General features: G+C 45.8%; 53 protein-coding genes (2 of these 53 only partly in view). 14 read left to right on the forward strand and 39 right to left on the reverse strand.

Annotated elements, in window-relative coordinates; translation table 11 throughout:
• From ebgA to DYB02_RS13905, 3 genes are all read left to right on the forward strand, one after another.
• Positions 1 to 2,238, forward strand: the 3' portion of a protein-coding gene (gene ebgA / locus DYB02_RS13895; RefSeq protein ID WP_029803961.1) for a beta-galactosidase subunit alpha. Its footprint begins 861 nt before the window's first position; the window shows 2,238 of its 3,099 coding nt (coding positions 862–3,099); its start codon lies beyond the left edge, outside the window; it ends in the stop codon at positions 2,236 to 2,238.
• 3 nt (positions 2,239 to 2,241) lie between these two features.
• Entirely contained in the window at positions 2,242 to 2,694 is a 453-nt protein-coding gene (locus DYB02_RS13900) for a beta-galactosidase subunit beta (RefSeq protein ID WP_020835434.1), read from the forward strand.
• Between the two features lie 78 nt (positions 2,695 to 2,772).
• On the forward strand, positions 2,773 to 4,206 hold the full coding sequence (locus DYB02_RS13905) for an amino acid permease (protein ID WP_005456559.1): 1,434 nt from the start codon (positions 2,773 to 2,775) through the stop codon (positions 4,204 to 4,206).
• A 48-nt stretch (positions 4,207 to 4,254) separates the two neighbouring features.
• Here DYB02_RS13905 and DYB02_RS13910 read toward each other — a convergent pair whose 3' ends face one another.
• Complete coding sequence (locus DYB02_RS13910) at positions 4,255 to 5,175, reverse strand: LysR family transcriptional regulator (RefSeq protein ID WP_075110986.1); 921 nt, start codon at positions 5,173 to 5,175, stop codon at positions 4,255 to 4,257.
• Between the two features lie 112 nt (positions 5,176 to 5,287).
• Here DYB02_RS13910 and chrA point away from each other — a divergent pair, with 112 nt between their 5' ends.
• On the forward strand, positions 5,288 to 6,427 hold the full coding sequence (gene chrA, locus DYB02_RS13915; protein WP_029803963.1) for a chromate efflux transporter: 1,140 nt from the start codon (positions 5,288 to 5,290) through the stop codon (positions 6,425 to 6,427).
• A gap of 113 nt (positions 6,428 to 6,540) precedes the next feature.
• The gene (locus DYB02_RS13920; RefSeq protein ID WP_029803965.1) at positions 6,541 to 7,653 is read left to right on the forward strand and encodes a phosphatase PAP2 family protein; all 1,113 of its coding nucleotides are present in this window, start codon (positions 6,541 to 6,543) and stop codon (positions 7,651 to 7,653) included.
• 147 nt (positions 7,654 to 7,800) lie between these two features.
• On the opposite strand, the gene DYB02_RS13925 is transcribed toward DYB02_RS13920, so the two are convergent.
• The 14 genes from DYB02_RS13925 to DYB02_RS13990 all read right to left on the reverse strand — a co-directional run bounded on the left by DYB02_RS13925 (position 7,801) and on the right by DYB02_RS13990 (position 20,236).
• Complete coding sequence (locus DYB02_RS13925; protein ID WP_025441486.1) at positions 7,801 to 8,814, reverse strand: tetratricopeptide repeat protein; 1,014 nt, start codon at positions 8,812 to 8,814, stop codon at positions 7,801 to 7,803.
• Positions 8,815 to 8,835: 21 nt separating this feature from the next.
• Positions 8,836 to 9,777, reverse strand: a complete 942-nt coding sequence (locus tag DYB02_RS13930) for a type II secretion system F family protein (RefSeq protein ID WP_005456630.1) — start codon at positions 9,775 to 9,777, stop codon at positions 8,836 to 8,838.
• Positions 9,778 to 9,779: 2 nt separating this feature from the next.
• Positions 9,780 to 10,748, reverse strand: a complete 969-nt coding sequence (locus tag DYB02_RS13935) for a type II secretion system F family protein (protein ID WP_005456615.1) — start codon at positions 10,746 to 10,748, stop codon at positions 9,780 to 9,782.
• Positions 10,749 to 10,759: 11 nt separating this feature from the next.
• Positions 10,760 to 12,211, reverse strand: coding sequence for a TadA family conjugal transfer-associated ATPase (locus DYB02_RS13940; RefSeq protein WP_005456652.1), 1,452 nt, complete (start codon positions 12,209 to 12,211; stop codon positions 10,760 to 10,762).
• Between the two features lie 12 nt (positions 12,212 to 12,223).
• Positions 12,224 to 13,432 (reverse strand): nucleotide-binding protein, encoded by a 1,209-nt coding sequence (locus DYB02_RS13945; RefSeq protein ID WP_005494112.1) that lies wholly within the window; start codon positions 13,430 to 13,432, stop codon positions 12,224 to 12,226.
• 12 nt (positions 13,433 to 13,444) lie between these two features.
• Entirely contained in the window at positions 13,445 to 13,963 is a 519-nt protein-coding gene (locus tag DYB02_RS13950) for a TadE/TadG family type IV pilus assembly protein (protein ID WP_005494108.1), read from the reverse strand.
• A complete protein-coding gene (locus DYB02_RS13955; RefSeq protein ID WP_020835429.1) occupies positions 13,960 to 14,424 on the reverse strand; it encodes a TadE/TadG family type IV pilus assembly protein in 465 nt (154 codons plus the stop codon). The genes DYB02_RS13950 and DYB02_RS13955 overlap by 4 nt, the downstream gene beginning before the upstream one ends.
• Before the next feature lies 1 nt (position 14,425).
• Complete coding sequence (locus DYB02_RS13960) at positions 14,426 to 15,694, reverse strand: TadE/TadG family type IV pilus assembly protein (protein WP_021451008.1); 1,269 nt, start codon at positions 15,692 to 15,694, stop codon at positions 14,426 to 14,428.
• Positions 15,695 to 15,721: 27 nt separating this feature from the next.
• A complete protein-coding gene (locus DYB02_RS13965; protein ID WP_005482341.1) occupies positions 15,722 to 15,946 on the reverse strand; it encodes a hypothetical protein in 225 nt (74 codons plus the stop codon).
• Between the two features lie 12 nt (positions 15,947 to 15,958).
• Positions 15,959 to 17,422 (reverse strand): type II and III secretion system protein family protein, encoded by a 1,464-nt coding sequence (locus DYB02_RS13970; RefSeq protein WP_021822936.1) that lies wholly within the window; start codon positions 17,420 to 17,422, stop codon positions 15,959 to 15,961.
• 7 nt (positions 17,423 to 17,429) lie between these two features.
• Positions 17,430 to 18,185: a Flp pilus assembly protein CpaB gene (gene cpaB / locus DYB02_RS13975; RefSeq protein WP_005456561.1), complete on the reverse strand. Its 756-nt coding sequence runs from the start codon at positions 18,183 to 18,185 to the stop codon at positions 17,430 to 17,432.
• 13 nt (positions 18,186 to 18,198) lie between these two features.
• On the reverse strand, positions 18,199 to 19,512 hold the full coding sequence (locus DYB02_RS13980; protein ID WP_021453674.1) for a DUF8689 domain-containing protein: 1,314 nt from the start codon (positions 19,510 to 19,512) through the stop codon (positions 18,199 to 18,201).
• Between the two features lie 62 nt (positions 19,513 to 19,574).
• Positions 19,575 to 20,063 carry an A24 family peptidase gene (locus DYB02_RS13985; RefSeq protein ID WP_017447723.1) on the reverse strand — a complete coding sequence of 163 codons (489 nt, stop codon included), beginning with the start codon at positions 20,061 to 20,063 and terminating at the stop codon, positions 19,575 to 19,577.
• On the reverse strand, positions 20,063 to 20,236 hold the full coding sequence (locus DYB02_RS13990) for a Flp family type IVb pilin (protein WP_029803968.1): 174 nt from the start codon (positions 20,234 to 20,236) through the stop codon (positions 20,063 to 20,065). The genes DYB02_RS13985 and DYB02_RS13990 overlap by 1 nt, the downstream gene beginning before the upstream one ends.
• A gap of 329 nt (positions 20,237 to 20,565) precedes the next feature.
• Here DYB02_RS13990 and DYB02_RS13995 point away from each other — a divergent pair, with 329 nt between their 5' ends.
• Together DYB02_RS13995 and DYB02_RS14000 are read left to right on the forward strand one after the other, a co-directional pair.
• Positions 20,566 to 21,291, forward strand: a complete 726-nt coding sequence (locus tag DYB02_RS13995) for a helix-turn-helix domain-containing protein (protein WP_029803970.1) — start codon at positions 20,566 to 20,568, stop codon at positions 21,289 to 21,291.
• A gap of 147 nt (positions 21,292 to 21,438) precedes the next feature.
• Positions 21,439 to 23,130, forward strand: coding sequence for an AMP-binding protein (locus DYB02_RS14000; protein WP_029803971.1), 1,692 nt, complete (start codon positions 21,439 to 21,441; stop codon positions 23,128 to 23,130).
• 55 nt (positions 23,131 to 23,185) lie between these two features.
• Here DYB02_RS14000 and DYB02_RS14005 read toward each other — a convergent pair whose 3' ends face one another.
• Entirely contained in the window at positions 23,186 to 23,395 is a 210-nt protein-coding gene (locus tag DYB02_RS14005; RefSeq protein WP_005494095.1) for a DUF1127 domain-containing protein, read from the reverse strand.
• Between the two features lie 98 nt (positions 23,396 to 23,493).
• Between DYB02_RS14005 and DYB02_RS14010 the strand changes: the two genes are divergently transcribed.
• Positions 23,494 to 24,420: a LysR substrate-binding domain-containing protein gene (locus DYB02_RS14010; RefSeq protein ID WP_029862068.1), complete on the forward strand. Its 927-nt coding sequence runs from the start codon at positions 23,494 to 23,496 to the stop codon at positions 24,418 to 24,420.
• Positions 24,421 to 24,620: 200 nt separating this feature from the next.
• Here DYB02_RS14010 and fusA read toward each other — a convergent pair whose 3' ends face one another.
• Together fusA and radA are read right to left on the reverse strand one after the other, a co-directional pair.
• A complete protein-coding gene (fusA, locus tag DYB02_RS14015; RefSeq protein WP_005456593.1) occupies positions 24,621 to 26,711 on the reverse strand; it encodes an elongation factor G in 2,091 nt (696 codons plus the stop codon).
• Between the two features lie 216 nt (positions 26,712 to 26,927).
• On the reverse strand, positions 26,928 to 28,307 hold the full coding sequence (radA, locus tag DYB02_RS14020; RefSeq protein WP_005456064.1) for a DNA repair protein RadA: 1,380 nt from the start codon (positions 28,305 to 28,307) through the stop codon (positions 26,928 to 26,930).
• 136 nt (positions 28,308 to 28,443) lie between these two features.
• On the opposite strand from radA, the gene DYB02_RS14025 reads away from it, so the two are divergent.
• A complete protein-coding gene (locus DYB02_RS14025) occupies positions 28,444 to 30,792 on the forward strand; it encodes a PilZ domain-containing protein (protein ID WP_029806278.1) in 2,349 nt (782 codons plus the stop codon).
• Positions 30,793 to 30,834: 42 nt separating this feature from the next.
• Here the strand turns inward: DYB02_RS14025 and serB are convergent, their stop codons facing one another.
• Positions 30,835 to 31,815, reverse strand: a complete 981-nt coding sequence (serB, locus tag DYB02_RS14030; RefSeq protein WP_020841223.1) for a phosphoserine phosphatase — start codon at positions 31,813 to 31,815, stop codon at positions 30,835 to 30,837.
• A gap of 91 nt (positions 31,816 to 31,906) precedes the next feature.
• On the opposite strand from serB, the gene DYB02_RS14035 reads away from it, so the two are divergent.
• The gene (locus tag DYB02_RS14035) at positions 31,907 to 32,512 is read left to right on the forward strand and encodes a YtjB family periplasmic protein (RefSeq protein WP_005481596.1); all 606 of its coding nucleotides are present in this window, start codon (positions 31,907 to 31,909) and stop codon (positions 32,510 to 32,512) included.
• A gap of 87 nt (positions 32,513 to 32,599) precedes the next feature.
• Here the strand turns inward: DYB02_RS14035 and deoD are convergent, their stop codons facing one another.
• The 10 genes from deoD to DYB02_RS14085 form a co-directional block, all read right to left on the reverse strand.
• Positions 32,600 to 33,319 (reverse strand): purine-nucleoside phosphorylase, encoded by a 720-nt coding sequence (gene deoD, locus DYB02_RS14040; protein ID WP_005456104.1) that lies wholly within the window; start codon positions 33,317 to 33,319, stop codon positions 32,600 to 32,602.
• A gap of 139 nt (positions 33,320 to 33,458) precedes the next feature.
• Positions 33,459 to 34,679, reverse strand: a complete 1,221-nt coding sequence (locus tag DYB02_RS14045) for a phosphopentomutase (protein WP_029806660.1) — start codon at positions 34,677 to 34,679, stop codon at positions 33,459 to 33,461.
• 68 nt (positions 34,680 to 34,747) lie between these two features.
• Entirely contained in the window at positions 34,748 to 36,076 is a 1,329-nt protein-coding gene (gene deoA / locus DYB02_RS14050; RefSeq protein ID WP_029806661.1) for a thymidine phosphorylase, read from the reverse strand.
• A 97-nt stretch (positions 36,077 to 36,173) separates the two neighbouring features.
• A complete protein-coding gene (gene deoC / locus DYB02_RS14055) occupies positions 36,174 to 36,950 on the reverse strand; it encodes a deoxyribose-phosphate aldolase (protein WP_005456105.1) in 777 nt (258 codons plus the stop codon).
• Between the two features lie 581 nt (positions 36,951 to 37,531).
• Positions 37,532 to 38,815 carry a NupC/NupG family nucleoside CNT transporter gene (locus tag DYB02_RS14060; protein ID WP_005456066.1) on the reverse strand — a complete coding sequence of 428 codons (1,284 nt, stop codon included), beginning with the start codon at positions 38,813 to 38,815 and terminating at the stop codon, positions 37,532 to 37,534.
• Between the two features lie 204 nt (positions 38,816 to 39,019).
• Positions 39,020 to 39,793 carry a TatD family hydrolase gene (locus DYB02_RS14065; protein WP_023584076.1) on the reverse strand — a complete coding sequence of 258 codons (774 nt, stop codon included), beginning with the start codon at positions 39,791 to 39,793 and terminating at the stop codon, positions 39,020 to 39,022.
• Positions 39,780 to 39,977, reverse strand: a complete 198-nt coding sequence (locus DYB02_RS25755; RefSeq protein ID WP_005456108.1) for a DUF5363 family protein — start codon at positions 39,975 to 39,977, stop codon at positions 39,780 to 39,782. Before DYB02_RS25755 ends, DYB02_RS14065 begins: the two co-directional genes overlap by 14 nt.
• Positions 39,978 to 40,061: 84 nt before the next feature.
• Positions 40,062 to 41,651, reverse strand: coding sequence for a peptide chain release factor 3 (gene prfC, locus DYB02_RS14075; protein ID WP_005456063.1), 1,590 nt, complete (start codon positions 41,649 to 41,651; stop codon positions 40,062 to 40,064).
• Between the two features lie 121 nt (positions 41,652 to 41,772).
• Positions 41,773 to 42,228 carry a ribosomal protein S18-alanine N-acetyltransferase gene (gene rimI, locus DYB02_RS14080; RefSeq protein WP_005494078.1) on the reverse strand — a complete coding sequence of 152 codons (456 nt, stop codon included), beginning with the start codon at positions 42,226 to 42,228 and terminating at the stop codon, positions 41,773 to 41,775.
• A 65-nt stretch (positions 42,229 to 42,293) separates the two neighbouring features.
• On the reverse strand, positions 42,294 to 42,692 hold the full coding sequence (locus DYB02_RS14085; RefSeq protein ID WP_005456107.1) for a DNA polymerase III subunit psi: 399 nt from the start codon (positions 42,690 to 42,692) through the stop codon (positions 42,294 to 42,296).
• Positions 42,693 to 42,743: 51 nt separating this feature from the next.
• Here DYB02_RS14085 and DYB02_RS14090 point away from each other — a divergent pair, with 51 nt between their 5' ends.
• Complete coding sequence (locus tag DYB02_RS14090; RefSeq protein WP_029806946.1) at positions 42,744 to 43,193, forward strand: DUF2541 family protein; 450 nt, start codon at positions 42,744 to 42,746, stop codon at positions 43,191 to 43,193.
• A 67-nt stretch (positions 43,194 to 43,260) separates the two neighbouring features.
• On the opposite strand, the gene DYB02_RS14095 is transcribed toward DYB02_RS14090, so the two are convergent.
• Both DYB02_RS14095 and ubiT read right to left on the reverse strand, forming a co-directional pair.
• Entirely contained in the window at positions 43,261 to 43,764 is a 504-nt protein-coding gene (locus DYB02_RS14095) for a GNAT family N-acetyltransferase (protein WP_029805516.1), read from the reverse strand.
• Complete coding sequence (gene ubiT / locus DYB02_RS14100) at positions 43,748 to 44,275, reverse strand: ubiquinone anaerobic biosynthesis accessory factor UbiT (protein ID WP_005490392.1); 528 nt, start codon at positions 44,273 to 44,275, stop codon at positions 43,748 to 43,750. Before ubiT ends, DYB02_RS14095 begins: the two co-directional genes overlap by 17 nt.
• Positions 44,276 to 44,641: 366 nt before the next feature.
• Here ubiT and DYB02_RS14105 point away from each other — a divergent pair, with 366 nt between their 5' ends.
• From DYB02_RS14105 to DYB02_RS14115, 3 genes are all read left to right on the forward strand, one after another.
• Positions 44,642 to 46,681 (forward strand): sensor domain-containing protein, encoded by a 2,040-nt coding sequence (locus DYB02_RS14105; RefSeq protein ID WP_005456059.1) that lies wholly within the window; start codon positions 44,642 to 44,644, stop codon positions 46,679 to 46,681.
• Between the two features lie 149 nt (positions 46,682 to 46,830).
• Positions 46,831 to 47,844 carry a ubiquinone anaerobic biosynthesis protein UbiU gene (gene ubiU, locus DYB02_RS14110; protein WP_005456088.1) on the forward strand — a complete coding sequence of 338 codons (1,014 nt, stop codon included), beginning with the start codon at positions 46,831 to 46,833 and terminating at the stop codon, positions 47,842 to 47,844.
• 20 nt (positions 47,845 to 47,864) lie between these two features.
• Complete coding sequence (locus DYB02_RS14115) at positions 47,865 to 48,743, forward strand: U32 family peptidase (protein WP_025546674.1); 879 nt, start codon at positions 47,865 to 47,867, stop codon at positions 48,741 to 48,743.
• Positions 48,744 to 48,796: 53 nt separating this feature from the next.
• Here DYB02_RS14115 and vmrA read toward each other — a convergent pair whose 3' ends face one another.
• From vmrA to infB, 8 genes are all read right to left on the reverse strand, one after another.
• A complete protein-coding gene (gene vmrA, locus DYB02_RS14120; RefSeq protein ID WP_029805518.1) occupies positions 48,797 to 50,143 on the reverse strand; it encodes a sodium-coupled multidrug efflux MATE transporter VmrA in 1,347 nt (448 codons plus the stop codon).
• Between the two features lie 57 nt (positions 50,144 to 50,200).
• A complete protein-coding gene (locus tag DYB02_RS14125) occupies positions 50,201 to 50,614 on the reverse strand; it encodes a MarR family winged helix-turn-helix transcriptional regulator (protein WP_024702430.1) in 414 nt (137 codons plus the stop codon).
• A 96-nt stretch (positions 50,615 to 50,710) separates the two neighbouring features.
• The gene (gene nlpI / locus DYB02_RS14130) at positions 50,711 to 51,631 is read right to left on the reverse strand and encodes a lipoprotein NlpI (protein WP_005481586.1); all 921 of its coding nucleotides are present in this window, start codon (positions 51,629 to 51,631) and stop codon (positions 50,711 to 50,713) included.
• Positions 51,632 to 51,811: 180 nt separating this feature from the next.
• Complete coding sequence (pnp, locus tag DYB02_RS14135) at positions 51,812 to 53,947, reverse strand: polyribonucleotide nucleotidyltransferase (protein ID WP_005456067.1); 2,136 nt, start codon at positions 53,945 to 53,947, stop codon at positions 51,812 to 51,814.
• A 354-nt stretch (positions 53,948 to 54,301) separates the two neighbouring features.
• On the reverse strand, positions 54,302 to 54,571 hold the full coding sequence (gene rpsO, locus DYB02_RS14140; RefSeq protein WP_005456110.1) for a 30S ribosomal protein S15: 270 nt from the start codon (positions 54,569 to 54,571) through the stop codon (positions 54,302 to 54,304).
• A 150-nt stretch (positions 54,572 to 54,721) separates the two neighbouring features.
• Positions 54,722 to 55,666 carry a tRNA pseudouridine(55) synthase TruB gene (gene truB / locus DYB02_RS14145; protein ID WP_005456111.1) on the reverse strand — a complete coding sequence of 315 codons (945 nt, stop codon included), beginning with the start codon at positions 55,664 to 55,666 and terminating at the stop codon, positions 54,722 to 54,724.
• Complete coding sequence (gene rbfA / locus DYB02_RS14150) at positions 55,666 to 56,061, reverse strand: 30S ribosome-binding factor RbfA (protein ID WP_005456060.1); 396 nt, start codon at positions 56,059 to 56,061, stop codon at positions 55,666 to 55,668. The genes truB and rbfA overlap by 1 nt, the downstream gene beginning before the upstream one ends.
• A 114-nt stretch (positions 56,062 to 56,175) precedes the next feature.
• A protein-coding gene (gene infB, locus DYB02_RS14155) for a translation initiation factor IF-2 (RefSeq protein WP_025537470.1) crosses the window boundary here: on the reverse strand, positions 56,176 to 57,671 show its 3' portion. Its footprint extends 1,219 nt past the window's final position; 1,496 of the gene's 2,715 nt are visible here — the last part of the coding sequence; its start codon lies beyond the right edge, outside the window; its stop codon occupies positions 56,176 to 56,178.

Genomic DNA, 57,671 nt, shown 5'->3' on the forward strand with positions numbered 1-57,671 from the left:
ACAGCTGAAAATCCTTACCTTTACCACTTGTTCATCACCTTAAAAGATCACCAAGGCAACGTAGTGGAAGTGATCCCACAACGCGTGGGTTTCCGTGACATCAAAGTGCGCGATGGCCTGTTTTACATCAACAATCAATACGTGATGCTGCATGGTGTAAACCGTCATGACAACGACCACCTAAAAGGTCGCGCAGTGGGCATGGACCGCGTGGAAAAAGATCTGATTTTGATGAAGCAACACAACATCAACTCAGTTCGCACCGCGCACTACCCGAACGACCCACGCTTCTACGATCTGTGTGATATTTACGGCCTGTTTGTGATGGCAGAAACCGATGTGGAAACCCACGGCTTTGCCAACGTTGGCGACCTGAGCCGCATCACCAATGATCCTGCTTGGGAAGCGGTGTTTGTTGATCGCGCAGTGCGCCATGTTCATGCGCAAAAGAACCACCCTTCTATCATCATGTGGTCACTCGGTAACGAATCAGGTTATGGCTGTAACATCCGTGCGATGTATGCAGCGACCAAAGCAATTGATGACACCCGTTTGGTTCACTACGAAGAAGACCGCGATGCTGAAGTGGTCGATGTGATTTCGACGATGTACTCACGCGCTCAACTGATGAATTACTTTGGCGAACACCCATACGAGAAGCCACGCATTATCTGCGAATACGCACACGCGATGGGGAACGGGCCGGGTGGTCTGACGGAATACCAAAACGTGTTCTATGCACACGACCACATTCAAGGTCACTACGTTTGGGAATGGTGTGATCACGGCATTCTAGCGCGTGATGAACACGGTCAAGAGTTCTACAAATACGGCGGCGATTACGGCGACTACCCAAACAACTACAACTTCTGCATGGATGGTCTGATTTACCCAGATCAAACCCCGGGCCCTGGCCTGAAAGAATACAAACAAGTCATTGCACCGGTGAAAATCCGCGCCGTTGAAGGTTGCCATGACCGCTTTATCGTTGAGAACAAATTGTGGTTCACCAACCTCGATGATTACACCATTACTGCTGACGTGCGTGCCGAAGGTGAAACCCTGCGTAGCGTGCAATTCAAAGTCGAAGCTTTGGTCGCCAACAGCGAACGTGAAGTGACCATCGACTTGCCAGAATTGGATGAGCGCGAAGCCTTTGTTAACTTCACCGTACGCAAAGACAGTCGCACGCTTTACAGCGAAGCCAACCATGAAATTGCGGTGTATCAGTTCCAACTGAAAAACAACTCCGCGACGTTGCCTGCGCTGGTCAACCACAATATTCAACCCTTGGTGCTTGAAGAAAGCCGCCTAGAGCACGTGATCACAGGTCATAACTTTGCGCTTACTTTCTCCAAAGTAAACGGCAAACTGACCTCATGGCGCGTAAATGGCGAAGAGATCATTCAATCTGAGCCAAGACTGAACTTCTTCAAACCGATGATTGATAACCACAAACAAGAGTATGAAGGTTTGTGGCACCCAGCGCATCTGCAAATCATGCAGGAGCACTTCCGCACACTTGCTGTGGAAGCAACAGATGATTCCGTCTTGATTACGACCACCAGCATCATTGCGCCGCCGGTCTTTGATTTTGGCATGCGTTGTACCTATCGCTATCAAATCAATGCTCAAGGCCATTTGAACGTGGAACTGAGTGGCGAGCGCTACGGCGACTACCCTCACGTGATTCCGGTCATCGGCTTGGATTTGGGCATCAACGGCAGCTTTGATCAAGTGAGTTACTACGGTCGCGGCCCAGAAGAAAACTACCAAGACAGTCGCCAAGCTAACCTCATTGATGTTTACCACAGCACCGTAGAAGACATGTTCGAGAACTACCCGTTCCCGCAAAACAACGGCAACCGCCAACACGTGCGCTGGGCCTCACTCACCAACCGTCATGGCACAGGGTTATTGGTGAAACCTCAGCAAGAAATCAACTTCAGCGCGTGGTTCTACACCAACCAAAATCTGCATGAAGCGCAACATACGATCGAGCTAGAAAAGAGTGGCTACATCACCCTTAACCTTGACCATCAAGTGATGGGGTTAGGCTCGAACTCATGGGGCAGCGAAGTGCTCGACTCTTACCGCGTGTACATGGACGAGTTCCGTTACGGTTTGACGCTGATGCCACTGCAAGCAGGCGATTGCAACGCACAAGTGATGGCAAACCATGATTTCGACAACGCGTTTTTCACTCAAACCAATACTCAATCAGTCAACGAGGCTTAACCCATGATCGTGTTAGACAGCTTAGAGCAATTCAAACAGGTATATCGCAACGGTCGTAAATGGAACCGCTGTGTGGAAGCCATTGGCAACATCGGCAACATCAAAGATGGCGTGATGCACTCGATTGGCGATTCACTGGTTTACATGGTTGAAGATGGCATCGCGAAACAAACCGAAACGTTCATCGGTAACCGTCGTTACTTCGATGTGCATTACTACCTCGAAGGCCGAGAAACCGTTGAGTTCGCGGATAAAACCGCTTTGACACTAGAACAAGCTTATCGTGATGAAACCGACCGCGAATTTTTTTCTGGTCAGGGTGAAACACGTGAGCTTTGCGAAGGCCAAGTGGCGATTTTTGAAAACAGTGAAGCGTACCGCTTCCATGGAGACAACCGCGTAAGAAAAGTGGTGCTCAAAGTGACCATCGAAGATGGCTACTTCCTAAATAAATAAAACAAGAGAAGGGCTGTGGTCACAGCATTACAAGCCCTTCCTCCCTACAATTCCAACGTGATTCACCGGAGATAGAACATGTCTGAATCCAAACGTAATACGATAGGCAAATTCGGGTTGTTGTCCCTCACCTTTGCTGCAGTATTTAGCTTTAATAACGTAATCAATAACAACATCGAGATCGGTCTAGCGTCTGCGCCAATGTTCTTTCTGGCGACCATTTTTTATTTCATCCCTTTCTGTTTGATCATCGCAGAATTCGTATCTCTGAATAAAGATTCTGAAGCGGGGGTCTACGCATGGGTAAAAAGCTCACTTGGCGGTCGCTGGGCGTTTATCTCTGCCTACACTTACTGGTTCGTTAACCTATTCTTCTTCACGTCCTTGCTGCCGCGTGTTATCGCTTATGCGTCTTACGCGTTCTTGGGCTATGAATACATTCTGACGCCATTCACCACTACCGTGCTCAGTATGATTTTGTTTGCGTTTGCGACCTACGTATCGACAAACGGCGCGAAAATGTTGGGGCCAATTACGTCGGTGACCTCCTCCCTCATGCTGCTACTGACAATGTCGTACATTTTACTGGCTGGCGCTGCGTTGATCGGCGGCGTAGAACCGGCTGATCCAATTACTGTAGAAGCGATGATCCCTGATTTCAGCTGGGCATTTTTAGGCATTACTACATGGATCTTTATGGCGGCAGGCGGTGCGGAATCGGTCGCGGTTTACGTAAACGATGTGAAAGGCGGCTCGAAATCGTTCGTTAAAGTCATCATCATCGCAGGTATCTTTATCGGTGTGCTTTACTCAGTCGCGTCTGTTTTGATTAACGTGTTTGTTCCTAGCGAAACCCTAAAATACACGGGCGGCTCGGTTCAAGTATTTGAAGGTTTGGCTGCGTACTTTGGTTTGCCAGAAATATTGATGAACCGCTTCGTAGGCTTGGTATCCTTCACCGCTATGTTTGGCTCTCTACTGATGTGGACAGCAACGCCAGTGAAAATCTTCTTCTCTGAGATTCCAGAAGGCATTTTTGGTAAGAAAACCGTAGAGCTGAACGAAAACGGCGTGCCAGCTCGCGCAGCTTGGTATCAGTTCCTTATCGTTATCCCATTGATGATCATCCCAACATTAGGTTCTAACACCGCTCAAGATCTGATGAACACCGTAATCAACATGACGGCAGCCGCCTCGATGCTGCCACCACTGTTCATCATGTTGGCATACCTGAATCTGCGCTTGAAACTGGATCACGTCGAGCGTGATTTCAAAATGGGCTCACGCAAAATGGGCATCGCTACCGTATCGGTACTGATCGCTATCTTTACGGTTGGTTTCTTAGCATCGACCTTCCCTACTGGGGCCGACATCATGACCATCATTTTCTACAACGTTGGCGGTATCGTGATTTTCCTTGGCTTTGCTTGGTGGAAGTACAGCCAATACGAAAAATCATTGAATCAGGAAGAGCGTATAAAAGAAGCCGCGCCTGCTTCGCAAGCGGTATAACACAGACTCTCAATGACAAACATTCTGGGCACCCTTTGGTGCCCTTTTTTATATGTGAGAGGTAATGGTCGAAGAAACCAGCTCGCGTAGCCAAATGCCTTTGTCTTCATTGTTTCGGCTGGAATGCCACAGCATGGCAATATCAAAATCCGCAACGGCGATCGGCGGCTTAACAGTAATGAGATCGTCCGAAAAGCCCTCCGCCAACGCCATTTTTTCTGGCACGATGGCAATGAGATCGCGCTTTTTCAATAAATGCCGAATAGTGAGAAAGTTGCGCGACGCCACGGTGACTTTACGGCTCAAGCCATGTTCTGCGAGCTTTTGGTCTACTTGTGTCTTTAAGCTCCCATCGGGACTTACCAGAGCTTGCTCTATGTTCGCGAACGCTTCCAGAGACAGCTGTGTTTCCCCTTTCAATACCTGTTTATCACACATACACACGTGTTTTTCCGTGTACAAGTACAAGCTCTCAAAGTTGTCATCCAACACTGGCATGCTGCCAATAATGACATCGAGCTTTTCGTGCTCAGTTAATGCCACGTAGTTGCTACGATTGACGTTAATAAAACTGATCTGGGCCTCTGGTGCGCGCTGGCGTATTTCGTCATAAAGCCGAGGAGCAAAAATAAACTCGGCATAATCCGTTAACCCAATGCGACATACACCCGCGTAATTTTCAGGTTGGAAGGCTGACTTAGTGAGCAAGTCTTTGGCGATAGAGTCCAGCAAATGATGCACGGTAGGCGCGATGTGGTGAGCGTGCTCGGTGGGCTCCATCTTGTGTCCTTTTCGCTCAAAAAGCGGGTCGTCAAACAACAACCTTAAACGAGACAAACTATGACTCATCGCCGACTGGCTAACGTAATTTTTCTCTGCCGCGACGCTAACGCTTCGATGTCGATACAAGTAGGAAAACGTCACCAATAAGTTCAAGTCAATGTTGCGCCACTGAATGTCCTCTTTCACCTCAACACCTTCATCCCATTTCATTCATAAATGAAATTAAATCTATCAATTTGAGTCATTTTAGAGCATCCGATAAATTAGCAACAATGCTTTTTAGATAAACAGGCTCGACATGTTCACCATCTTCAAAACTTTTTTCTGGCTGGGTTGGTTCAGCTTCGGCGGCCCTGCGGCTCATATTGGTTATTTTCGACAAACCTTTGTTGAGAAACTGAAATGGCTTGATGACAGCGAGTACGCGCAAATTGTCGCGCTCAGTCAGTTTTTGCCGGGACCGGGCTCAAGCCAAGTCGGCTTTGCATTGGGTTATAAACGCGGCGGTTTAGGTGGCGCATGCGCAGCATTTGTCGGATTCACGCTTCCTTCGGTGATCATCATGTTGGCGCTGGCGATGGTGAGCAGCCAAATCACCGACACCGCAGTGTTCCAAAACATCGTTCACGGCCTAAAACTGCTCGCAGTCGTCGTCGTGGCGGATGCGACTTGGGGCATGTACAAAAACTTCTGTCAAAGCAAACTGACCGCGGGTTTGTGCGTCGCGACTGCGATTGCGTTGCTGGTGGCACCAAGCATCATGACGCAAATGTTCGTGTTGCTCGTAGCAGGTTTTGTCGGCATGCGATATCTGAAGAAAGACTCCGCGCCATCAGCCGAGCCGTTTAAACCGTCTATCACGCCATTGGCTCTATTTGCGGTGCTTTTACTCGGCTTACCGTTAGTAGCTCATACGTTGCCTTTGCTTGGGCTGTTTAGTGATTTTTTCCAAGCTGGTAGTTTAGTGTTTGGTGGCGGTCATGTGGTGCTACCGCTTCTGCAAAACATTGTTGGCGACCAGCTCAGCCAAGATGCATTTTTAACAGGCTACGCCGCTGCACAAGCTGTACCGGGGCCAATGTTCACCTTTGCGACTTTTATTGGTTATGAGCTTTCGGATACGCCAATTTTAGGCGCGCTGATCGCAACGCTTGGCGTATTCCTCCCAGGGTTTCTTTTACTGCTTGGCGTTCTTAAAAACTGGCAAGCACTGGCAGGAAAACCGCTGGTCTCCGGCGCTATCAACGGTGTCAATGCCTCGGTAGTAGGGTTACTACTCGCGGCACTTTACCAGCCAGTATTTAGCAGCGCAGTTGTTGCTCCCATCGACATGGCGTTAGTGGTTGCGGGTTTCTATCTACACCAAAAGCTCAACCTTTCGGTGCTGTGGATGATCGTGTTTTTTGTGGCGGCAGGCCTTGTCACGGGCATGATGTAGCCTGCTGATACGCCAACTATTGAACCCAGATAAACTACGGGTACTCAAATACGAGTGCCCGTTTTCTCAACTAAGCTTAATGATATTGGAAGGATAGAGATGACGGATCATCGATGGAACAAGACAACAATTACGAGCTCAACCTGAGCTGGCAGAAAAAGGGCGTCGCTTTCTTCAATCAATTGCGAGAGGATATAGTTGCAGATAAAAGCATCTATTTTTATTGCCTTATCACAGCCATCCTGCTTTATGCCTTAGCAGTGTACTTAAAACTCCCAGTTCAATACTCATTTACTACCTACCTCGAAACTCTTTATTTAGCTTGTTACAGCGCAGGGCTTGTGTGGTGCAGTTACTACTATTTGTATCTGCTTGTTCGCCGTGAGAAACACCCCACCAAACAGTTTCTACGTAAGCTCAAGACCATCGTTTTCCCGCTCAGTCGAACCTGCTCAATTCTGATTTTGTTATTGGCGCTCAACATCGTCTTTTCAAATTACACCTTCTTAAAATCCATCATCCCCTTGCTACACCCTTACGGTGTTGATCAGAGCTTGATTGAACTCGACCGCTGGCTACATTTTGGCAACGACCCGTGGGTGATTACTCACGCTATTTTCTCAAGCCCTTGGGCATCTCTGGCAATCAATACCGCCTACAATGCTTGGTTCTTTTTTATGTGGGTGACGCTGTTTTTCTTTGTACTGTACAAGAAGGCACGAGTATTACGCTTACAGTTTTTACTCACGTTTCTGCTGACTTGGATGATCAACGGCAGCCTATTTGCGACCACGTTTTCATCAGTAGGGCCGTGTTATTTGGAGCTTTTGAACGGTGATGATCTTTTTGCTCCTTTAATGCAGAGATTGAACGAGCAAAGTACGTTTTTAGAAAGCGTTGGTGCATTTCCATTATGGGCTTTACAAACTCAGGATTACCTTTGGCAAAGCTATGTAACGCAGGTAAATGGCATCGGTTCTGGCATCTCTGCCATGCCAAGTATGCACGTATCCATTGCGGTGTTAATGGCGCTATGCACTTACCGTCTCAATAAAACATTGGGATACTTTGCCTGTGCTTTTGCGGTCATCATTCAAATAGGTTCGGTCCATTTGGGATGGCATTACGCGGTTGATGGCTATTTTTCTGTGCTTTCAACCTTGGCGATTTGGAAAGCGGTAGGATGGGCGCTAACGAGCCATACTCCCCAAACAAAAGTTACTTAACCAAAAGTTACCTAACGCTACGAACTCTCCATCAAAACCCAAAATAAAAAGCCACTCTCGCCATAGCAGCGGAGTGGCTTTTTCGTTGAATATTTACTCTGTCAGATAACGGCAGTGATTGAAGAAATCGCCTCTGGTTTCGTTACCCTATTGTAAGAACACTTTCGATGTATCTTGTCGCTCGCGAACTATCGCAAGAGCGCGCTCTAGGTTTTTGTTGGCTAACTCATAGTAGGCCGGGTTCTTATCAATCGCTTGCTGCAAGTAAGGAATCGCTTCGTCCGGCTTGCCTTGCAGAATTAAAAAGTACCCCACGTTATTTAACGCTTCAGGCTCGGTCATATGACGGCTGAAAATGCTCAGCGCTTGTCTTGGTTGGTCTTTCGCAAGCGCAATCAATCCTAAGTTGTTAATTGCCCTTTCATCACTCGGTTTGATGCTCAAAGCCGCTTGAGTAAAGTGCGCCGCTTTTGAGTACTCTTTTTCCATGTAGTACGAGTATCCCAAACTGACTAATGCGTTAACGTTTCTCGGGTCAATATCCAACCCTTTTCTGATCAGTGCTTGTGCTACGCCGTGATCGCCCCGGACGTCATACAATACGCCTAAACCAGAATACGCAGCCACTGGCGATTTATCGTCGTAACGATAAGTGGCTACAGTCTCTGTCGTGATGTTGTCGTTGGTGATGTTCGGGTTGCCTTTCATACGGATTTGGTCGGCATTAAGTGCGCGAATGTAATAACTCTTACCGACGTCTTTTTCGCCACGCTTGGTGTACAGCGTGCCAAGTTCTTGTAAGGAACCAATGTTGTCAGGATTTTCTGCAAGCGATGCACGAAAGGCTTTATCCGCCAGTTCGTAGTTCTCGCGAGCTAAGTGAATACGCCCGACGGTGTATAGCGTTTTGTCCTTATGCACCGCGTTAGGGAAAGAAAGGGAGCGAATGTATTCATACAATGCCAAATCGACATTTTTGTTGGTAAGCGCAATATCACCGCGCGAGATAGCCTCTTCCTCAGTTTTGGGCGGCTCATCATTGGTGAGCGACTCAACGGGTTTGCCAGAATACAAGCTGGAATCAAAATCGGATGCTTGTTCATTTGTTGCACATGCAGTGAGCACCAACAACGAGATGATGACGTATTTCTTAATCCACAACATAACTATCCCTATTTTTATCTAATTAGAAAATGCCTCAGCCAATGAAATTAACGCAGGTCCGATAGCCACAATGAAAAAGCATGGCCAAATAAATATCACCATTGGAAACATCATCTTGACTGGGATTTTTGCAGCAATTTCTTCCGCTGCTTGTTGACGCTTATCCCTGTAATCTTCTGTGTATTCACGTAAGGAGTTGACTAAGCTCCCCCCAATTCGAGATGCGTGGCTAAGCATACTCACCAGCCCCATCAACTCTTCTAAACCGGTTCTTACTACCAGTTCTCGTAATGATTCAGGCATCGGTTTACCTGCTTGAATCTTGTTACATACCGTATCTACTTCATCCGCAAGTTCAGGGTGAGAAATGACTATCTCGTCGGCAACACGACGTAACGCGGCATTAAACCCAAGCCCTGATTCCGTACAGACCACCAGCAAATCAAGCATATCTGGCACACCAGCACGAATCGCTTGTTGGCGCTTATTCACCATACGGCGCAGCATAAAATCTGGGATCAACAAACCAATAAATGCGGACAAGGCCATGTAAGTGTAGAGGTATTTCGACTCTGGCACCGTCAAGTAGACCAAAACGGCAATCATGATGCCCAAAATAGTGGTGATCGACTTAATGGCGTAGAACATCGATAACGAGTTACTTTGATGGAAACCCGCATGCATCAGTTTGTTGCGTGTGGTTTGGCGTTCTTTTTCACTGGTTGGCGAGGTTAAAGGCGCAAGAGACTCCAACGTATCGGCCATTTTTTTGTTGTGCGTTGGAAGCGGTTTCTTATCACCTGACAACTCCGCCAGCTTGCGCTTGATAGGCGAATTGACCCCGACAATGATGGAGCCCAACGTCATCACCACGAGCACCGTCGTGACCAAGATAAGTCCCATCAGTAAGGTTTCTTGATTAATGGCAAAACCGTTCAACCATCCTTGAATACTTTCCATGGCTACACCTCAATATTGACGATTTTGCGAATCCACAACGTTCCGATAAACAGAGCGACCATCCCACCAATGACCATTTTTATCCCCATTGGATGAGTGTGCAGCAGCTCGATGTATTCGGGCCGAACCAGAGAAATGATCACGTACAACGCGAAAGGTGCTAACACCAGCACCCAAGCTGACATGCGAGATTCCGCTGAAATGGTTTTGATTTTTCGAGCCAATTTGAAGCGAGCACGCAAGATATGAGATAGCTTTTCAATGTTTTCCACTAGGTTACCGCCCGTCTCTTTTTGCAATAGCACGGCACTGGAAAACGCAAGCATGGAAACCGTTGGTGTGCGCTCAGACATTTGCATGATGGCTAAACGCAAATCGTAACCATAATTGAGCAAGTTGAAGGTATTCAAGAACTCAGGGCCAAGTGGCGCGCTGACTTCCCTGCCCACTTCGCCAAACGCTTGAGTAATGGGCTGACCGGCTTGCAATACACGTTTGATGATGTCTAAGGCCTCTGGTAATTGCTCCTCAAATTTCATCAAACGGTCGGCAATTTTCTTTTGCAGATAAAAGTACGCAGAGACCCAACAAGCGACCGCAACACCAGCACACAAGTACCAGACTTGCCCCCACAAATAGAGCAGTAAACCGACCGCCACCCCAGATAAAAAGGTGAAGAAGATAACGCGGCTAAACCCCATCGAAATACCCGCGAGTTCGAGCTTTTTCTTAAAGCTTTCAAACAAGCTAAAACGTACTAACCATCGCTCTAGTGGCGAGAGATTCTTCAAAGAGTTTTCTCTTAGCAGCGAGATACTCTCTTGATCGATATGCTTGTGGCTTTCGTGAATTCTCTTAATGAGCTGTTTGTGTTTCACCTTTTTACCCGCCGAAGGCAGGATCAAAGCTTGGCTAATAAAGAACACCGACAAAAACAGCAAAAGAAGAAATAGGGGGAATTGACTTTCCATAGCACACCCTCCTAACGGACTTTTTCGTTAAATATTTCAAATGGAACGTCTAAGCCTCGTTTAATCAATTGATCATGGCAACTTGGTACGATGCCTGTTGCTATGTAATCCCCTAACACATTGCCATCTTGATCCACCCCTCTTCTCTGGAAGGTAAAGATCTCGGACATGGTGATGACTTCCCCTTCCATGCCGTTTATTTCCTGCAAACTGACCATGCGGCGCTTACCGTCTTCCTGACGCTCCATTTGCACCACGATATTGATGGCTGACGCGATCTGCGCCCTTAAGTTTTTTGTCGAAACGTTCCAACCCGCCATAGAGAACATGTTTTCAATACGGCTGAGTGCATCCCTTGGTGTATTGGCGTGAATGGTCGCAAGTGAACCGTCGTGACCGGTGTTCATCGCAGACAACATATCGACCGCTTCCGAGCCACGCACCTCACCAATCACAATTCGGTCAGGACGCATACGCAGTGAGTTTTTCACCAGATCACGCTGGGATATTTCACCCTTTCCTTCAATGTTGGATGGGCGTGTTTCCAAACGAATAATGTGCGGTTGTTGCAACTGCAACTCGGCCGAGTCTTCGATAGTAACGATACGTTGGTCACTCGGAATGAAACCAGACAGGATGTTAAGCGTGGTTGTTTTACCTGAGCCTGTACCGCCCGAGATAAGAATGTTTAGTTCCCCGACAACGGCTGCATTCAAGAATTTGCCCATTTCTGGCGAAAGCGAACCAAGCCCTAATAAGTTGTCCATATTCAAACGTTCGACCGCAAAACGACGAATGGATACCGAGGGCCCATCAATGGCAAGTGGAGGGATGATGGCATTGAAACGAGAGCCGTCTTTTAGACGCGCATCCACCATAGGCGACGCCTCATCAATACGTCGACCTACTTGGCTTACAATGCGGTCAATGATGTTGCGAAGGTGGCGCTCGTCCAAAAACGTATGCGGCGTTTTTTCTAGCTTACCAAAGCGCTCTACATAAATGTTTTTAGGGCCATTGACCAAAATATCTGAAATGGTTGGATCTTCAAGCAGTGGCTCAAGCGGCCCAAGACCAAACACTTCGTCTTCGATTTGGTGGATAACGCGGTTGCGCGCTTCTGAACTTAAAGGATGCGTTTGGTCTTCGGCGATCAACTGAATCACCGCTTCCCTTAACTCTTCTTTCGCGCGATCTTCTTGCAGATGTGATAACAAGCCAAGGTCTAAAGTATCCAGCAATTTCTTATGGTAGTAGTGCTTAATAGCCAGATCTTGCTCGAGCTGTTTTTTCTGCTCTTCAATCGCTTTCAGTTTCGCTTCAACCGGCGTTAATGGTTTGTTTTCACTGACGTAATCTTCGTCTTCTGCTTTCGCAGCAAGATCGACCTTGACGACTTTCGATTCTTTTTCTTCATCTACGGAATTGAATGAACTCCCGACGCCTTTCCGTTTGAAAAACATAACTCCCCCTTACTAAGAAAAGAATTTCTTAATCCAACTTTGGTGCTCTTGTGTTGGGCTTTCTAATAAGTGCGATATTTCCGCTAACGAAGCTTTTAAAGCACTATTTTTCTTAGATTGAACAATTGGGTTACCTAAATTGGCGCTCTCTATCGCAATAGCAAAATTATTTGGAACTAAATGTATCGCATGGCCACCAACTGCGTTTTCAATATCTTTTAAGGATATTGTTGATTTCTTTTCAAAACGATTAACTATGAGTTCAACCTGATGATTACTTAAACCATAGTCTAATTCTAATGAACGTATATAACTGACCGCATGTTTTACTGAGGTCACATTCTGCTGCATGATCAAAAATATATGCGTAGCAGGGGAAACAATCTGTTGATAAACATGATCCACGCCATGAGACAAATCGACAATAATATGCGAATAAAACTGACGAAGAATAGGCAAAAGCTTACTCACTTGAGCCGCATGCTTATGATTATTTCTTGGATCATTTTGATTAAAACAAAGATAATTCAACCCTGAAGGATGTTGATAAACGAGACCTTCTAGTGACAATTCATCTAAATCGTTTACGGAATCAATCACATCGTTGATGTTATATTTCGGCTTACAGTTTAAATAATCCGCAGCATCACTGAACTGCATATCGAGATCAATCAGCAATACTTTACTTTTGGCGTAACTTGAAAGTTCAATAGCCGTATTAGTTGCTAAGGTTGTCGCCCCAGAACCGCCTTTGGTATTGATAAATAAGGTCAAATCACCCATTTGCTTATTGGAAACTTTTTCCTCAGCCGTCGATTTCAACAATGGGTATAGCTCGCCGAGTTCAACTGAACGCGAGAAATAATCTGTCGCACCCAGTCGCAACGCCATTTTGAGTGAAGCGGTATCGCTTTCATCACCGAAAACAATTAATGCCGTATGGCTGTGCTGTAAACTACTGTCACTGGAATAAACATGAGCCACTTTTTGCGCCCAGTTTTCCCCGGTTTCAATATAAATTAGATCAGGTATTGATTTGCTCTTAACCAAATCAATATTAAATAAATCCAGCTCTATCCAATCGACATTGACATTGACGCAACCAGATAATTCATCTGCTATATGAAGTTTAAAATTGGACGTAGAATAGACTACCCAAACAATCAAGTTTGTTTTTAAACTTTTATATGTTTCGTCATTTATTTTTACTGGTTTCAACATAAAGCTACTCCATTAGCAATCCGTAATAACATTGGCACCTTCAGGCCTTAGTATTCCTAAACTCTCGGCAGGCAATATGGTTTCAAAAGCTGGAGTACTCCCTACTGCATTAATTAAAGCAGCTAAAACAAAAAACTGAAAAGTATAATTAACCGCCCTTGCTCTAACGTATTTGATTTGTGCAAATTGCGCGTTTAACACGTCACTCGACGCAGGTGGTGTGGATAAAAATCCAGAAACATCGACGCTTGCACCTGCTTCATCAAGATAATCAATCTGCAAATTACTGGCGGTGAACCCTGATGGGTAAAGGTTAGACACCGACGGCAAGCTCGGAATGTCATCCCTATCGGCGATGTAACACACGGTCGCAAGCCTTGCAGCTCTTCTGGTGACCTCATTGACCATTTGCACGGAAAAAAAGTACACCGCAAACTCCATGATCAAAAACAGTACCAATATCACCGCCAGCGCTATCAACGAGAACTCAATTTGAGTTACCCCTTTCTGTTTCGCTATTAATCGTTTCATGGACCTGTCCTCATAGACGTGGTCGCTCCAATGCTAAATTGCAAAGAAGTGCTCGAAAAAGGTAAGGTCGAAAAGATTGGCACGTAATTGTAAGTTGCTGACAGTGTGACCACTTTATTTGTGTCGGTTGGTTGAGTAATCACGATGTCATCCACGCCAATATAGTCGATTACTGGAGTGGTCGATGCAGTTGGTGAGCCGTATACCACCACGTTTTTGATTTTGGTTTCATCGGCAATACCTTCAAAATCCAACGTGCCGTACGTGTCCACCACCGCATAGCGAGCGCCATTTTGCAGCGCTTTATTGACCTCGGTGTACTGAATAAAAGCACGACAGACATCGATAACCAGAACCGTAAGCATCAACAACACTGGCAATGCGAGAATAAATTCAATAATCGCAAGCCCTTCTTGGTGCCGACCTCTTCTCATTTGAGTTTTGAATTTCAAATACAACATATTAAGAGGCTCCGCTGAATGGATCTTTGTATAGCTGGATCCGGTAGAAACCTTTGTCGGTTGGGTCTGTTCCTGTTGAACCGTTATTGATCAAGCAATCGTAAAGGAACTGCCCAAAGACAGATGCTTGACCAGAATTACTGACTTTTTGTAGCAAAAAGAAGCAACCAAATCCCAACACATCGAAGTCGGACTTACCTGTCGATTCTGTACAATTAACAATTGGGATACGTAAGATTCGGCGTCCGTTCGAACCACCATCACCTGTGTAACTGTCGTAATCACAAGAACCGCCACTTTCACAAGAACTCAGCTCCTGACGATAGTTGGCGTAATACAAGTCACCCGCATATTCAGCGTCGGTTTCAGCCAAAATATCAGGCTCTCTTACATACTTGTCTGGTAGAACCGTACCGTCGTTTTTAATCGGGCCAGAGAAGTCGTTAAGTCTTACATTCAACCCTTGCGCAACGGGGCCAGCGCTATTACCTGGTTTGGTTGTCACGGTATTCCCAACGGCTGCGCAACCGTTGTAAGCACCAGACAATGCATCACGAACCAAAGCCGCACCGCTATTGCCAGTCGCTTGACCAAAATCGAGCAATTGAAAGTTACCCGGCCCCATATCGGTATTATTCTGATCGCCAACTTTTAACTCGTGCACAAGCGACGGATCCATATCCACATTCGGATCATAACCCGGTGGACGATACCCCCATGCGTCTTCAACCGTACCGTTTGGATCGCCACACATCGCAATCGGCGTTAAGTTACATGTGTAAGCAATCGCCGCGCTTCGCCCCGCAACGGCACTGGCCGAAACGTTCTTAACAATCCCAAATACAGCACTCAGATACTGAGAAATCCCCATGTCAGTTACCGCGACGCGAACATAAATATCGTACTCGCCTGTCGGTGGCGTAAAGCTCGCCGCATTTACAAATGTCTGCATGTCGTGCGAGAACGTCACGGATGTGTTGCCGTCAGTAAACGATAGTTCAGTATTACCTGATTCCGATGCGATGCTGCTTAGCGTTGCGATAACCGCAGCTTCAGCTTGATCAACATCTTCCGTTTTATCTGCAACCACAGCCCCGGCGAGTGCCGCCGTATCAACCGCATTCTGTAGGCGTGTTTTGTTAAGTACTTGATGGTTTAAATCAATACCGAACGCAGCAACGCCTAACAGAATCAGCAGAACCATACTGATGAGCACCAAGGTGATCCCTTTCTGGGTTCGCCTTGTTGCTGTCTGCATTTTCCTTCGCATAGCCCCTCCTATAAGTGAACGAATCACTTATTTTTCTTTGGCTACCCCGTTATTGTTGTATACCTCTAAGCTGACCTGCGTACGCTCACCGCTTCCTTCTGGTAGATAACCTAGGTTTTCATACCATGCTTCCGGATTTAGCGTTTGTTCTGCGCGCAATTGGCTTACCGAGATTCCAAGATCAGGGTCATTCGCACAGCCAAACAAGCCGAATGATGTGAAACAAATGGTCATGATCATTATGCTTTTCATCTTGCTCTCCATTTATAGACTGTGCCCAAACTTGCCCTCAGAGCCACCTTCTGACGAACCGTACTGATTAAAATTATTGTTTGTATCTTCTTCTCTGATGTCATTGAGTTGATAGCGGTCGAAATCGAGTTTCGCGCCTTTACCCAACAGATAGAACTCCACATCGTTTGGAGCCACAAACCCATCCGTCGGCAGAGTCACTCTGCGTCTATCGATTGGCGTCGCTAATCGTGGTGTTACCAAAATCACCAGCTCGGTTTCACCAGATGTAAACTCTTCACTCTTAAACAAGCGTCCAAGTACTGGAAGGTCACTGGCTCCCGGAATACCATCCGCAACGTTACGCGCGTTTTCACTCAACAAGCCTGCGATACCGATCGTTTGTCCGTCCGCTAATTCGATTGTGGTTCCCGCGCTACGCTTAGTGATTGGCGGAATAAAGAACGTTGCGTTGACTTCGTTCGGATTAAACGTCAGCACACCAGAGTTAGAAATTTCACTCACGTTGACATTGAGTTTCAGGTTGATTCTCTTATCACTGAGAATGAAAGGTACAAAGTCCAGTTGAACACCGTACTCTTTGTAGTCGATGGTAATGCCATCTTGATTCGGTACAGGAATTGGGAATTCACCACCCGCAACAAATTCCGCTTGAGTACCACTTAGTGCAGTAAGGCTTGGCTCTGCCAACACTTTAGCCACACCGTTTTGTTTCGCGACATCCAGAGCAAACGTAAACAAAGTATTGCTATCAATGAACGATCCCAAGAAGCCGAAATCTTCCACCGTTGGCACATTTAAAATCGGGCCAATGTTGTCGATACCGCCACCAGCGGTTGTCGCACCCCAAGTGAAGTCACCGCTTTTTTGGAAGAAATGGAAGTTCGAGTCAAAACGTCTTACTAATGAACGCTGCACTTCCGCGACCGTCACTTCTAACGTCACTTGCTGCGCGCCACCAATAGAAAGCAAGTTAATGACTGAGCTTTCATCATCTTTCGCGTTGTCATCTTCTTCATCAGCGGCATCACCTAAAGCAAAGGTTTCGGCAATTTTGACGGCGATATCCATGTTTTGCTGACTGCTGACCAAACCTCTGAGAACAACTTTCTCTTGAGCGCTATGCACTTCGATGCTTTCGTCCGGCAAGAACTGGAACAACTTAGATTTAAGCGTATTTAAATCGTGAGTGACTTCGACATTAAACTGTTCGATCAATCGGCCACGACTATCCCAAACCGACACATTGGTCGTTCCTAGTTTTTTACCAATCAAGAACAGTTCATTCGATCTTAGAACTACGATATCCAAGACTTCTGGATCCCCTAACGTCACCTTTTTGGCCTTACCTGAAATCACCAATTGTGTAGATTGATGATGCGCAACAGAAACAACTCTTCCAGACTGCGCGGTTGCCGCATGAACAGACAAGCTAACAAAAAGTAACTGGCTAACGAGTAATATTATTGTTTTCATAATTCACCTAATTACTGACTCGGACACTGGATGCCTGAGATCCCTTAATGATGGTCACACTAGGTCGAGGGGTATATTTTTTTGCAACAACAGGTTTATCGACTTCATGAGGGTTACGCAAAGCCAGTTGGATCTCACCCTTGCTGTTAGCAGAAAGCAGTTTTTCCGCTTCTTTCGGGGTAACTTCCAAGGTGACTGCACGAACGATCACGGGTTTGTTGTCGTTAGTTTTTGCTGTTTGGTCGACTGCTAATACATTGATATTTTTTAACACCGTGAGTGTGGTCGCTTGCTTGCCTTTGCCATAGCTCACCGTGCTCAACACATCCACTTTGTTACCCGGCAGTAGGAAACCCGCTACGCCGATAACGTCATTTACACGAATGGTGACTGCTCGCTTGTTCTCAGGAATTAAGGCCGCAAGCGTTGCGCCCTCTCCAGGTTGAGCAAGACGATTAGGATTGACTAACTCGCCCGCGTAAATGGTGTTTGCAACGATACGTCCCAAAGCTTGCTCAGGCACTTTGAGTGTTTCGTCGTCTATCCAGTCCACTTCCATTAACTTGGTGGTTAAATGCTTTTCATCCAAAATGGTGCCTGGCTCCAGCTCCATCGTAGCGACTACAACAGGGTGACGTTCCACCTCTTCGAGCTCTACTGTTGGCTGGTTTCTGCCGTCCATCCATTGTTTGGCAATTAATACGGCAGCAAGGCCGAAAACAATGGAGAGCAGCAATAACATGATGACTTGAGTCCGACTCATAATTTAAATCTCCCTATTCATCCACTGTGAAGTACAGTCCCCAGGCACGAGTTAATATGTCTGACGAGACGATCTTCTCTTTCCCTTCGAACACCAAAATATCTCGGCTAATGCCCAATAAATCTTTTGGTAAGCAAGGGAAGTAAGCGACATCATTGTCACGGTGTAGTTGGCTTAACATTTCGAAAAACTCTGGCACTAACGTCATCTGATAGTCTTTAGCGAGAGACATCCACAAGGCTTGATAGTCAGTCAAACTCAGTGGTTTAAACTCGATTTTGTAACCAAGACGACGTAAAAAAGCAGGGTCTGCAATTTTGCTCGGTGCAAAGTTGGATGAGAAAGCCAATGTCAGCATAAATGGCACGGTAACTTGTTGGCCGTTAGGCAGTGCTAGATGGTCGAACAAATACTCCATCGGCACAATCCAGCGGTTCAACAACGCATCAACGGGCATGGCTTGACGTCCTAAATCGTCAATAACCAAAATGCCGTTGTTTGCCATCATTTGCAGCGGCGCAATCCAAACTCTATTGTGCTCGCTATGGTTAACTTCCAACATATCCATCGTAAGTTCGCCACCGACTTGGATATTTGGTCTTTCACACAGAACCCAGCGTTTGTCGTAATGCGTTTCCAACTTAACGAATACTTGAGAATGGGAGTTGTCTAAACGACGGTGATGGTGCTCGGAAAATACTTTGATGATGTTGCCATCAGCATAAATAGCGTAAGGAATGAAAACCGACGTACTCATCGCATTCAAAACACGCGCAGCCACGTAACTCTTACCAGTACCAGCATGCCCGTATAGCAGCATTGCTCGACCTGAGTTAATCGCCGGGCCAAGCACTGGAATTAAATGCTCGGAGCCAAATACATCGGACAACGCACGCTCCACATCAGCGCGCATGATCGGGTTTTTACGCAGATCTTGCCCTTCCACAACCGTCCAATAATCTTCCAACGACACAGGAACTGGGCCAATGTAGGGATCTTTTCGATAAGCAATATCCGCCTCAGCCAAACCAAATTCGGTAAGGCTATATCGAACATTAGAATACGAATGACTTAGTTTGTCTGACGCAGGCTGATACACCTCAACCCAACTGCGTTTTCTCAACTGCGCGAGTGCAAGCTCAACGATGTTTGAAACCACACACAAACGTTGAGTCAGTTCAACTAAATCACATTTGGGATAAGCAGCCAGATGTTTCAGAACTAGGTTTTCAACGACTGAAGCTGGGATCCCAAGACCTTCCACTGCGGAAGGCACCTTTGGTGGATTAATTTGTGGCACTAGTTTTTCCCAATACGCAGAGCCCATCATACTTCCCCTCTTGAAGTTGCCTAGTCAACTGATGTCGTATGTTTTTCTATTTATAAGTATTAGTGCGTGTAGGAGAAATAAGCTAATCCGATTACGATTACAGGCGCGAAAGGAATCACTAGTGGCTTATTAGACCTAAAGCCTGGTGTAACTTTTTCAATGCAGTAGCCCTTGACCTGATGAGTTAGAGCAACGCTCGTTGAAGCAATGTGCAGCATCAAATAAAAGATGCCAACAATACCCCCTGCGAGAATAATTCCGATAGACGCTTCCCACAGATTACTCAGTCCCAGCCATGCCCCTATGACGGCGAGTAATTTAACGTCTCCTCCAGCCATTGCTTTAATGAGGTAGAGTACAAAGCACACTGCAAACGCAACCAGTCCACCATACGCATGATCCAAAAGACTCACGCTCGGGCTGTACAATACGTTTGCAGTGACAGCGACCAGAAGCAACAAAACGGCTTTATTAGGAATTCTGTGCTTCTGGGCGTCTGATACACCTATCGCAATTAGCAGTGACCAAATCACCAACTCGCTAAGCATTATGAGCCATTGATTCGAGATGCTACTGATGTGAACTTGCCAGCTAACGTTGTCCAGAAACCAGACGTTAGGAAAGCAGTCACAATTAGAGCGGCGCCCAAGATGTATTCAAGCAGTGTTAGACCTTCTTCATCTTCCATGAAGTCCTTGATTAGGTTGCGAAAGTTGTCCATAAGTTTATCCCCTTGTTTAACATTTTCTCGCTTGTTAATGATGCAAGTGCATATCCACCTGAATCATGATTAAACCTTAGTCACCGAAAAAATGGGGAGTTAGGACTTTTTTGCCAACGACTAGTACTTTTTTGCCCACCTTGTGTTTAGCGTTAAAATGTATCAAAAATGAGACACAGAACCACACTATATGCGACATATCTCACACTTGCAGTATGAATTAATAGACCTAAGCTTAAACGAAAGGGTGAGTTATTGATTTCAAGGAATGAGACTCGACTTACACCGCATGGACAACGTTGTTTCGACTCAAGCTGAAAGGATGTCATATGGAAAGAGTGACAAAAGCTTATTGGATTGGAGAGCCGTTACACACTCTGCCTGAAGAATTTAAGGCAGAGTTTGAGCAGCATTTTGATTTGCTAGATTGCAGCAACGACATATCAGTATTGAGTGATAAAGAGTTTTGCTACTTCTTTTACTACATCACCCATGACCCAACCGACCATGCCAAAAGCATTACTACCCTTTGTGAAAACCTTGATAAGAAACTGATTGTTGTCACAAAAGAAAACACCGAGTGTTGCTTACCGCCAAGTCACATCACCGCTGAGTGTTATGAGCTCAATGAAAATACGCTACCAGTGTGGCTTTCTCAAGCTAAGCTCAAATACTTTTTACACGCCAAAGTCGATGACGCACAAATTTCTGCGGACAATATTTTTTCCCGCAATGGCAAGTCCAATTTCTCAGATGTCGTCAATTACATCGCCAACAATGTTCATAAAGACCTAAGAGAAGAAGAAGCCGCAGCACTGTGCCATTACTCTCCGACTTACTTCTCAAAGGTGTTTCACCGCAAAGTTGGTATGTGTTTTCGTGACTATGTGACTGCGAAACGCATTTCATTAGCCAAAAAAATGCTGATCGAGAACGAATCCATGAAAATCGCGTATATCGCTTACCAATGTGGTTATCGCGATGTCTCGTACTTTTCTCGTATCTTTAAAAAGAAAACGGGGCTTTCCCCGGCGAATTATCGCCAACAGTTTTAAGCTCAAATCACAGTGTTTTTTGCCGATCTAACGCTAACTTTCCCACAGAATTCATCAAAATGCGTTCCCGTGTCGTAATTCAACATGCTAAAGTTAACAAAGCATTAACAATTATAAATACAACGAGAAGACATGGAGTCACCAAACATGAATCAGCCGAAAATAAATAGCACTGCTGGTTGCGCTCTCCCACCACCAAATGAAATGATTCTTAAATGGGCAGCGGAGCGCCCGAATGAGGTCTACCTAAAACAAATCATTAACCGACAGTTTGTCGAGTTTACTTACGCAGAAGTCGCCGATCAGGCTCTCAAGCTCGTCAGCGCACTACGTGGGCTGGGTATTCAGCCTGGCGATAAAGTCGCACTGGTATCGAAAAACTGCGCAGAGTGGTTTATCTGCGATTTGGCCATGATGCTAGGGGATTACGTAAGCGTACCTATTTTCCCTACCGCAGGCGCCGACACGATTGAATACTGTGTAACTCACAGTGAAAGTAAGGTGCTGATCGGGGGGAAGCTTGATGACCCAGCAGCAACTCAGCAAGTCATTGATGCCATACCAGAGCTTATTAGCATCGCGCTGCCGTATGATTCAGCACCACAATGCCAATACCAGTTCAACGCATTGATTGCGGATGCCGTGCCAAGTGAAGAGCGTCCACAACACTACGACGATAAGTTGATGTCATTGGTGTATACCTCCGGCACATCAGGTTTGCCAAAAGGCGCAATGCTGACTTACGGAGCGTTTAGTTGGTCGGTACAACAGCTGATCAACCACATCGGCATTCAAGCTAACGACCGACTCTTTTCCTACCTACCATTGGCACATATTACTGAACGCGTTTATATTTTTGGTTCATCCATCATGGGTGGCGTACCAACGGCTTTCCCAGAGTCGCTCGATACTTTTATCGAAGACGTGAAAATGCACCGCCCAACCTTGTTCATTTCTGTACCGAGATTATGGACTCTGTTCCAGCAACGCATTCAAGACAAACTTCCACAGAAAAAATTGAATTTCTTACTGAAAATACCGTTCGTAAATTCGCTGATTAAGAAAAAGCTCGCCGAAGGGCTGGGGTTAGATCAAGCGCGAGTTTTGGGTTGTGGTTCTGCTCCGGTATCACCCGCACTATTAGATTGGTACCACAGCGTTGGCCTAAACATCACCGAAGCATGGGGGATGACGGAATCCTTCGCTTACAGCACCATAAACTACCCATTTAGAGCAGATAAAATTGGTACCGTGGGTAACGCAGGTCCCGGCATTGAGTTAAAAATTGCCGATGACAGCGAAATCATGGTACGCGGTAAGGGATTGTTCTCTGGCTACTACAAAAATGACATCGCAACTCAAGAATCTTTTGATTCAGACGGTTGGCTGTACACCGGCGACATTGGCGCAATTGATAAAGATGGTTACCTCACCATTCAAGGTCGCAAAAAAGACACGTTCAAAACCGCCAAGGGTAAATTTGTCTCTCCAGTACCGATTGAGAAAAAACTCTTCGAGTACAGCCGTGTAGAAATGATGTGCATAATTGGCTTAGGCTTACCTGGGCCTATTCTTCTTGTGGTGCCGCATGATTTTCCTCATTTCGACAAAGAGCGTTATGCTCGTACGACAAGAAAAGTCATTGCGCGCATGAATCAAGAATTGGCCTCTCATGAGCAGATCAAAGGCGTATTGATGATCAAAGAGCCATGGAGTATTGAAAATGGTGTGTTGACACCAACACTTAAAATCAAACGTCATGTATTGGAACAAAAATACCACGAGCTTGGCCACAACTGGCCGAAAGATGAATTAGTCTTGTGGGAAGAAGACTTGTAACCAAGCAAAGCACTCCTCAAAGCCATTGGGGAGTGCTCTTTATTCTTGCTTCAAACTACTCTCTCCAAAATGGTTTGCTGACTTCATCACGAATCTCATTCGCTTCTAATCCGATGTCATCCCACAAATGTTCAGGTAAGTCCCTCAAGTGTCGGCGCGTCCGATAGTTCCTTCGCCAAACAACCAGTTTAGAATAAATTAACTGTAACCAAGTCTGACGACTGACTGGGATCACTTGTTCACAAGTTTGCGTCACGTTTTCCATGTTTTGGCTTCCTATTACAATATTGACCAGTTAATAATCGGAGACTACGCTGATATCCTCAAACGATAGAATCTGCCATTGAGTTAAGGAAAACTAATGTGAAAGATCGGATGCCACCATTACAGGGCTTGTACTATTTTTTCATCGCAGCAAAGGAAGGCAGTTTTAAAACCGCAGCCAAGAATCTATTTGTTACCCCCGCAGCCATCAGCCAACAAATTCGTCAGCTTGAGGAGTTTTTAGGGACGGACTTGTTTGTTCGTCAACACAGAAAAATTGTGCTGACGCCAGAAGGGGAACTGCTATTTACTCAGGCAGAAAGAGGGTTTGCCCACTTGCAGCAAGGCGTACGTCTTGTCAACCAAGATCCAAACCCGAACCATCTTTCAATATCAACACTGCCCTCCTTTGCCCACCATTGGTTGGTGCCTAAAATCACCGCCTTTCGTCAACGTCATCCTGATATTGCCCTATTACTAGAGCCCACAAATGATCTTGTCTCTTTTCAAGATAGTCAGATAGATTTGTGCGTTCGCTACGGATTAGGAAAATACCCAAATTTAGAATCGCAGTGGCTGATGGACGAAGCCTTTTACCCAGCATGTCATCCTATGTATCAGAAGGAACATGGCATCTATAGCATCGAAGATTTAAGCAAAGCAGAGCTCATCGAAGACGTGTGGCCCGCTCTCGACTGGAACATGTGGCTAGCAAGACTTGGACACTCTGCGGCAAAGCCCGCTTTAAAATACAGTGGCTCGCACTTAGTGTTGGAAGCTGCGTTATCCCTACAAGGTGTAGCGCTCGTCAAACACAGCTTGGCGTATCAATATTTTCGGACGGGTAAACTGGTTCGTATTGGCGACATCGCGATAAAACCTAGATTTGCGTACTACCTATGTGCACCCAAGGGTTACTTGAAGCGACCAAAAGCACAACTATTTGCCCAGTGGTTAAAAGAAGAGATAGACACATTTGAAAAGTCAGTGACACAAGATTTTGAAATTATCGAGCTCGATAAGTAAGCACGTCTTACTTCAAAAGGAGTTTTGCTAAACAGCAAGAGAACGACCAAGTTCGGTGATGAATGTTAGCCAGCATCTCAGCATCAAAGTAAAGCAAACTTAAAAGATGAACGTTGATGACTCTTCAAACAACTTTCAGCCATAGATATAAAAAGCCCCGCACGAGGCGGGGCTTTAAAATCATAGAGTTAACTTAAGAATTACTTCTTAGCGTTACGCTCTTTAACGTCAGCAATTACTTGCTCAGCAACGTTGTTTGGACATGGTGAGTAGTGTGAGAACTCCATAGAGAACTGACCACGACCAGATGTCATTGTACGTAGAGTACCGATGTAACCGAACATTTCTGATAGAGGTACATCACCCTTGATACGTACGCCAGTAGTACCAGCTTGTTGGTCTTTGATCATACCACGACGACGGTTAAGGTCACCGATTACGTCACCAACGTGATCTTCTGGAGTGAACACGTCAACTTTCATGATTGGCTCAAGAAGTTGCGCGCCAGCTTTAGGCATAGACTGACGGAATGCGCCTTTAGCAGCGATTTCGTAAGCGATAGCTGAAGAGTCAACTGCGTGGAAACCACCGTCGTATAGTTCAACTTCTACGTCTAGAGTAGGGAAGCCAGCTAGAACACCAGTTTCCATCATGCCAGCGAAGCCTTTCTCAACTGCAGGCCAGAATTCTTTAGGTACGTTACCACCAACAACTGTTGATTTGAACGTGAAGCCTGAACCAACTTCACCTGGTTTGATACGGTAGTCGATTTTCGCGAACTGACCAGAACCACCAGACTGTTTCTTGTGAGTGTAGCTGTCTTCGATTGCTTGAGTGATAGTTTCACGGTAAGCAACCTGAGGAGCACCTACTTCTAGCTCAACGCCGTAAGTACGTTTTAGGATATCAACTTTGATATCTAGGTGAAGTTCACCCATACCTTTTAGGATAGTTTCGCCAGACTCTTCGTCAGTCTCAACTTGGAATGATGGATCTTCTGCAACCATCTTACCAATAGCGATACCCATCTTCTCAGAACCGCCTTTATCTTTAGGCTTAACAGCGATAGAGATTACTGGTTCAGGGAAGATCATTGGTTCTAGAGTACATTCGTGTTTAGGATCACATAGAGTGTGACCAGTTTGAACGTTCTTCATACCAACTACAGCGATGATGTCACCAGCTTGTGCTGAATCGATCTCGTTACGCTCGTCTGCGTGCATCTCAACCATACGGCCGATACGCTCTGTTTTACCAGTTGCAGAGTTAAGAACTGTGTCGCCTTTCTTCATCTTACCAGAGTAGATACGGATGAAGGTTAGAGCACCGAAACGGTCGTCCATGATTTTGAACGCAAGCGCTTTTAGTGGCTCGTCTGCAGATACAGTTGCAACTTCACCAGTCGCTTCACCTGTGTCAGGATCAGTTAGAGGCTGTGGATCAACTTCTGTTGGCGATGGTAGGTAATCTACTACCGCGTCAAGAATAAGTTGCATACCTTTGTTCTTGTACGCTGAACCACAGTAAGTTGGGAAGAATGCTAGGTCACGTGTACCTTTACGGATACAACGTTTGATGTCTTCTACAGATGGCTCTTCGCCTTCTTCTAGGTAAGCCATCATTAGATCTTCGTCTTGCTCTAGAGCAGTTTCGATTAGCATTTCACGGTATTCAGCTGCTTTGTCTACCATGTCTGCTGGGATTTCTTGAACTTCGTAGTTCTCTGGCTGGCCAGACTCGTCCCATACGTAAGCTTGTTGGCTTAGTACGTCTACAACACCTACGAAATCTTCTTCGATACCGATAGGTAGAGTCATTACTAGAGGAGTTGCACCTAGAACGTTTTGTACTTGGTCTACAACTTTGTAGAAGTCTGCGCCCATACGGTCTAGTTTGTTAACGAAGATCAGACGAGATACGTGTGATTCGTCAGCGTAACGCCAGTTAGTTTCTGACTGAGGCTCAACACCACCAGAACCACAGAATACACCGATACCACCGTCAAGTACTTTTAGAGAACGGTAAACTTCGATAGTGAAGTCAACGTGTCCAGGAGTATCGATGATGTTTAGACGGTGATCGTTCCAGAAACAAGTTGTTGCTGCAGACTGGATAGTGATACCACGTTCAGCTTCCTGCTCCATGAAGTCAGTAGTAGTTGAACCGTCGTGAGTGTCACCGATCTTATGGATCTTACCAGTTAGCTTTAGGATACGCTCTGTAGAGGTAGTTTTACCCGCGTCTACGTGAGCAAAAATACCAATGTTTCTGTATTTTGATAAATCAGTCATTGTCTTACTCTGTTAATAAGGTATAAAGTGCGCGCAGAGTATATCACATTCTGTCAATACTGATACCCTTGCGTGCAGATGGAAGAAAAAAAATTTTAACGTGAATTTTCCGTCCTCAAAGGATAGTCAAACATAGCGATTTATGTACTTTATTCGTTCTATATTCAGGACGGAATGAACAGTTTGTGAGCCCACAAATACCATTCTTTTTCAGCATTACAGCTCGTCAAAAGCCTCAATAGCCTCTGACAACTTCTTAACGCCGTGGATTTGCATCCCCGGAATGCCACCTTTTGGCATATTAGCAGCCGGGACAATTGCCTTTTTGAAGCCGTGCTTAAATGCCTCGTTCAAACGCTCTTGACCACTAGGTACCGGACGAATCTCGCCAGCCAAACCAACTTCGCCAAATACCACCACATCTTTTGGCAACGGACGATCGCGAAAGCTTGATAGTAACGCCATCACTAAAGCAAGATCCGCACTGGTTTCTGTTACCTTAACGCCGCCGACTACATTCACAAACACGTCTTGATCAGCCATTTGCAGACCACCGTGCTTATGCAATACGGCTAATAATAAGGAGAGACGATTCTGCTCCAAACCAACCGCTACGCGACGAGGGTTTGCCAATTGCGAGTAGTCCACCAGCGCTTGAATCTCTACTAATAGAGGACGTGTACCTTCCCATACAACCATGACCGAAGATCCTGACGTCTCTTCTTCGCCACGAGAAAGGAAAATCGCCGATGGGTTACTTACTTCTTTCAGTCCCTGCCCCGTCATCGCAAACACGCCTAATTCATTTACCGCACCAAAACGGTTTTTGTGGCTGCGCAGTGTACGGAAACGACTATCTGTTCCGCCATCAAGCAAGACAGAACAGTCAATAATGTGCTCAAGGACTTTAGGGCCGGCAAGAGTACCATCTTTCGTTACGTGACCAACAATAAATACCGCAACATTGTTCTGTTTTGCGTATCGCGTCAGTGCCGTCGCAGATTCTCGCACCTGAGCAACACTGCCCGGTGACGATTGAACATCAGAAACGTGCATAACCTGAATCGAGTCAATCACCATAATTCTGGGCTGCTCTTTCTCTGCAATTTGGCAAATTTTATCGACGTTGGTTTCTGATAGCATCTTCAGGTGCTCTTTTGGCAGACCAAGACGAGACGCGCGCATCGCAACCTGTTGAAGCGATTCCTCACCCGTAACGTAAAGTGTCGGCATCAGCCCTGATAACGTACACATAGTTTGAAGAAGCAACGTCGACTTACCCGCGCCAGGGTTACCACCTATCAGAATCGCCGCACCAGGTACGACACCACCACCAAGCACACGATCGAGCTCTTTAAAACCACTAGTGAATCGCGGCACTTCTTGCAGATCGATTTCAGATAAGGTTTGGACTTTCGATTCTGTCGCCGAACCAGCATAACCGCTTAAGCGTTCATTGCGAGCAACGGTTGGCGAAGCAGCAATGCGCACCTCTGTGATCGTATTCCATGCACCACACGCATTACATTGTCCCTGCCAACGTGGAAAATCCGCGCCACAATCATTACAAACATACGCTCGTTTTGCTTTCGCCATGATGCCTCGATTTTTTCTACAAATGTGACCAAGCACAGCCAAGTCAGATCTAATCTGAAATGAACTATTGATATACTTAAGTTTTACTTTACTTAGTCGATACAAATTAAAGTAACGACATACTCTAACAGAAATAATGCAGCAATCTGAAATTCTCTCGCTCGCTGAAAGACTCATTCCCGTTTATGGTTCTGAAGACTTTGATTTTGTCCTTGGTCAATTGACCGAGGAAGAGCCGCCGTCGGCCAAAATCTTAGTGAAGATGGAACTGAACCGTCTTATGGCACCATGTAAGAAGAGCATTGATTTACGTGGTCGCGTCAAAGGCGAATGTCGTGAATATGTTTTGGATGGTATTTCGCATTGGTTGGACGATGTCGCTTTTAATGCTTATCACAAGAACATTAAGAAGTTTGGCACCTACACCGAAGGCATGTGGGAAGCACTGGTCAACACGCGCAATAACTTTCGTGTGATGAGCAAGCTCGCCACGCAGGAAAAGTCTCATTCATTAACCGATCCTAAAAGCCCCTTTCTCGCAGAACCGGTTCACCTCGGTTACGACTTAAAACGCCAAGAAAAGCGGTTGAAGGTTCAGTCGCAGGTAGAAATTCGCCGCGCCAAAGGGCAAATCCTTCATGGATTAAGCATCGATTTGTCGAGCTCTGGGGCAAAATTTAAAGTCCCGAGCGCATTTAAATACAACCTTGGTGAAATCATTCAAGTTTCGTTTACCGAGTTTGCAGGCAAGTCGCAAGTCGCGGGCATCGAAAAGCCACTGTCGTATCGAGTATTGGCCGTAGACGATTGCTATGAAAATGATGCCGTGCGCTATCTACGAACCATTCGTCTAACGGAAACCAATGTCGTTGCGCGCGTCATCGACGAAGCATTAAACAGTGCCGCCAAGCGCGCACGTCATGACAACCAAGATAAAATCATTCGTGCACGCACACGCGGTTATGAGCACATTGCACTCAAACACACGAGCAACTTACCACTGTTTTTTGATGGTAACGAACTCAAGCTAGCGATGCTGACACCAAACAACCAAAAGTTGTGGCAGTACTGGCACGATGAGAGAAATCAACAAGTCTTTGGCTCCTTGTTTAACGAGCAACGCGTCGCTTCTTTGATCAAACAAGGCGTGAAAGGCACCAGTAACGTTTTGTACTCGTTTACTCATGAACATGAAAACAAAACGTACTTCTACTCGATGCTTAGACCCGAAGCGACTCGCGAACAACGCCAGCTGTTTTGGCATTTAGGGGCTAAGCGAGAAAGTTGGCGTGCGTTTCGAATTTCTATTTTTGAGTTATCTGAGCAAGAGAAAGAAGATCTCGCACTATTCTCTCCAGAGTTAGCCGAAACCTCTCAGTCACTGACTCATATCGGCATTTTGCAAGAAATCGCTGACGAAAAGTCGGGGCAAGATTACCTATTAACAGAAAAACCGCGTTTGCCAGCCAACACGTTAAATGCCTTTCGTCATCCTCGAAAAATCACTGGCAACCCTAAAGGTATCTATTTCGATGCTCAATCGCGCCGTAAAGAACCACGCTATCGATTCAAAACGCCACTTGAACTCAGTTCGGGTGAGTTAAAAGCAGCAGGTTCAACCGTTGATATTTCTAAGCGAGGCTTGGGGATTCGTTTAGATGAGCCAACGATGTTACGCTCGGGACAAGAAGTGCAAGTTAACTTTCGTGAGTTACAACTTTACGATAAAAAGCTGCCTCTCATGGCCGTTCCATATCGCGTTATTCGAGTCAGCCCTGACGGTTGCAGCATACAATTGGTTATTGATGAAAACAGCAAAACGATCCGTGTGATCGCTTTCTTCAACAGCATCATTGAACACAACCAAGATAAGCTGATCCCACAAAAAGAGATGTTGCCAAGCAATGCATTACTGGAAAGACTGCACAGCGTTTTGCTATCAAGGACGTTAAGCACACCCATCTTTATCAGCAAAAGTACAGCGTCGGCACTAAAAACTCCGGTGGTTGGAGTGAACCTGCCGTTGCCAAAACACATTGAGTTGTTTGCGCGCTTAGGTCACGATCAAAAATTCTCTTTAGAGCCAATTTTTAAAGGCCGCTCTAGCACGCTGATCGCAGAACCAATTAAGCGTGTCGACGGAGCACAAGCAAGACACCAAGACATCTACATTAGTGCAGCGAAAATCGGCAATAAGATCACTGCTATCGAATCCAAACTGCACCAAGAATTTAATAGCGTGAAAGAGCGAATTCAGTTCATCAAAAAAGCGCGCATGATGGGCGATTTCTATGTATTTCGAATGTCCACCGCACCCATTTTTGATCCTATGACGTCGCTGCTACGACAGGACTTGAGTGACCTTACTCAGTTTGGCGTTCATCAAGCCAGTAAACTAGAAAAGGAGCTGACGGCTTTGGTTGGCTACAGCGAGTTTGAAGACATAACCGAAGAAGTCGTCGTGCGACTTGAACTAACGGAATAAAAAACACCGCCAAAATAGGCGGTGTTTTTCTTTCTGATTCTATTAAGGCTTCGCTTTCCAACTGATTTTTTGCTGCTTCACGAGCGCGCCAGACAAAATACAGAGCACCCCACCTAACCCAGCAAAACGCACCGAGGTTTGTGCCTGTGCCTCTACTTTAGGTTTCGCGTGGTAGGCAATACCAAGGCCTGCGGCGGACATCATCACTAAGTCGTTGGCACCATCACCAACGGCAACGGTATTATGCTGTTCAATTTCGTATTCATCCGCCAGTTCAACCAAAATATCGGACTTGGTTTGCGCAGATACCACGTCACCAATCACTTGCCCAGTTAACTTTCCGTCAATGATCTCAAGCTGATTTGAACGAGCGAAGTCCAGACCGACTTTCTCTTTGATGTAATCAGAGAAATACGTGAACCCACCAGATGCAATGGCGGTTTTCCAACCGAGCGCTTTAAAGGTCGCAATCAACGCTTCAAAGTCTGGCATGAATGGAAGCTCAGAACGCACTTGCTCTAAAATCGCTTCATCTGCGCCTTTTAGTTTACCAACCCGTTGACGCAAGCTTTGTTCAAAGTCCAACTCACCTTGCATCGCACGTTCAGTCACTTCGGCGACTTCTTCCCCTACTCCAGCCAATTTGGCAATTTCATCAATACATTCAATTTGAATCGCTGTGGAATCCATATCGAACACCACTAAGCCAGGCGCAGAGAGATCCGGCACTTCATTCAGAGAAGCATAATCAATGTTGAGGCTTTTTAAGATGGTTTCGTGTTGAGATGTTAATTCGCCCGCCATCAATGCTACTTCATACTGACCGACTTTCCATGTTTCTAACACCGGGTTATAGAAACCAGTAAAGAAGTCGATATCTTCAAAATGGCGAGGGGAAAGATATTCAGCAAAAACGATCCAATTCGCTTTCGCTTTATCTAACTGGGTAGCAAATCGAGTTTCGGGCAGTCGGTTTAAAAGTGTCGTATGTTTTCTGATAGGCAAGCTTTTTGACGCGTCCATGTATATAATCCCTTATGACTTTGCTAAAACGTTACCTCAACAAACTAAAAAGGCAAGTCTTTGTTTTGTTTTAAATGGATGAGTAAAGAGCATGAGTGAATCCTTGTTCTCAGTAAGGAATGCCCTGCGAATTCTGGCACTAATCCTACTGTGCGTGATGTTATTCATCACCATCAAAAACAGTGTTGTGATCAGTAAGGGCAACGAGAAGATTCAAGCGCAGCAGCTTGAAACACTCACCAAGGTTTTGATCTCGCAGGCATCTTTGTCTGCCAGCGAAATGATATTAACCAAAGACCAAGAGCGATTGCTCAAGCTGACCAACCAGCTCGCGCAAGACCGTTTGGTATTTGATGCCACGATTTATGACTCACAAGGTGTGCGATTAGCATCGAGTGACGAGGCGCTGTCTGTCCGTGAGGTCCTAGGATTAGATACCCCACTAGCCACCGCATCTATTGGTCGCCAGCAATTGGTCGAGCCAGTCCTAGCTGATGGTGCTGTGATTGGTTTTGTACGTGTGACGTTTGAGACAGGCCGAGTGACGGCGATTTCTGATCACCATTATCGTAAGAGTGATCGTTACATGTACATGATGGTCTTGATGAGTTTTGTGTGTGGCATGTTGTTTATTATGATTTTACGTAGACAGCCGATCCGCCGTAAAAAAGCCGAAAACTTGCTGCTGACCAAGTAATTCCAACAGCCAACTTCAAATAAAAAACAGCCCGCTTTGAGCGGGCTGTTTTTTTAGTTCTTGAAAGCGAAGACGAATCTTTGTCGCTTATTCTGCATCGCCTAGCAATACTGAATCTAACGCGATTAGCATCATGTCGTTAAATGTTGTTTGACGCTCGTCTGATGTGGTTTGCTCGCCTGTTTTGATATGGTCTGAAACCGTACAGATTGTCAGAGCTTTTGCGCCGTATTCTGCTGCTACGCCGTAAATACCCGCCGCTTCCATTTCAACACCAACAATGCCGTACTTGTCCATTACGTCGAACATTTCTGGATCTGGCGTGTAGAAAAGCTCCGCTGAAAATAGGTTGCCGACTTTCACATCAATACCACGTGCTTTTGCTGCATCTTCTGCTGCACGAACCATTTTGTAGTCTGCGATAGCCGCAAAGTCATGGCCTTTAAAGCGAATGCGGTTTACTTTTGAATCCGTACACGCGCCCATGCCGATCACAACATCACGTACTTTGATGTCTTCATTCACCGCACCACAGCTACCGACACGGATGATTTTCTTCACACCGAAGTCTTTGATTAGCTCAGTCGCGTAAATCGAACATGATGGGATACCCATACCGTGGCCCATCACAGAGATTTTACGGCCTTTGTAAGTGCCTGTGTAACCGAACATATTGCGCACATCACACACTTGCACAACATCTTCAAGGAAGGTTTCTGCGATGTATTTTGCACGTAGCGGGTCACCTGGCATCAGTACTACGTCTGCGAATGCACCCATTTCAGCATTGATATGTGGAGTTGCCATTTTTCTTTTCCTTAACCTTTCTCTAGCGCTCCGCGCTTAAGGCGATGTAAGCCAGAGTATTCTCATTTCCGACAAGCAGTACTTGCATACTGCAAACATAAAACTAGGAGCACTCAGCTCCTAGTTTTTAATATCCTAATTATAGGAAATTCTTACCGTAATCCATTGGAGAAGTACCGAAGTAGCTCGCCAATGTTTGGCCGATATCTGCGAACGTTTCGCGGCGGCCAAGAGAGCCTGCTGGCACTTTTTGACCGTAAACCAATACTGGAATGTGCTCACGAGTATGGTCAGTACCTGGCCATGTTGGGTCACAACCGTGGTCAGCCGTTAGGATTAGCACGTCATCTTCACCCATCAGTTCGAGCACTTCGTTGATGCGACCATCAAAGTACTCAAGCGCCGCAGCGTAACCCGCTACATCACGGCGGTGGCCGTAAGCGGAGTCGAAATCAACAAAGTTAGTGAATACGATGGTGTTATCACCCGCTTCTTTGATTTGCTCTAGCGTTGCTTCGAACAATGCAGGAATACCTGTCGCTTTCACTTTCTTGGTGATACCGCAGTTTGCGTAGATGTCTGCAATCTTACCGATAGAAACCACATTGCCTTGTTTCTCCTCGACTAACTTTTGTAGAACCGTTGCTGATGGTGGCTCTACAGATAGGTCACGACGGTTACCCGTACGCTCAAATTGACCTTTACCAGGACCGATGAATGGACGCGCGATTACACGGCCGATGTTGTAATCTTCTAGTTCTTCACGAGCAATTTGGCAAAGCTCTAGTAGACGATCTAGACCGAATGTCTCTTCGTGACATGCGATTTGGAATACAGAGTCCGCAGAGGTGTAGAAGATTGGCTGGCCAGTCTTCATGTGTTCTTCACCAAGGTCATCAAGAACTTGAGTACCAGATGCGTGGCAGTTACCTAGGAAGCCATCTAGACCTGCACGCTCAAGAATGCGGTCAGTCAGCTCTTTAGGGAAGCTGTTTGCTTTATCTGTGAAGTAGCCCCAGTCAAACAGAACTGGTACGCCAGCAATTTCCCAGTGACCAGACGGAGTGTCTTTACCAGAAGAAAGCTCAGCAGCGTGGCCGTAAGCACCGATGATTTCTGCATCAGCGTCTAGGCCAGGAGCAAAGCGACCTGTTGATTCTTTGTGTGCCATCGCCAAACCAAGTTTAGATAGGTTTGGAAGGCTAAGTGCGCCTTGACGTTTGTCGTTATCTGCTAAGCCTTTTTCACACTGGTCAGCAATATGACCTAGAGTGTCTGAACCTACATCACCAAATTCTTTTGCATCAGCAGTTGCACCGATACCGAATGAGTCTAGTACTAAAATAAATGCTCTTTTCATTGCTCTTTCCTTAGGCCCACTCGGCGAATTATTATGGTTGAGTAGGCCTTATGTAATTACTTAATCTTTTAGATGTCTTCTGCACGAATTTGACGGTAAACCTCTGGAGTTGGTGTGTATTCACCACCCACTTTGATTGCACTGCGTAGTGCTTTTGCCGCTTCTTCCCACTGCTCTTCACTGCGAGCGTGGATAACTGCTAGAGGTTTATCGCTATCAGCAACTTCACCCAATCGAATGAAGTTATCAAAACCTACCGCGTAGTCGATTTCATCAGTTGCAACACGGCGGCCGCCACCCATAGAAACCACAGCCATGCCGATAGCACGCGTGTCCATTGCAGAGACAATACCTGTTTCTGTCGCGTAAACTGGCTTGATGATTTCTGCTTTTTCTAGGTAGTTGTCGTAGTTTTCTACGAAGTCAGCTGGACCGCCAAGACCCGCAACCATTTTGCCGAAGCAAGCTGCTGCTTTACCGTTGTCTAGCACTTCTATCAGTTTCGCGCGTGCGTCGTCTGTGTTCTCAGCCAGTTTGCCAAGCACGAGCATTTCAGCACATGATGCCATCGTCACTTCAAGTAGACGCGGGTTGCGGTATTCACCTGTTAGGAAACGAACCGCTTCACGAACTTCCACCGCGTTACCCGCAGAAGAAGCCAGTACTTGGTTCATGTCCGTAAGGATCGCCGTAGTCTTCGTGCCTGCACCATTTGCTACAGCAACGATAGATTTTGCTAGCTCTTCAGACGCTTCGTAAGTTGGCATAAATGCGCCAGAACCGACTTTTACGTCCATCACTAGAGATTCCAGACCCGCTGCCAATTTCTTAGACAGGATCGATGCCGTGATCAGTGAGATGTTGTCTACGGTAGCCGTGATATCACGAGTCGCGTACACGCGCTTATCTGCCGGAGCAAGATCACCCGTTTGACCGATGATCGCCACACCCGCATCTTTGGTTACTTGACCAAAAACTTCGTTCGTTGGTGTGATGTTGTAGCCAGGAATCGCTTCAAGTTTATCTAGCGTGCCGCCTGTGTGGCCAAGGCCACGACCAGAGATCATAGGTACGAAACCGCCACATGCTGCCACCATAGGGCCAAGCATCAGAGAAGTTACGTCACCCACACCACCGGTTGAGTGTTTGTCGACAATTGGACCACCGAAGTTCATGTGGCTCCAGTCGATAACCATGCCTGAATCACGCATTGCACACGTTAGGGCGATGCGCTCATCCATGGTCATTTCATTAAAGAAAATCGTCATAGCAAACGCCGCAATCTGACCTTCAGATACCGTGTTGTTCGCTACGCCTTGAATAAAGAAGTTGATTTCGTCGGCTGTTAGGACTTCGCCGTCACGTTTTTTACGAATGATTTCTTGTGGTAAATACATTAGTGCCTCCCAAGCTCTTTTGAGCCATGGTTGTAGTAGGATAGAAGAGGTTTGGTAGCACCCTTTTAGGTGCTACCGGTCAGACGTATTATTGGAATTAGTACGCTGTTGGATCAGCGACGTCGTCCGATACTTCTAATGTATTTAGTAGGTTGGTTAACAGGCTAGACGCACCAAAACGGTAGTGACGAGCATCAACCCAGTTGTCACCTAGGATTTCGTCAGCCATTGCTAGGTATGCCGCTGCGTCTTCAGCAGTGCGCACACCACCTGCTGGTTTGAAACCAACAGTTTCTGCAACACCCATGTCGCGAATAACTTCAAGCATCATGCGAGCGTATTCTGGTGTTGCGTTTACTGGCACTTTACCAGTTGAAGTTTTAATGAAGTCAGCACCTGCTTCAATACAGATTTGAGATGCTTTCTTGATTAGTGCTTCTTCTTTTAGTTCACCAGTTTCGATGATCACTTTTAGAAGAATGTCACCACAAGCTTCTTTACATTGCTTAACCAGTTCGAAGCCTACTTTCTCATCACCCGCCATTAGCGCGCGGTATGGGAAAACTACGTCAACTTCGTCTGCACCGTAAGCAACAGCCGCTTTTGTTTCAGCAACAGCGATGTCGATGTCGTCGTTACCGTGTGGGAAGTTCGTTACTGTTGCAATGCGAACTTCTGGCGTACCTTGCTCACGAAGTGTCTTCTTAGCAATAGGAATAAAGCGAGGGTAAATACAGATTGCAGCTGTGTTGCCTACTGCTGTTTTCGCGTCATGACATAGTGAGATCACTTTTGCATCAGTGTCATCATCATTCAGCGTAGTTAGGTCCATAAGTTTTAGTGCACGTAGCGCTGCTGCTTTTAAATCGCTCATTTCTATCTCCGATCAATATTCAAAAAATTCACTACTCAGCCTCACATCACTTCTCTAACTATAATCAACAAGTCGAGATAGTGTGAGAAATTGGCTAAACAGTCTATTTATGAACGGACTTGGTTCCCTGAAGACTCGGCATATACAGCGAAAAATTCATATGCCAATTGCTATCCTTGTCACCGCACAGTACCAGTTTGGCCTATGGCACAACAATCTATGATTGCGGTGTCTTTAATATCACATCACACAGCGAAACGCCTATTAGATCTGATATTGCAGGGCAATTCATTTGCCCATCGAGTATGTAATATTCACTCTATGATTAAGTGGTTATCGTAACCATGATCTCGTGATTACTACATTATAGATATTCACCGCAAAACTGTAGCACCAAATAGAGCGCAAACGGTTTGTATCTCAAAATTTCCAAGCCGCTATTCCATTCGCTGCGTAAACCAATGTCTTGGGTTTACTCAGCGTAAAAATTTTGGTCCTGAAAAACGAAAAATGCCCCGCAGCAATCTCTTGCTACAGGGCATGGTTTAAAACGGCGTCTATATATTAAGAACCGATTCTAATTAAAATGCTGCAAGGCTTAGGCAGAAGCCTGCAATTGTCGCTGCCATAAGGTTAGACAACGTACCTGCAAGAACTGCTTTGATACCCATGCGAGCGATATCTGAACGACGGTTTGGTGCAAGGCTACCTAGACCACCAAGTAGGATCGCGATAGAAGAAAGGTTCGCGAAGCCACATAGTGCGAATGAGATGATAGCTGTTGTCTTCTCAGACATTACTTCACCAGTTGCTGCTACTACTTGAGCGCTGTCACCTAGGTAAGGTGTGAAGTTCAAGTAAGCAACGAATTCGTTGATAACTAGTTTCTGACCGATGAATGAACCAGCAACAACCGCTTCGTTCCATGGAACACCGATTAGGAATGCTAGTGGAGAGAATGCGTAACCTAGGATTAGTTCTAGAGTTAGCTCAGGCATGCCGAACCAACCACCGATGCCACCTAGCATACCGTTAACTAGAGCAATCAGACCAACGAATGCGATTAGCATTGCACCTACGTTTAGCGCAAGTTGTAGACCAGAAGCCGCACCGCCCGCTGCTGCGTCGATTACGTTAGCTGGTTTGTCGTCGCCACCGTCCATTGCTTCTTCGATATCTTCGTGAGGCTGATCAGTCTCTGGGTGAAGAATCTTAGCGAACAGTAGACCACCTGGTGCTGCCATGAATGATGCTGCTACTAGGTACTCTAGAGGAACACCCATAGATGCGTAACCTGCTAGTACACCACCAGCTACAGAAGCTAGACCACCACACATTACCGCGAATAGCTCAGATTGAGTCATTTTTGGAACGAATGGACGAACTACTAGAGGTGCTTCAGTTTGACCTACGAAGATGTTAGCTGCTGCTGACATTGATTCCGCACGAGAAGTACCAAGCGCTTTTTGAAGTGCACCACCAAGAATCTTGATAACCCACTGCATTACGCCAACGTAGTAAAGAACTGAAATCAGTGCTGAGAAGAAGATCAGTGTAGGAAGAACACGGAAAGCGAAGATGAAACCGCCGCCGCCGAATACTTCGAACATCTTGTCAGAAACAAGACCACCGAATAGGAACGATGAACCATTGTTACCGTAGTTGATAACGTTAGAAACACCAGTAGAGAAACCGTTTAGTAGATCACGGCCCCAAGGTACATAAAGTACGAATGCACCTAATGCGAATTGGATAGCGAATGCGCCACCCACAGTTCTTAGATTGATAGCTTTACGGTTATTAGAAAATGCAAATGCAATAGCAAGAAGCACTACCATACCGACTAGGCTCATAAACAGGCTCATAGTTTATGACTTCCTTATAAGTTATTTATTGGCGTGTTACAAAATGGAGCTATAAAGCGGGGGCAATTATACTCACGCAGAATCAATTAAAGTAATGCCACCCTCACACTTTCTTATAAGATTCATCATTGATTCACCCACCTTTGTGAGTTATCTCACAATAAGCAGGGAAACGTTTTCTATTTCAGACTACATCTTTAGATTTTATTCACAGATAGAGAAAGCAAAATTGCTATTTTCCCACAGCTGAGTGGCAATCGATTGCTTTCGCACACTATGCAACTCTGCGAGCTCATTGAATACATGAATGAGTTTGGCAGGGTGATTCGGCTCCCCTTGATAACCAAGTATAGGCATATCTGGAGCATCTGTTTCTATAACTAGATTTTCGAGTGGTAATCTTTGAATCGCGTCGCGAGTTTTATGGGCTCTCGGATAGGTAATGGTTCCACCAACACCGATGAAAAAACCTAATCTGACCCACTCCATTCCCTGCTGATAACTACCAGCAAACGCGTGCAAAACGCCACCACGAGGTAACTTCGCCGCTTTGACCATTTGAATGAGTCGATTGTGTGCTTTCCGGCTGTGCAAAATGACAGGAAGATTGAAACGCCTTGCCAGCTCAAATTGAGTTTCAAGCGCCCTTTCTTGTAGCTCAGGATCTACGTTAACTGCAAAGTCTAGTCCGCACTCTCCGATTGCCACACACTGTGGCGATTTTTGGTTGAGATAGCGTTCTAGTTCTGAAAGGTGTTGCTCAACGTTATCTTCTAGAAAATACGGATGAAAACCGAGCGCGTAATACAAATTGGCGTGTTGCTCTGCCAACGTTTGAATACGAGCCCAATTTTGCGGGCCGACGGAAGGAATCAGAATTCTTGCGACGCCTTGCGTTTGAGCAAGCTCAAGTTGATGCGCAAAGTCATCTTGAAACACATCAAAATCAAAGTGGCAGTGCGTATCAAAGAACTTCATCTTGAGACTTTTTATCGACGCCAGCAGACGGAGAGTCAGAAAAAGACAGAGCCTCGCCCTTCTCTTCGTTTTGATGGGCAGGATCTTTTCGATATGGGACGCAGCTGCGTTTTTGATCGGGCGTTAATCCCATTTGTTTACACCAATCGTCGTAACGCTTTAACCCACGTTTGAACCAGTTCATTTTTCTTCCTTATATAAAAACGCCCTTGACTAAGTCTATAGCCAAGGGCGATTTAAAATCTAGTTGCTTTAACGCGGCGGTTGATTAGTGCTCGCGAGTCGCACGGAATTCAACGTCTGGGAAGCGTTCTTTTGCAAGGTTCAAGTTAACCATAGTTGGGGCAATGTACGTTAGGTTGTCACCACCATCCAACGCTAAGTTCGCTTGGTTCTTACGCTGGAACTCATCCAGTTTCTTCGCATCGCCACACTCAACCCAACGAGCAGTCGCTACATTAACGCCTTCGTAGATTGCTTCAACGTTGTATTCTGACTTCAAGCGAGCCACAACCACGTCAAACTGAAGCACACCTACCGCACCAACGATCAGATCGTTGTTTTGCAGTGGACGGAATACCTGTACCGCACCTTCTTCAGAAAGCTGAACCAAGCCTTTTAGTAGTTGCTTCTGCTTCAATGGATCTTTCAAACGAATACGACGGAACAATTCAGGCGCAAAGTTTGGAATACCAGAGAACTTCAGTGACTCACCTTGCGTGAAAGTATCACCAATTTGAATAGTGCCGTGGTTATGCAGACCAATGATGTCACCCGCGTAAGCGTGTTCTGCTCGTGAACGGTCACCAGCCATGAAGGTTACCGCATCAGAGATACTTACTTGTTTGCCTAGACGAACGTGGTTCATCTTCATACCTTGAGTGTAAGTACCCGATACGATACGCATGAATGCGATACGGTCACGGTGTTTAGGGTCCATGTTTGCTTGGATCTTGAATACGAAGCCAGAGAACTTATCTTCTGTCGCTTCAACATCACGCTCAACCGCTTGACGCGTTTTCGGCGCTGGCGCCCATTCAGTCAGACCGTCTAGCATATGGTCAACACCAAAGTTACCCAGTGCGGTACCGAAATAAACTGGTGTCAGTTCACCCGTTAGGAACAGTTCTTTATCAAACTCAGGACATGCACCCATTACAAGCTCAAGCTCTTCACGAACGCTTGCCGCTAGGCTTTCACCAACTTTTTCATCAAGCTCTGGGTTATCCAGACCTTTGATGATGCGAACTTCTTGAATTTCATGACCGTGGCCAGATTCATAAAGGATCGTTTCGTCACGGTGAATGTGGTAAACACCTTTAAATTCTTTACCACAGCCGATAGGCCAGGTAATTGGCGCGCACATCATACCCAATTCGTTTTCTACTTCATCCAATACTTCCATTGGATCACGAACGTCACGGTCAAGTTTGTTCATGAAAGTTACGATTGGCGTATCACGCAGACGTGTTACTTCCATTAGCTTACGAGTACGATCCTCGACACCTTTCGCCGCATCGATAACCATCAAACACGAGTCAACTGCCGTCAGAGTACGGTAAGTATCTTCTGAGAAGTCTTCGTGTCCTGGAGTATCAAGCAGGTTTACTAGGCAATCGTTGTACGGGAACTGCATCACAGAAGTGGTTACCGAGATACCACGTTCCTTTTCCATTTCCATCCAGTCAGATTTTGCGTGCTGTGCATTACCACGACCTTTTACAGTACCTGCTTTTTGGATCGCGTTTCCGAATAAAAGGACTTTTTCGGTAATGGTTGTTTTACCCGCATCCGGGTGAGAAATAATAGCGAACGTTCTACGTTTAGAAACTTCGCTTAGAAAAGGTGTATTTGACATGAAACTGGTCTTCTTTGATGTCTGAATGCCTGCTGAAAAGCAAACACGCTTTTTGTAGATTCAATTTTGCGCGGTATTCTCGCCTATTATTGCTTTAGGGGCAACTTCCCGAGTAGTGCGTCTAGTTAAAGAAGAGATAACTCATGATGATCGCGTCTTCTTTTCCATTGCCTGTTTTGGCAGGATAATAATCATAACGACGATCCACTTCGTTAAAACCAGCTTGCTCATAAATATGAATCGCAGGATGGTTACTTTCTCTTACTTCTAGCCACGCGCTGTCTGCTTTGGCTTGCTCACAGTGATTCAGAAAGGCATCCAATAACTTTTGACCGTAGCCTTTTCCTTGTAGCGCAGGGGCAACCGCAATATTGAGTAACGTCACTTCACCCACAATATTTTGTGCATAAAAGTAGCCAACTACCGAGCCATCTTCAACCATCACATGATGGCACGCACCGCGACTCGACAAATCGCGCACTAACGACTCTGCCCATGGGTGAGAATGTGCTTGCTGTTCAATTTGCCAAACTTGCTCCACATGCTCACTGCACATTGGGAGAATTTCAATCGTCATGATTTAACCTATTAGGTCGAAATACCGCGCCACAATAGAGCTTGGTATTCGATCTTTTACAAACGTTACGAGTAAGAACAAATTTGCTGCCAAAGTGCGCGTTTTTGTTCATTGTTGCCATCAATGTCTTGCAATAACGGCGAGGTTAGCTGCTTAGCATTTTCCATGCTGTTACTTTCACAGCCTGCAAACCATACCCACTCCAACTGATGTTCACCAAGCATTGCAAGGCGCTCAGGCTCGATATGCATGGCTTGTTCAAGCGTTAACTTCATACTTTTAAGTATCTTCTCGAACAGTATCGCTGTCTCATTCGTAGGACAGATGGGTGAGACCAGCAGAAGTTTGCAAGAACTTGGCAAATCTATAGTTGGCGGTTGATAGCCTGCCAACCTTTCTGGATGAATCAACTCCCACGAGGTGATTCCCATTTCGTGTAAATACTGTTTCTCGTTAATTGACATTTTTCGTCACCTGTTTGAACGAGGCAATCCTATCAAAAAGTCAGAGGTGTTATGAAGCTTTTCCAATCACTCTTTACTGTGATGATGGTAGCGACCATCAGTTTTTCCACATTTGCGAGCAGCAATAATGATGACTGGGAGCTGATCGCAACCAAGACCGTCAACTTCCAAACGGAGACAGACACCGTTACGCCAAATAGTCTGCTCAAAAACCGTAACTTCAGTAAAATCAAAATAAAGTGCATTCAAGGCACCGTCGATTTAAAAGACATCAAAGTCACCATGACCGACGGCAGCGATAAAAAACTCACATCAATGGGCACGCTCACCAACGGAATGTCAACGCGAGCTTGGACACTACCAGGAGCGGAGGACGCGAAACTTAAGCACCTTGAAATGAAATACAGCAGTTGGGGAAATATGAAGCTCGACGTGTTGGGTGTCAGCAAAAAAGCAAAAGTCGAAATCTGGGGCAAAAAAAGAACCAAAAACGCTCAATAAACGTCATGCTTGTCGATTGACTGATGAAAAGCAAACAGCCCGCTATTTCAGCGGGCTGTTTCAGTATTTAAAGCTCTGAGAACTCAGGCGCGTAATCAATACGTCCAGAACGTCCTGCACATTGGCCCTCGACGAGTTCAGCTACTCGAAACGTACCTTCAGGCACATCCCAAGCGCATTCAAAGCCCATCTCTTCACCAGCATTGAAACCTTGTCGTGCATAGTAGTTAGGTTCACCCAACACGACACAGACTGGATAACCGAAATCACGCAGAGATTCGAAACCTTCTTTAATGAGTTCAGCACCAATGCCTTGACGGCGATAGTCCTCATGAACAGCCAATGGTGCAAGCCCTTGCCACGACAAATCTTCACCATTTAATGTAACTGGGCTAAATAAAGCATGGCCAATTACCTCACCTTCATCCGTACACGCCACCAGCGACAAGGTCAGCTTGCCGTTTTCACGTAAACGCATCACCAAGTTGGCTTCTGCATCGGTTGGAAACGCATGTTTCAATAGGCGGTCAATGGTCAGAATGTCCGCAGGGGCTTCAGTTCGAATAAGCATTCGCTACTCCGGGTTGTTGTGCAGGCTCTTGAACCCCTTTTTGGACAAAGTCAGCCAGTTGGTTCAGCGCTACTTGCATTGCTTTTGGTAACTGCTCTAAGTCGACACTGTCCATCAAGTTTTTCACTTCTAAGCCAAGCTCAGTGTCACCTTCAATTGAAAGGCGACGTTGGAAGAACAGCGTATCAGGGTCTTCTTTACGACCAGCAATCAGTACTAGGTCGTTTAGATTACCACTAAAACTCACATCTTCCTGAACTGGTTTTTCAGCGACGACTAATTTTTCATCTTGATAGCTGATGTACCATGCTAAGTTCAAGTCTTTAATCGCAACTTTTAACCACTTGTCTTCAAGGAATTCAAAGTCGCCATCTTCTAACGCTTCTTTGAATACCATTTTCAGCCCTTCAAGCAAGGCTTTTTGTTGAACTGTTTGTGGTAATAACTGGACTGGAGAACGCAAAATGTTGGCTGCGTTCTTTACTAGTTGACTGCGAATCTTGTTTAACACGTTCATTATCCGTTACTTTGTCATTAGGTCGCTCATATTACGCAATCGCACCACCGCGATACCTGTTATGTATCAATAAACTGTTTGTTTTCAGTTGGTGGTTTATTGTCCACTAACGTGTCGTTTTTTGACCTTACGTGTATTATTGATGCGAACAGCTTGATAAACGCTTTAATAACCGTATTTTCAAAGTTATAGTTATCCGAGCGTATCCTCGTGATATCAAGTCACAGAATAAAGCCGAGTCAACCACTTAAAAATGACTCACTATGCAGGCTTGAGAAGCACGGCGGCATATTCGCCAGGGTAGCGCTTTTGATTACACGGACGAATTAATCTGGCTCATTGGAGATCGGTAATACCCTAATGCCTTCCCAGCAATTACAACATTGGTTTGCCACGCTAACCTCAAATAGCCCTTTCTTTTTTGCTATTCTTGATAAAAAACACAATTATCGAATGGTGAGTGACCGCTATTGTGATATTGCCGGCTTAAATCATGAAGAAATCATCGGGTTAAACGATTGCCAGGTGCTAGGTGAGCAGTTTTATAAGAAGCTGGCACCTTACTACCAACGCGCATTCAAAGGCGTGCATGTCGAAGCTGAAATTACCTTAGATGAAACCGATTTAGAGACCAGCCTTCACTTTAGTTTGTCACCAGTGTATGAAGGTAACGAGGTACGTTTCGTGGTGTTTCACGCCGTCGACACCTCCGAAAAGCAAATACTTGTCCGCTCTCTGGAAGAAGCCGAAAACAAATTTGCCAAGCTGACCCAACTATTGCCCGATGGCCTGCTGCTGATTGAAGATGACACCATCATCTCAGCAAACCCTGCCTCGGCTCGTCTGCTTGGGCTTAACTCCCCTCACGAGCTACTCGGTGAAGAGCTCTCTCGCTTGTTCATCGACGAAAACACCAAAAAAGTTTTCAGTCACCGACTCAGCACGCTTATTTCGGACAAACCGTTTGTTTGCCTGACTAGCGCGCGTTGCGGATTTGAGCGCAAAGTCCAATTGCATGCGGACTCGACGGCAATTCTAGGCAGTGAATCTCAAATTATTCTTATCCAAGATGCGGATGACACACCAAAACACTTGTCGTCGGCCTCCAGTGAAGATTCTCATATCGACTCTTTAACCAAACTGTATAACCGATTTGGTTTCACCAAGCGCCTAGAACAACTGATCAAAAGCCAAACACCGCTATTGGTGTTTTACCTCGATATCGATAACTTTAAGAACATTAATGACTCGCTGGGTCATCACATCGGTGACAAAGTCATCCAAGAAGTTTCTGCACGTTTAAAACGACTGCTGCCAAACCAAGCGATTATCGGCCATCTTGGCGGTGATGAGTTCGGCATCATCCTTCCTGAGCCAGAAAACTCGCGCATGGCAGAAGTGTTATCAGATCGCATTATTTCTTTGATAAACCAACCTTTTGATCTGCACCACTTCAGTAAACGTCTTGCTTGCTCAATCGGTAGCGTCCGCTATCCGGAAGATGGGCAGGATGCTCGTATCTTGCTACAAAACGCCGATACCGCGATGTACGAAGCCAAAGATCGCGGACGAAACCGTCTGATCAAATTCAATGACCAAATGAACAAAGAAGCGCGTATGCGTTTGTGGCTCGAAATCGAACTGCAAAAAGCCCTGCAGCAAAATGGTCTTGAAGTTTGGTATCAACCCAAAGTGAACGCCCGTGATTTCAGTATCAATGGCGCAGAGGCTTTAGTACGTTGGAAACATCCGGTTGAGGGCTACATTAGCCCAGGATCATTTATTCCTGTGGCGGAACGAGCAGGTTTGATTGAGCATCTGGGTCGCGTGGTGATGCGTGATGTATTCAACACCGTAAAACGCTGGAAACAACAAGGCATTTTGCCGGGTCGCGTCGCGATCAACTTGTCTCCAGAACAGTTTGGCAACCCTCAGTTGATCGACTTTATGGAGAAGCTGCTGCGCACAACCGAACTTGATCCAAGTTGCATCACGTTTGAGCTAACGGAAAGCGCGGTGATGAGTGACAGCGAACATACGCTGCAAATGCTGAATGCGATTAAAAAGTTGGGCTTTGCTTTGTCGATCGACGACTTTGGTACTGGGTATTCCTCACTGTCGTATTTAGCTCGTTTCCCGATTGATGAACTAAAAATCGACCGTGCATTCATTAATGACATTGACGCCCTGCCAAAACAGGTGACCGTCATCGAGAACATCATCAACTTGGGCAAATCTTTGGAACTAACGGTCGTTGCAGAAGGCGTAGAAACGCATCAGCAAGCTACTTTACTTTCCAACCTTCAATGTAACTCGATTCAAGGTTTTCATTTCTACCGACCTCAACCAAAACATGAAATCGAAGAGTTGTTTGTGCAAAACCGCCGCCACAAAAACTGATCCCCCTACTTCGCCAAATCAAACCTTTACCCCTACTCTCAAGGGGTAAATATTGAGTTTATTGAGCTAAACCTAACTTAGGTCAAATTAGCTATTCATAATTCTTCATAAAATGCGGGCACCTTTTCCTTCTCTATGATTGTGAGCATATGGAACTCTTGTGTCCTGCGGGTAACCTGCCTGCGCTAAAAACCGCGATTGATTGCGGTGCAGATGCCGTGTACATCGGCTTCAAAGACGATACCAACGCGCGTCACTTTGCTGGTTTGAACTTCAACGGTAAAAAGCTAGAAAAGGCCGTGCAATATGTGCATGACCACAACAAAAAGATCCACGTTGCACTCAATACCTTTGCTCATCCAAACGGTTTTGAACGCTGGACAAACGCCGTCGATAACGCAGCGGCATTGGGCGTAGATGCACTGATTGTCGCTGACATTGCTGTTCTTGAGTACGCTGCTCGCAAATACCCTGAGCTTGAGCTGCACCTTTCCGTGCAAGCTTCTGCTACCAACGTAGCTGCGATTGACTTCTACAAGCAAAACTTCAACGTTAAACGTGTGGTATTGCCTCGCGTGTTGTCCATTCATCAGGTGAAACAACTGTCGCGCAACATCACCAGTGATGTCGAGCTGGAAGTATTTGCGTTTGGCAGTCTGTGCATCATGTCTGAAGGTCGTTGTTACTTGTCGTCTTACATGACGGGTGAATCACCAAATACGGTCGGAGCCTGCTCTCCAGCGAAATACGTGCGCTGGCAAGAAACTGAACAAGGCTTGGAGTCTCGATTAAACAACATTTTGATCGACCGTTACTGCGCGGGTGAAAACGCAGGCTATCCAACGCTTTGTAAAGGCCGCTTTGAAGCTGAAATTGAAGGCGAGAAAAAACGTTACCACGCGCTGGAAGAACCAACCAGTTTAAATACTCTCTCTATGCTTCCTGAACTGTTTGCAGCAAACGTAGCGTCGGTAAAAATTGAAGGCCGTCAACGCAGCCCTGCCTATGTAGAGCAAGTTACTCGCACTTGGCGCGCAGCAATTGATCGTTACCAAGCAAACCCAGAAGCTTACCAAGTCGAAGCAGCTTGGGATGCCGCCCTGGCGAACGTTTCTGAAGGTACGCAAACCACGCTGGGTGCATACCACCGTAAATGGCAGTAGAGGTTAAGATGGAAAATTCAATGAAATACGCACTTGGCCCACTGCTGTACTTCTGGCCAAAACAAGATATCGAAGCATTTTACTTACAAGCGAAAGAAAGCTCGGCAGACATTATCTACTTGGGTGAAACCGTTTGTTCAAAACGTCGCGAGATGAAACCTGCTCATTGGTTCGATATTGCCAAAGACCTATCGGCATCCGGTAAGCAAGTGGTGCTTTCCACCATGGCATTGTTGGAAGCACCAAGCGAAGTCAATATCATGAAGAAGTATATCGATAATGGTGACTTTGCGATTGAAGCAAATGACGTGTCCGCAGTTCAACTGGCGTCTGAACACAAAGTCCCATTTGTCGTTGGCCCAGCAATTAACACTTACAACGCACACACCTTGAACCTGTTTTTAAAACAAGGGATGACTCGTTGGTGTATGCCGGTTGAGCTATCTCGTGAATGGCTAAGCGATACTCTGACACAATGTGAAGACTTAGGGATTCGTAACAAATTCGAAGTCGAAGTCTTTAGCCACGGCTATTTGCCATTAGCCTACTCGGCTCGCTGCTTCACGGCGCGTGCAGAAAATAAAGCGAAGGATGATTGCGAAACTTGCTGCATCAAATACCCAACCGGTATCCAAGTAAGCAGCCAAGAGGGACAAGAAGTCTTCAACTTAAATGGCATCCAAACGCAATCGGGCTACTGTTACAACCTGATCAACGATCTGCCAAGCATGCAAGGACTCGTTGATGTCGTTCGCTTGAGTCCATTAGGCGTAAGTACCTTCTCAGAATTGGATCGCTTCCGTTCTAACGAGCAAGGCTCAGACCCAGACAAACTATCAAGCCGCCAATGCAACGGTTACTGGCATCAATTGGCTGGCTTAGAAGTGAAGAACATTTAACTCTTCCGACAAAGTAAAAAGCGAGGCACTAGCCTCGCTTTTCTGCTACCAACTTAAGACGCTTGGATGCTCGGTTCTACTGGGCTATCCACCATCAACTTTTTGATATCACGCCAAAGCATACTCATCACAACCAGACTTAACGCAATGTTGGATAGCGGGAATGCAATCCAAATGCCTGTCACACCCAACAGTTTTGGCATGATGAACAAGAACGGCAGTTGGATAAGCATATTGCCCACCGTCACAAACATCGCCTTACTGCCTTTGTTGACCGATTGATAGTAAGCCCCTGCTACCACTAAGAAACCATCCAGAAACAGTGCGAACATGTGGAGACGAATTCCCACCACAGCACTTTCGATAAGCTGCTGATCCGCGTCATTAAAGACGGATACGAGCTGGTACGGGAAAAGGTTCATCAATACCACGAACACAACACCACCTAAAACCGATGTCCCCATAGCAATTTGTAGCAACTTACGAATGTTATCTTGATTTCGTGCGCCATGGTTGTAGCTCACCAAAGGCTGCATACCATTGGCAATGCCTTCCGCCACGAGATAATAGACCGTCACGATATAGCCTAAAATGGCGTAAGCGCCGATCAAAAGCGGGCTGCCGTATTGTGCGAATAACGCGTTGTGCAGAGCTACCATCGTTGAGCCATAAGCGTACATAAAAAAGCTGGATGTCCCGATAAGCACAATTTTAGGAATAGCATCCAATTGCAATTTCAACTCTCTAAATGTCAGACGTAACTTCGCTTTAGAAGAGAAGAAGTAGCCCACACCTAGCACGGTGACAACCATCTGTGCCAATGCGGTCGCAATAGCCGCTCCTGTTAGCTCCCAGTTCATCCAAGCAATGAAAACATAGTCCAACACAATGTTAATGATTGCACCTATCACCATCAAAATTGTGGCTAAGTTAGGGCTGTTGTCGTTACGTAGCAAAAATGGAACCGCAATAGAACCAAGTGAAAAAATACACGCGACGATTAATATCTGGAGATATTGCAAGCCTAACTCGTACACTCGTCCCTGAGCGCCTTGCCAACGAATAAAGTCATCAGCAAAGAAAAACAGAATCGTTGCGACAATAGGCATCAAGGCCAACAAAAATAGCAAGCCTGTGGTTAAGACCCGTTTCGCACCTTGTTGATCTTGCTCTCCTTGCTTGATGGAAGTCAGGGCTCCCGTTCCCACACCAACCATCATCCCTATTCCCAGAATGCTACCAATCACTGGCCAAGCGACATTGATGCCCGCCAATCCGTCAGCGCCGACGTAACGGCCAATAAAAATACCGTCGACGACTTGGTACAGCCCATTGACCAACATGGCTGCGACAGTTGGAATGGTATATTTCCAAAACTGTTTATAAATGGAGTTTTGCATGATTCTCACCAATAGTTAGCAAAGCTAACTAAATAGTTAAATAAATGAATTTTTGAGTTAATTTCCAAGCGCTTTATTGAGTAGCGACTGCAATTGTTTGGCTTCTTGTTCGTTTAGCTTTAGCATCATTTGATCCGAAATATCCTTATAAACAATTTGTTCTAAAGACATTTTTTCAGCGACCTCTTCCGTCAATAAGACACGCTTTGCGCGAGCATCTTCATTGCAAGCAATACGCTTCACTAACCCTTTCTTTTCTAAACGCACCACCATATTGGAGGCCGAAGGTTTGGTTACCTGTAACTCGTCGGCAAGATCAGTAATACGAACGCCTTCAGGAAACACCTGAATTACGCGTAAGTAATCAAATTCGTTAAAGCTAAGATGAGACAATGGATCTTCTTTAGCGTAAACACGCCAAGCTTTGGCGCAAAAACGCTCCAAATCGATCAAACTCTCTTCTAAAGCCATAAAGATTTACCAATTAGTTAGCAAGGCTAACTATTCTAAAGCGAGTTATCTCAATCATCAAGCGTAAAAAAGCCGCTTATGGAAGCGGCTTTATTATTATTGTTGTTCTTGTTGCTCGGCGGCTTTTAGCTTGGCCAACCTATCTTGCTGAAGTTGGTCATAAATTTGTGCTAACTCCAAGAAAGAGTAACGATGCTCAACGTACTCGTACACATTCAACGAAATGGCGAGCTTATACAACGAAATCGCGCTGGCGATGTCACCTTCCAATTGATGACGTTTACCGAGATAAAAATAGGTTTCCGTCAATCGCTGAGCAAGGCGATAGTTTTCTCGCGTCCCATCCATAATCGCAGCAAGAGCCGCTTCATCAGAAACATCGCGTAGCATAAGAGCGACTAACACCCAACCCCATTCTTCACTGCGATCTTGTTGGTAACGCTGCTGAAGGTTTGCTTTTGCTTGCTCAGGGTTTTGATCCGCTTCAATGATGTATAACCACAATGCGCGAAATGGATCGCTTGGCATCTCTTGATAATGCTTGGTCATATCTTCCAAGGCCAAATCAATACGACCGCCGTAGTATAGCGCTATCGCCCGATTACGCTCTGCGTAAGAGTTATCTGGTGCAAGTTCGAGTGTTGAATCAAATGCTTCGTATGCCGCATCAAACTCTCCAACCTGAGTAAAGTAAACGCCGAGAAGATTAAATATATCTGGCTGAGCTGGGTTCAACTGCAATGATTGGTTGAAATCCAAACGAGCAAGGTCACGCAAGCCAACACTGTCGTAGTAATTACCACGTTCATAGTGCATTTTGGCACGCACTTCATCGCTGAGATCAGGGCGCTGCAGTAGTTGTGATAAACGCGCAATTTGAACTTCTTGTTGAACGCTCGGTTGTAAAGGCACAGCCATTGGTGGGTAAAGCCACTTCAGAGCTGAATGCTGAGAAGTATTTGCACAACCGGTCAGCGCGATAGCAACACATAAACTTGCGGTTTGAAACCATTTCACTAATTGATACTCCTGTTTGGACCGCCTTGGGTCTGTTTCCTTAATGCACTATAGGATAAATAACCTCATTTGAGGTCAAACTCCTCGAAACAGGCCAAAAAAAAGGGAGCGAAAATGCTCCCCTTTATAGCATGCTTTCAGGCTCTTAAGCTAATAAAAGACCGAAAGGCGAGTTTCAGATTACTCTTCTTTCGCTGCTGGTGCTTCTGCCGCTGCTTCTTCAGCAGGCTTCTCTACCGCTTCTTTCATGCTTAGACGTACACGGCCTTGACGGTCGATTTCAAGAACTTTAACTTGAACTTCTTGACCTTCAGTTAGGTAGTCAGACACTTTCTCAACGCGTTTTTCAGCGATTTGAGAAATGTGTACTAGACCATCTTTACCTGGTAGAACCGTTACAAACGCACCAAAGTCAGCTAGACGAGCCACTTTACCAGTGTAGATACGGCCTACTTCAACTTCAGCAGTGATCTCTTCGATACGGCGGATAGCTTCTTTCGCTGCAGCACCTTCAGTTGCTGCAATCTTGATTGTACCGTCGTCTTCGATTTCGATAGTTGTACCAGTCTCTTCAGTTAGAGCACGGATAACTGCACCACCTTTACCGATAACATCTTTGATCTTCTCTGCGCTGATCTTCATTGTGTGGATACGCGGAGCGAACTCAGAGATATCGTCACGAGCACCAGCAAGCGCTTCATCCATTACAGATAGGATGTGCTTACGTGCGCCTTGTGCTTGGTTAAGCGCAATTTGCATGATCTCTTTAGTGATACCTTCGATCTTGATGTCCATTTGAAGTGCAGTAACACCGGTGCTAGTACCTGCTACTTTAAAGTCCATGTCACCTAGGTGGTCTTCGTCGCCAAGGATGTCAGAAAGAACAACAAAGTCATCGCCTTCTTTCACAAGACCCATCGCGATACCCGCAACAGATGCTTTGATTGGCACACCAGCATCCATAAGTGCTAGAGATGTACCACATACAGACGCCATTGAAGATGAACCGTTAGATTCCGTGATTTCTGATACAACGCGAACTGTGTATGGGAACTCGTCAACAGATGGCATTACAGCTGCGATACCACGCTTAGCCAGTTTACCGTGGCCGATTTCACGACGCTTAGGAGAACCTACGAAACCAGTCTCACCCACACAGTATGGAGGGAAGTTGTAGTGTAGTAGGAAGTGATCTTTACGCTCACCAGTTAGCTCATCGATGATTTGTGCATCACGTTGAGTACCTAGAGTAGCTGTCACTAGAGCCTGAGTTTCACCACGAGTGAATAGCGCAGAGCCGTGTGTACGTGGAAGAACACCAGTGCGTACGTCTAGCGCACGAACCATGTCTTTCTCACGACCATCGATACGAGGGTTACCCGCGATGATGCTACGACGTACAACAGTCTTCTCTAGATCGTGGAAGATTGTGTGGATTTCTTTAGTATCCGCTTCAGGATCTTGAGCAAGCAGTGCTTCGTTTACTTCTGCTGCAATCTCATGGATGCGGTCGTAACGAGCCATTTTCTCAGTGATTTGGTAAGCCTCAACAAGCTTAGCTTCAGCAAGTTCAGCAATCTTAGTCTTAAGTGCTGTATTTTCTTCTGGAGCAACCCAATCCCAAGCTGGAGTAGCAACTTCAGCTTTGAACTCGTTGATAGCATTGATTACAACTTGTTGTTGATCGTGACCGAACACAACTGCTGCTAGCATTTCTTCTTCAGTTAGGTTGTCAGCTTCTGACTCAACCATTAGTACCGCAGACTCTGTACCTGCAACCACTAGATCTAGACGCGATGCGTTTAGCTCAGTTTGGCTAGGGTTAAGAACTAGCTGACCATCGATGTGACCAACACGTGCTGCACCGATAGGACCATTGAATGGAATACCAGAGATAGCAAGAGCCGCAGATGTACCAATCATTGTTGGGATATCTGGTTGAACGTCTGGGTTTACAGATACAACCGTTGCAATAACTTGCACTTCATTTTTGAACGCGTCCGGGAATAGTGGACGGATTGGACGGTCGATTAGACGAGCTGTTAGCGTTTCGCCTTCAGATGGACGACCTTCACGTTTGAAGAAGCCTCCTGGGATTTTACCTGCAGCGTAAGTACGCTCTTGGTAGTTTACAGTTAGTGGGAAGAAATCTTGACCCGCTACTGCTTCTTTTTTACCAACAACTGAAACGAATACTGCTGTATCGTCCATTGTAACCATAACTGCTGCTGTAGCTTGACGTGCGATAACGCCAGTTTCTAGAGTAACCGTGTGGTTACCGTACTGGAACGTTTTAACAACTGGTTTTTCGAACATTGTTATTCCTTGTTTCTAAGCGCACCGATAAATAGCCGCTTAGGTGTGTTAATAAACACTCAAGGCATTACGAATCGCGACTAGTGAAAAGAAACTTACCTAAATTTCTTTTTAATAGCCGCGACCTTTTGGTCGACGAGGTTGACTGTAATGCTATGAGTTTAATAAAAATCTAATATACCAGACTAAACAGCGACTAATCACTCATCTAGAACGGTATCAAAAGATTAAGCCGCCAGTATTATAACGGCTTAAGGATGATTTGGCTAAGCTATAGCAGTCAAAAAATAAATTAGGGGCAACAAAAAAGGGGCTAAAAGCCCCTTTTTTGACAAACTGCTATGCAGTCGCTTATTAGCGACGTAGGCCTAGACGCTTGATTAGGTCTTGGTAGCGAGCTAGATCTTTACCTTTTAGGTAATCTAGAAGCTTACGACGGCGAGAAACCATACGTAGAAGACCACGACGGCTGTGGTGATCGCCTTTGTGAGCTTTGAAGTGACCTTGTAGGTGGTTGATAGAAGCTGTAAGTAGAGCTACTTGAACTTCTGGTGAACCAGTGTCGCCTTCAGATTGTGCGTATTCTGCAACGATTGCTGCTTTAGTTTCTGCATTCAGAGACATAATTCTCTCCTAATAAGAGTAAGTTAATGTTTGTGCCAGCCAATCTCTGATTCAGCCGACACGAGAAGCGCGAATTATAAGGAAGTTTGCTTATAGGCGCAATATAAAAATACCGGCCTAAATGCCGGTATTTTTCAAGTGAGATAGAGATTACTCTTCGTCGCGGAAAACGACTAAACGTTTTGGTGCGATCTTACCATCATCGTTCATTTCACCAACACCGATAAACAAACGCTCTTCGCCCATAGTCAGGCGCAGAGCCCCCTGCTCTGGTGCACCTAATACTTGAACCGGTTGGCCATGCTGAACCATATCTGCTAATTCAGGAATTAGGTTTACTTCTGGCAAGTCTTCAACTGCAGTGTCCATTGGCATAAGCAGTGGATCGAGCAACTCGCGAGGAGCGATTTCTTCACGATGAGCTTGCTCAAGTAGCTCATTAAGCTGCTCAAGAGTCACCATTTTCTCGTAAGGGTACTTGGCTACAGCTGTGCGGCGCAGCATAGTTACGTGAGCACCACAACCGAGCATTTCGCCCAAGTCATCGACGATAGTACGAATGTAAGTGCCTTTTGAACAGTGCACCTCCATCTCAACTTCATCACCTTCAAAACGGTGAAGAATGATTTCGTATACCGTAATTTTACGAGACTCACGTGGAACTTCGATACCTTTACGAGCGTACTCGTACAGAGGTTTGCCTTGGTATTTCAAAGCAGAAAACATCGAAGGCACTTGGTCAGATTCGCCACGGAACTTCTCGATACTCGCCTCTAGTTTCTCGAGAGTCACATCTACTGGACGCGTTTCTACCACTTCACCATCAGAGTCTGAAGTGTTAGTACGTTCGCCAAGTTTCGCGATCACGCGATAGCGTTTGTCTGAATCCAGTAGGAACTGAGAAAACTTGGTTGCTTCACCTAAACAGATCGGCAACATACCCGTCGCTAGAGGGTCCAACGCACCAGTGTGACCCGCTTTCTCAGCAAAGTAGATTCGCTTTACTTTTTGCAGTGCATCATTGGAAGAGATACCTGTTGGTTTATCCAACAAGATAACACCATTAATTGGACGACCTTTACGACGACGAGCCATTATTCTTCGTCCTCACGGCCAGAGTTCTTTTGCTTCTGCTTGTCTGAGTTAACCACTTCGGTTACTAGGTTAGACATACGCATACCTTCTACGAGCGTGTTGTCGTAGTAGAAGCGGATTTCTGGAGTTAGACGCAGACGAATACGCTTACCAAGCATCATGCGAATGTGAACTTCATGCTCACGTAGTGCCGCTAGGCATGATTCTGGTGTTTGCTCACCTACACATAGGAAAGTCACGAACACTTTTGCGTAAGCAAGGTCACGAGAGACTTCCACATCGGAAATGGTAACCATACCCAAACGTGAATCACGAACTTCACGTTGAAGGATCATTGCTAATTCTTTTTGCAGCTGCTGTGCAACACGCTGCGTGCGGCTAAATTCTTTTGACATATCTTTTCTCTTATATAGAAAGAATGGGGGGTTGGTCAAAGCCAGCCCCCCATGGTGTATTCAACAACCAATTACTACTTATCTATCAAAGATAATATGAGTAATTTTAGTCAATTAGTCTAGAGTACGTTGAATTTCAACGATTTCGAATACTTCGATTTGGTCACCAACGCGAACGTCATTGTAGTTCTTAACGCCGATACCACATTCGTAGCCATTCTTAACTTCTTGAACGTCATCTTTAAAGCGACGTAGTGACTCTAGTTCACCTTCGTAAATAACAACGTTATCACGTAGAACACGGATAGGGTTGTTGCGCTTAATTAGACCTTCAGTAACCATACAGCCAGCGATTGCGCCCAGTTTCGGTGACTTAAACACGTCACGAACTTCAGCAAGACCAATGATCTCTTGCTTGAATTCTGGAGCAAGCATACCGCCCATTGCCTGTTTCACTTCGTCAATCAATTGGTAAATGATTGAGTAGTAACGTAGGTCAACTGCTGCGGCTTCAACTGCACGACGAGCAGATGCATCAGCACGTACGTTAAAGCCAAGAATGATTGCGTTTGAAGCTTCTGCTAGTACTACGTCAGTCTCAGTAATACCACCAACACCAGAACCAACGATGTTCACTTTCACTTCGTCAGTCGATAGTTTCAGTAGTGAGTCTGCGATAGCTTCTACAGAACCTTGAACGTCAGCTTTAAGAACAACGTTAAGTTCGGCAACTTCACCGGCAGTCATGTTAGAGAACATGTTCTCTAGTTTAGATTTCTGCTGACGAGCAAGTTTCACTTCACGGAACTTACCAGCACGGTAGTTAGCAACTTCACGCGCTTTACGTTCATCACGTACTACAGTAGCTTCGTCACCTGAAGCTGGCACACCTGAAAGACCAAGGATCTCTACAGGAATAGACGGGCCTGCTTCTGTGATTTCTTGACCTAGTTCGTCGCGCATTGCACGAACACGGCCGTACTCTTGACCACAAAGTACGATGTCGCCTTTATGTAGCGTACCAGATTGAACTAGTACTGTAGCAACTGGACCACGACCTTTATCAAGACGAGATTCAACTACCACACCAGACGCCATACCTTCTTTCACAGCTGTAAGTTCTAGAACTTCAGATTGAAGAAGGATTGCTTCTAGCAGACCATCAATGTTTGTACCCTGTTTTGCAGAGATGTGAACGAACATGTTCTCACCGCCCCATTCTTCAGGGATTACGTCGTATTGAGCTAGCTCATTCTTAACGTTGTCTGGGTTCGCATCTTCTTTATCGATCTTGTTCACAGCAACAATCAAAGGAACGCCTGCCGCTTTCGCGTGCTGGATCGCTTCTACTGTTTGTGGCATTACGCCATCATCTGCTGCAACTACAAGAACAACGATATCTGTCGCTTGAGCACCACGAGCACGCATAGCAGTAAACGCCGCGTGTCCAGGAGTATCAAGGAACGTGATCATACCGTTTTCAGTTTCAACGTGGTAAGCACCGATGTGCTGTGTAATACCACCCGCTTCGCCTGAAGCAACGTGTGTACGACGGATGTAGTCAAGTGTTGACGTTTTACCGTGGTCAACGTGACCCATGATCGTTACAA

The sequence above is a fragment of the Vibrio parahaemolyticus genome (assembly GCF_900460535.1).
Classification (GTDB): Bacteria; Pseudomonadota; Gammaproteobacteria; order Enterobacterales; family Vibrionaceae; genus Vibrio; species Vibrio parahaemolyticus.

Bases quoted from the DNA above. Each gene is read 5' to 3' on its own strand.
- DYB02_RS13900 (WP_020835434.1), top strand. From the start codon at position 2,242: ATGATCGTGTTAGACAGCTTAGAGCAATTCAAACAGGTATATCGCAAC.
- DYB02_RS13905 (WP_005456559.1), top strand. From the start codon at position 2,773: ATGTCTGAATCCAAACGTAATACGATAGGCAAATTCGGGTTGTTGTCC.
- chrA (WP_029803963.1), top strand. From the start codon at position 5,288: ATGTTCACCATCTTCAAAACTTTTTTCTGGCTGGGTTGGTTCAGCTTC.
- DYB02_RS13920 (WP_029803965.1), top strand. From the start codon at position 6,541: ATGGAACAAGACAACAATTACGAGCTCAACCTGAGCTGGCAGAAAAAG.
- DYB02_RS13930 (WP_005456630.1), bottom strand. From the start codon at position 9,777: ATGGAAAGTATTCAAGGATGGTTGAACGGTTTTGCCATTAATCAAGAA.
- DYB02_RS13935 (WP_005456615.1), bottom strand. From the start codon at position 10,748: ATGGAAAGTCAATTCCCCCTATTTCTTCTTTTGCTGTTTTTGTCGGTG.
- DYB02_RS13940 (WP_005456652.1), bottom strand. From the start codon at position 12,211: ATGTTTTTCAAACGGAAAGGCGTCGGGAGTTCATTCAATTCCGTAGAT.
- DYB02_RS13945 (WP_005494112.1), bottom strand. From the start codon at position 13,432: ATGTTGAAACCAGTAAAAATAAATGACGAAACATATAAAAGTTTAAAA.
- DYB02_RS13950 (WP_005494108.1), bottom strand. From the start codon at position 13,963: ATGAAACGATTAATAGCGAAACAGAAAGGGGTAACTCAAATTGAGTTC.
- DYB02_RS13955 (WP_020835429.1), bottom strand. From the start codon at position 14,424: ATGTTGTATTTGAAATTCAAAACTCAAATGAGAAGAGGTCGGCACCAA.
- DYB02_RS13960 (WP_021451008.1), bottom strand. From the start codon at position 15,694: ATGCGAAGGAAAATGCAGACAGCAACAAGGCGAACCCAGAAAGGGATC.
- DYB02_RS13965 (WP_005482341.1), bottom strand. From the start codon at position 15,946: ATGAAAAGCATAATGATCATGACCATTTGTTTCACATCATTCGGCTTG.
- DYB02_RS13970 (WP_021822936.1), bottom strand. From the start codon at position 17,422: ATGAAAACAATAATATTACTCGTTAGCCAGTTACTTTTTGTTAGCTTG.
- cpaB (WP_005456561.1), bottom strand. From the start codon at position 18,185: ATGAGTCGGACTCAAGTCATCATGTTATTGCTGCTCTCCATTGTTTTC.
- DYB02_RS13980 (WP_021453674.1), bottom strand. From the start codon at position 19,512: ATGGGCTCTGCGTATTGGGAAAAACTAGTGCCACAAATTAATCCACCA.
- DYB02_RS13985 (WP_017447723.1), bottom strand. From the start codon at position 20,063: ATGCTTAGCGAGTTGGTGATTTGGTCACTGCTAATTGCGATAGGTGTA.
- DYB02_RS13990 (WP_029803968.1), bottom strand. From the start codon at position 20,236: ATGGACAACTTTCGCAACCTAATCAAGGACTTCATGGAAGATGAAGAA.
- DYB02_RS13995 (WP_029803970.1), top strand. From the start codon at position 20,566: ATGGAAAGAGTGACAAAAGCTTATTGGATTGGAGAGCCGTTACACACT.
- DYB02_RS14000 (WP_029803971.1), top strand. From the start codon at position 21,439: ATGAATCAGCCGAAAATAAATAGCACTGCTGGTTGCGCTCTCCCACCA.
- DYB02_RS14005 (WP_005494095.1), bottom strand. From the start codon at position 23,395: ATGGAAAACGTGACGCAAACTTGTGAACAAGTGATCCCAGTCAGTCGT.
- fusA (WP_005456593.1), bottom strand. From the start codon at position 26,711: ATGACTGATTTATCAAAATACAGAAACATTGGTATTTTTGCTCACGTA.
- radA (WP_005456064.1), bottom strand. From the start codon at position 28,307: ATGGCGAAAGCAAAACGAGCGTATGTTTGTAATGATTGTGGCGCGGAT.
- DYB02_RS14025 (WP_029806278.1), top strand. From the start codon at position 28,444: ATGCAGCAATCTGAAATTCTCTCGCTCGCTGAAAGACTCATTCCCGTT.
- serB (WP_020841223.1), bottom strand. From the start codon at position 31,815: ATGGACGCGTCAAAAAGCTTGCCTATCAGAAAACATACGACACTTTTA.
- DYB02_RS14035 (WP_005481596.1), top strand. From the start codon at position 31,907: ATGAGTGAATCCTTGTTCTCAGTAAGGAATGCCCTGCGAATTCTGGCA.
- deoD (WP_005456104.1), bottom strand. From the start codon at position 33,319: ATGGCAACTCCACATATCAATGCTGAAATGGGTGCATTCGCAGACGTA.
- DYB02_RS14045 (WP_029806660.1), bottom strand. From the start codon at position 34,679: ATGAAAAGAGCATTTATTTTAGTACTAGACTCATTCGGTATCGGTGCA.
- deoA (WP_029806661.1), bottom strand. From the start codon at position 36,076: ATGTATTTACCACAAGAAATCATTCGTAAAAAACGTGACGGCGAAGTC.
- deoC (WP_005456105.1), bottom strand. From the start codon at position 36,950: ATGAGCGATTTAAAAGCAGCAGCGCTACGTGCACTAAAACTTATGGAC.
- DYB02_RS14060 (WP_005456066.1), bottom strand. From the start codon at position 38,815: ATGAGCCTGTTTATGAGCCTAGTCGGTATGGTAGTGCTTCTTGCTATT.
- DYB02_RS14065 (WP_023584076.1), bottom strand. From the start codon at position 39,793: ATGAAGTTCTTTGATACGCACTGCCACTTTGATTTTGATGTGTTTCAA.
- DYB02_RS25755 (WP_005456108.1), bottom strand. From the start codon at position 39,977: ATGAACTGGTTCAAACGTGGGTTAAAGCGTTACGACGATTGGTGTAAA.
- prfC (WP_005456063.1), bottom strand. From the start codon at position 41,651: ATGTCAAATACACCTTTTCTAAGCGAAGTTTCTAAACGTAGAACGTTC.
- rimI (WP_005494078.1), bottom strand. From the start codon at position 42,228: ATGACGATTGAAATTCTCCCAATGTGCAGTGAGCATGTGGAGCAAGTT.
- DYB02_RS14085 (WP_005456107.1), bottom strand. From the start codon at position 42,692: ATGTCAATTAACGAGAAACAGTATTTACACGAAATGGGAATCACCTCG.
- DYB02_RS14090 (WP_029806946.1), top strand. From the start codon at position 42,744: ATGAAGCTTTTCCAATCACTCTTTACTGTGATGATGGTAGCGACCATC.
- DYB02_RS14095 (WP_029805516.1), bottom strand. From the start codon at position 43,764: ATGCTTATTCGAACTGAAGCCCCTGCGGACATTCTGACCATTGACCGC.
- DYB02_RS14105 (WP_005456059.1), top strand. From the start codon at position 44,642: ATGCCTTCCCAGCAATTACAACATTGGTTTGCCACGCTAACCTCAAAT.
- ubiU (WP_005456088.1), top strand. From the start codon at position 46,831: ATGGAACTCTTGTGTCCTGCGGGTAACCTGCCTGCGCTAAAAACCGCG.
- DYB02_RS14115 (WP_025546674.1), top strand. From the start codon at position 47,865: ATGAAATACGCACTTGGCCCACTGCTGTACTTCTGGCCAAAACAAGAT.
- vmrA (WP_029805518.1), bottom strand. From the start codon at position 50,143: ATGCAAAACTCCATTTATAAACAGTTTTGGAAATATACCATTCCAACT.
- DYB02_RS14125 (WP_024702430.1), bottom strand. From the start codon at position 50,614: ATGGCTTTAGAAGAGAGTTTGATCGATTTGGAGCGTTTTTGCGCCAAA.
- pnp (WP_005456067.1), bottom strand. From the start codon at position 53,947: ATGTTCGAAAAACCAGTTGTTAAAACGTTCCAGTACGGTAACCACACG.
- rpsO (WP_005456110.1), bottom strand. From the start codon at position 54,571: ATGTCTCTGAATGCAGAAACTAAAGCAGCAATCGTTGCAGAATACGCA.
- truB (WP_005456111.1), bottom strand. From the start codon at position 55,666: ATGGCTCGTCGTCGTAAAGGTCGTCCAATTAATGGTGTTATCTTGTTG.
- rbfA (WP_005456060.1), bottom strand. From the start codon at position 56,061: ATGTCAAAAGAATTTAGCCGCACGCAGCGTGTTGCACAGCAGCTGCAA.